A 57,671-nucleotide genomic window follows, 5' to 3' on the forward strand; every position below is an offset into this window, starting at 1 on the left:
ACTCGGTTGTCTGTTCTGACAACGGGAACCCGGGATCAATGAATTCATCAAACCGATCTAAAACCTTACCATCTTTCATTTTCGTTGCGGAAAGTTCGATCACTTTATCATAAATCGCTGACAACCCAGTTGTTTCTACGTCAAAAATGACGTAGGTGCTATTCAGCAAGTGGTCGTGATTTTCGTTGTAGACCAACGGAATTCCGTCATCAACGACGTTAGCTTCGACACCATACAACATCTTAATCCGGTGTTCCTTCTTTTTTCCATCATAGGCGGCCTTGTAAGCTTCTGGGAAGCCTTGGACACCCGCATGGTCAGTAATCGCAATGGCTGGTTGTCCCCACTTAATTGCCTGGTTGACGTAATCGGAGATGGAGTTGGTTGCGTCCATCGTAGACATGTTAGTGTGCAAGTGAAGTTCAATTCGCTTATCGCCTTCCGGGGCCGTATCCTGGCGAACCGGGTGAGAAACAACGTTAATGTCATAGGCATTCAACGTCAAATCACGCATAAAGTTATCTTCTTGGACCGAGCCACGTACTTTGACCCATTGGCCCTCATTAATGGCACCAAATTGGGCTTCGTCCTTCTTATCACGGGAGAACTTTTTGACCGCAAACGAAGACGTGTAGTCAGTAATTTCTAAAATCATCAGTTGCCGGCCAGACCGGAGTTCCTTGATTTCTTTAGAAAAGACATACCCTTCAACGACAACGTTGCGCTCTTCTTCGGTAATCTCCGCCATTGACGTGACTTCCGCCTTTGGATTAATCTCTTTACCAATTTGGGCAGGACCATCCACCGTTGGCGTCGCCCCCGTCTGTTGCTTTTTGGCTTGATCACTTTTGATTTTTGCCAAGGCCTTCTTAACCAGGGCGGCATCAGCAGCTTCTTGTTTCGCCTTGAGTTCCTTCACGTTTTCTGCAGACGCTGTCTGATCAACCACGGCATGAATACGGAACGGCACAAAGCCAGCCTGCTGATAAGCTTGTTCAATCTTGCCCAAAAATTTGTTCACCACAAAATCTTTGACTTGATCATTTTCTAAAGCCAGCTCAACCCGTCCATTATTGACGGTGGGCAATGTCTGCTCGGCGATTTCGTATCCCATTCCCCGATCGCCAACTTCTTGCTGGACAATAAACCGCCAATAGTCAGTAATTAATTGGGGGTTGTTCTCTTCGTCATTCGTCCGCAAAACTAATTTGACCTGGGCATTTGCTAATGACTGAAAGGACATCTGCAAACTGTGGAGCAAGTGGCGGTAAACATCCGCCGATAGCGTGTGGGAAACTAACAGGTGGATTTCCCAAATCCGCGATTTTTGATGGACAATTACTTGTTCGACCTGGCCATCAGACAGTGACGGATCTTGATAGTCAATTTGTTTCAGTAACTGATTAAATTTTTCTTGTGCATTTAAGGCCACTAAACTTCCTCCTCAAATTAAAAATGTGATTAAATCCACGCTGTTTCATTAATCACATTTTTTCACCATCATATTATTCAGCTGTTTGGTCAACCAATTGCTTTAATAAGATTTTAACGGTGTTGCTGACTTCTTCGGCCTTCACTTCAACCGTTTCGCCAGTCTTCCGGATCTTAATTTCGACAATTCCTTCACCGGCCTTCTTACCAACGGTAACCCGGATTGGTAAACCAATCAGATCAGAATCAGCAAACTTAACCCCCGCGCGTTCCTTCCGATCATCAAGGAGAACTTCTAAGCCAGCCTCTTCAAGTTGCTTGGTAATTTGTTCGGCCATTTCCATTTGTTCTGCCTTCTTGGCATTGACTGGAATTACATGAACATCATAAGGAGCAATACTGTCTGGCCAAACCAAACCGTATTCATCGGCATTTTGTTCAGCCACTGCAGACAGAACCCGGGAAACCCCCAGTCCATAACAGCCCATGATCATGTCAACTAAGCGACCATTTTGGTCCAGCACTTGGGCACCCAACTTTTCTGAATAGCCAGTACCCAACTTAAAGATGTGACCAATTTCAATTCCGTTAGTAAACTTGATTGGATTACCATCAGGAGCAATTTCGCCTTCCTGAACCGTCCGGAAATCACCAAATTGGTCAACCCGGAAGTCCCGATCAATATTTGCATTGACGTAGTGATAGCCATCATCATTGGCGCCACAAGCCATGTTGACCAGAACTTTCACGTAATGGTCAGCAAGAATCTTAACCTCTTCACCAACGCCGACTGGGCCAAGGGAACCAGGGTGCGCACCTAAGTATTTTTGTGCTTGTTCCTCAGTTGCCAAGGTGAGTTCTTCCGCATCAACAGCATTGGCAACCTTGGTTTCGTTTACTTCATCATTACCGCGCATCAAAACCATCACTGGTTGGTATTCATCCTCACCCATCTTGGCCATGAAGAGCATTGATTTGATAATTTGATCAGCGTCGATTCCTAAGCTCGCCGCCGCTTCATCAACGGTATGTGCACCGGTAGTCGCCTTCTTTTCCAGCTCAGCAGGTGCAGCAGTTTGCTGCACACCGGTGAACTTCGAAGTGGCCTTTTCAAGGTTAGCAGCATAATCGCCATCGGTATAAACAATCACATCTTCACCGATTTCGGCAGGTGCAGAGAATTCTTGGGAATTATCCCCACCAATCGTACCTGAATCTGCCAGAATAATCTTGTAATCGAGCCCAATCCGGTCAAAAATGTTGCGGTAAGCCTGAGCCTGTTTATTGTACGCTTCATCAAGGCCCGCTTGATCAGCGGCAAATGAATAGGCATCCAACATTTCAAATTCCTTGCTCCGTAAGACCCCAAACCGTGGGCGGGTTTCATCACGGAACTTATCTTGAAGTTGGTAAACGACCAACGGCAATTTCTTGTAGGACTTAATACTGTCGCGTAGAACTTCCGTGAAAGATTCTTCGTGTGTCGGCCCTAAGACGTATTCCCGATCACTCCGGTCAGTCAGTTTAAACAGGTTATCGCCATACGCTTCATACCGACCAGTTTCTCGCCAAAGATCAGCTGGCAACAATGCCGGCATAATCATTTCAACAGCATCGGCCTTCTCCATTTCATCGCGAATAATGCCTTCAATTTTTCGAATTACCCGGTAACCTAACGGCAGGAATGACCATACCCCCGAGGAAATTTGGTAAATATATCCAGCACGCGCCATCATCTTATGGCTTAACGCTTCAGCGTCACTTGGTGCTTCCTTTTTCGTTGGAATTAAAATTTTTGATTGTTTCATAATTAAGATTACTCCTTTTATTTAATGAAGTAGCGCTGAATATCATTCCAGGTCACTAAAATCATTAATAACATTAAAAATGCGAAACCGATAAAGGTAACAATGCCCTCCGCCTTTTCTGGAATTGGCCGGCGAATGATTCCTTCAATAATGTTCAGAACTAATTTACCCCCGTCTAGTGCGGGAATTGGCAACAGGTTAACAATTCCCAGGTTAATGGAAAGCATTGCCAAAAAGGCTAGCACCCCATTGATCCCTAATGAAGTCGCCTGAGAAGTTCCGGCATAGATTGCTACTGGTCCACCAAGGTCATTCAAACTAAAACCGTGGGTGAACATATGACCGAGGACACTAAAAATAAGGGTCCCGGACAAAATGAATTGGTGCCAACCATACTGGATTCGTGACCGTGCATCAGTCTTTTGCTGTTCGACGATCCCAATTTGGCCCATCGTTTGCTTGTTACGGCGCACCTTCTTAGGAGTCAATTTAGTCGAATAATGACGACCATTTCGAACATATTGCACCGTCAGTCGTTGACCAGGTTTGCTAGAAATTTGTGTCGTCAATGCTGTCCAATTTTTGGTCTGATGGCCAGCCACTTTGGTAATCCGGTCACCACTCTTAATTCCGGCTTTCGCAGCAACAGAAGATGATTGAACTTTTCCGATCACGTTACTGTTGGTCGGAATTCCTGGAAGCGTGAATCCTAAAATCACAAACACAACCAGGGCAAGGATGAAATTATTCATCGGTCCTGCAAAATTGGTCATCATCCGGTGCGGCAAACTTGCAGAATTAATTTGCACATCACGGGGCGCAATCCGGATCTCGGTCCCGTCTCGTTCAATCACGTTTGCATCGTGGTTAACAGAATATTTTTTGACTTCACTCTCGTCGCCATTCACATAGCCGCTGATCCATAAGCCATCAACTAAGTCTTTGTCGACAATTTGCATTGGCAGGCCCTGAAATAACGTTGTCTTATCACTTGCATTAATGGTAATCACTTCGTTTTGATCATTTAACTGTAGCGTGACCGGCGTTCCTGGACGCAGGGTCTCGTCATCATCCTCATCAGCCCCTGCTAAACGAACGTACCCGCCAAGGGGTAATAAACGAATGGTATACGTTGTGCCGTTGTGACGGCTCCACCAAATCTTAGGGCCCATCCCAATCGAAAATTCACGAACTAGGATCCCAGCGCGTTTGGCGAAGTAGTAGTGACCAAATTCATGAACCAATACCAAGACACCAAACACGATAATGAAAGTTATAATTGTGATTAACAAAGAACCACCTCGTTAAATAATCCCCAACAGGTACAGTGCTGGCATGACCATTAACATGCTGTCAAAGCGATCTAAAATTCCACCGTGTCCGGGAAGAATTTTACCAGAATCTTTCACGCCGTAATAACGTTTGAGTGCTGATTCAATCAGATCACCAAACTGACCGAAAATCGACAGTAGGAATGTGGCCAGAACCATCAAGGCATAATTGTCGTAACCAACATGGAAGAAAATTAGGTAGATCGCTAAAACGACTGTTGCAAAGATCGTACCAAGCACAGAGCCCTCAATCGTCTTGTGGGGACTCACCTTTGGCGCCAACTTATGCTTACCAAACTGGCGACCAAAAATATAAGCACCACTATCAGTCAGCCAAACAATTAACATTCCGTACAAAAGGGTCGCAAAGCTAACCGCCCGCGCCTGGACAAACGCATTAAAGCCCATTCCGATATACAGCATTCCTAACACTAGGACACCTGCATCATCAAAGCTGAACCGTCCCTTGTGGATCACCGTATGCAACAAAAGCAAAATGACAATTAAATAAAAAGTGGTTAACCGGTCAAAATGACTTGGTAACCAGTTCAACCAAGTTTTCGGCATTGTAATGACTGCAACACCAAGATAAGACATAATGGCCCCAAAAGAAGTTAGAAACATCTTCTTCATAATGAGGATTTCACTCATCGCAACAATCGCTAACACGATTGCCGCAATTTCTAGGGGTAAGTGACCAATTAAAATTAATGGAATAAAGATTGCCAAACCGACAACCGCTGTAATAACTCTAGTTTTCAAAATAGATACTCATCCTTACTACTTATTTCAGTCCACCAAATCGACGGTGACGATGTTGAAAAATACTAATGGCCTTTTTTAAAGATTCGCCATCGAAGTCTGGCCAATGTTCATTCATAAATACAAATTCACTATATGCGATTTGCCAGAGCATAAAATTGCTCAAACGTTCCTCACCACTAGTCCGGATTAATAATTCCGGATCATCATCAGGAGATAACGGGGCCGTCATCATATGGGCCGCCACTGCGTCCTCAGTGATATCTTCCGCAGCTAATTCTCCTGTGGCTACCTTTTGGGCAAGTTCACGAGTGGCGCGCACAATTTCATCACGACCACCATAATTAAGTGCGAAATTTAACACCATCCCAGTGCATTCCGCAGTATCCGCAATCGCATCTTGGACAGCCGCCTGCGTCTTATCTGGTAACTTACTAATGTCTCCCATGACGGTCACCCGAACATTATGTTTCACCAAATCGGGGACAAATTTATTGAAAAAACGAATTGGCAGATCCATTAAAAATTTAACTTCCTTCGTCGGCCGCTTCCAATTTTCAGTTGAAAAAGCGTACAGCGATAGAACTTTGACACCAAGATCACTCGCTGCAATTGTGACCTTCTTAACGGTCTCCATTCCTTGCTGGTGTCCTGCCACCCGTGGCAAATGCCGTGCCTGGGCCCACCGACCATTACCATCCATAATAATCGCAATGTGATGGGGAATATTTTGTTCGTCTAATTCATATCCTGTTTGGTGAGTTTCTTGATTTTGAGAAAACAAATTGAGCCTCCACTAAACGAATTTTACAATACTCCATTTTACCAGATTTGGGGTAATTTCTCTACAATTTAAACCACAAAGGGTGCCCCACCCGATGTGCGACACCCTTAGAAATTACTTACCCATCAATTCGTCTTCTTTGTCCTTGGCAATGGATTCCAAATTTTTAATTCCATTATCGGTTTCTTTTTGAACCTCATCTTCAAGATGATGGAATTCGTCATCATTGAAGTCTCCATCCTTATTACCTTTTTTAAGGTCGTCCATGGCTTCGCGACGAACGTTCCGAACCGCAACCTTCGCCTTTTCAAGTTCAGCCTTCACATCCTTGACCAGTTCCTTCCGCCGGTCTTCCGTTAATTGAGGAATGATGATGCGAATAGCTTCCCCATCGTTTTGAGGAGTCAACCCTAAATCAGCTTCGTAAATGGCGCGTTCAATATCCTTTAACGTACTCTTGTCATACGGGGAAATTAACAGTTGCCGAGCTTCTGGAATCGTAATTGAAGCCATTTGGTTTAATGGTGTTGGGGCACCATAGTAATCCACCTTCACGGGGTTCAGAATGCTGGCGTTAGCACGGCCAGCCCGAATATCAGCCAAAGTCCGTTTTAAAGCATCACCGGACTTACTCATTTTTTCTTTAGCACTTGCTAAAATTTGTTTTCCATCCATTTTTACTTATCTCCTTCAATTGTGGTCCCAATTTTTTCACCACGAACCACTTTCAAAATATTTCCTGGAGTATTGAGGTTAAAGACAACCAAAGGAATATCATTGTCCATCGACATTGAACTAGCAGTGGAATCCATGACATGTAGGTGCTTATCAATGATATCCATATGTGTTAGGTGATCAAACTTCACCGCTGAAGTGTCCTTGTTAGGATCCGCAGAGTAAACACCGTCAACACCATTTTTCGCCATCAAAATGGCATCCGCATTCATTTCGGCAGCGCGCAGTGCAGCGGTGGTATCGGTGGAGAAGTATGGGCTACCGGTCCCACCGGCAAAGATTACTACCCGACCCTTTTCAAGGTGACGAATCGCTTTACGCCGAATATAAGGTTCCGCAATTTGGCGCATCTCAATTGAAGTTTGGACCCGCGTTTCAACACCAAGACCTTCGAGCGCGTCTTGAAGCGAAAGTGCATTCATAATCGTTGCCAGCATCCCGATGTAATCGGCTTGGGACCTTTCCATTCCCAATTTTTCACCGGTAACCCCGCGCCACATATTACCACCACCAACAACAATACATACCTGGACACCCAGGCCATGCACCTCTTTGATCTCTTTTGCGACCGTCTTTAATTCTGGCGGATTAATTCCAAAGCCTTGGTCGCCGGCGAGCGCTTCACCGCTTAACTTCAGAACAACCCGTTGATATTTAACATCATTCGCCATTAATATGTCCTCCTCGGGAAATCGATTGGTTTGGCTATGAAAAAGAGACTGAGTCACTCCCCAGTCCCTTCAACTACAACTAAATTAACGGTTCAGTTCTTGTTGAACTTCGTCGGCAATGTTAGTTTGCTTCTTTTCGATTCCTTCACCAACTTCGTAGCGAATGAATGACTTCAGCTTACCACCCTTAGATGCCACGTATTCAGCAACGGTCTTGTCGCTATCCTTAACAAATGGTTGGTCTGCAAGACAAATTTCAGACAAGAATTTGTTTAAACGGCCTTCAACAATCTTGTCCACGATCTTTTCAGGCTTACCTTCGTTCAAGGTTTCTTCTTTAAAGACCTTCCGTTCGTGTTCCAAACGGTCAGCAGACACATCGTCTCTAGTCATGAATTCTGGATTAACAGCAGCAACGTGCATTGCAACGTCCTTAGCAGTTGCATCATCAGCACCTTCAAGAACCACTAAAGCTGCGATCCGACCACCTTGGTGCAAGTAAGCACCAAAACTATCACCATCATCTTTTTCAACGATTTCAAAACGACGAAGGCTAACCTTTTCACCAGTCTTCCGGGTAGTTTCAGTTAAGTCATCACCCAAAGTACCGTTGTCGGTCTTGATTTCTAAGGCAGCATCGACATCAGCTGGTTTGTTATCCACTAACTTCTTAGCAACGTCTTTTAAAGCAGCCTTGAATGGGTCAGAAGCAGCCACAAAGTCTGTTTCGGAGTTCAATTCAAGAATGGCAGCGGTGTTGCCGTCAACAACGATGTTAGTTAAACCTTCGGCAGCAATCTTATCGCTCTTCTTAGCAGCTTTGGCAATTCCCTTTTCACGAAGGTAATCCATTGCCTTGTCCATGTCACCGTCAGTTTCAACTAATGCCTTCTTGGCATCCATGATTCCGGCACCGGACTTCTTACGTAATTCCATAACTTGTGAAGCTTTGATAGCCATAATTAAACCTCTCCTTGTTTAATAAAATCTTTTCAATAAAAAACTGTTTTGCACTCAGGCCATCACGGTCCAACTGCAAAACAGCCTAAGTTTTAACTATTTAATTATTTGCTTTCAACGTTCTTCTTAAGATCCTTGAGGGAATCTTCAGAAACTTCTTCGTTGTCAGCAGTCTTGTCATCATCAGCTGCTTGTTGATCGTCTTGACCTTGCTTACCTTCAATGACAGCGTCAGCCATCTTTGAAGTGATCAAACGAACGGCACGAATAGCGTCATCGTTTGATGGGATGATCACGTCAATGTCATCTGGGTCAGTGTTGGTATCAACCATGGCCACGATTGGAATATGAAGCTTTTGCGCTTCACGAACAGCAATTTGTTCCTTGTGAGGATCAACGATGTAAATAACATCTGGGATCCGTGGCATATCTTCAATACCACCTAAGAAACGTTCGAGCTTTTCACGTTGCTTAGTTAAAACGGAAACTTCCTTCTTTGGAAGAACATCGAAAGTGCCATCTTCTGACATCTTCTTCAATTCCTTCAAACGGTTAATCCGTGATTGAATCGTCTTCCAGTTGGTCAAAGTACCACCTAACCAACGGTGGTTAACGTAGTATTGACCTGCACGCGTAGCTTCTTCTTCGATTGAATCTTGCGCTTGCTTCTTAGTACCGACGAAGAGAACAATCCCACCATCAGCAGCAACGTTCTTAACGTAGTCATAAGCGGAATCAATCATCTTAACAGTCTTTTGCAGATCGATAATGTAAATACCGTTCCGTTCAGTAAAGATGTATGGTTCCATCTTAGGGTTCCAACGACGAGTTTGGTGACCGAAGTGGACACCAGCTTCAAGCAATTGTTTCATACTTACAACAGACATGAAATAATACCTCCAAATAGTTTTTTCCTCCCTACCGATCAACTACCCTAAAAACCAGACGGCACCATTTAGGGCATCACGATAGGTGTGAATTGTGCAATCAGCACCAGAAAATATTGTACATAAAAACTTGGCGAACCGCAAGGAAAAAATATCAATTCTTAATTTTAATTCCGTGCGCGTGTAAATAAGCAACTTTTCGTTGGCGGCTTTGGTGTTTAAAATGATACTCGGCACTTAACGCCGCATGTTTGTCAGCAAATTTTTCCTGATAAATCAGCTTCAGGGGATGGCGACTTTTGACCCGCGTATACTTTGCCCCCTTGTAAGCTTGGTGAGTGTGGAATCGACGGGCAACGTTGTCAGTAAACCCACAATATAACGAGTCATCAGCACACAGCAAAACATACATGTAGTACGGTTTATTGCTCATGCAACATCGCCTCTACTGCTGGTGTATAATCACCGTTTTGATCGCCAATGATCAATGGCGGGTCAACAATCATTCCATCCGGCCGACCATCTTTTATTGTTTCAATCAAGACAATATTAGCAGGCTTCCCAGGCTTCGGGTATGCAAACCGAATTCGTTTTACAATCAAACGATGCGCCTCCAACACTTGGATGATTTCCGGTAACCTTTCCGGCCGGTGAACGAGGTAGCCCTTCCCGTTCATTTTGAGCAAGCCACTCATCCGGTCAGCAACGGTCGGCAAATCAATGGTTAGTTCATGCCGTGCTAGTGCTAAATATTGATTGGGATTTTTTTGGCTATTCGGTAAACTTTTGAAATAAGGCGGGTTACATGTGACAATATCAAAATGATCTTTTTTAACATAGTTAAAAAGTTCTTTCACATCCGCATTGATAACGTGGTAACGATCCGTTAATTGATTTAATTCGACACTACGCTCAGCCATATCTGCCAATCGTGGTTGCAATTCAACAGCAGTAATTTGGCCCCCAAGCTTACGGTTTAAAAATAAGGCAATTGCCCCATTACCCGCACATAAATCAATCGTTTGTAACTTATGACGATGATTAGGGCGGACAAAATCAGCCAAGAGCACCGCATCCAGCGAAAAAGCGAAGACTTCACTACTTTGGATAATTTGAATACCTTGACTACTAAGTTGGTCAATTCTTTCGCTGGGTTTAAGTTCTACCATTTCTATTTCTCTCCTGACTATTTAGAATTTCAGCTTGCAACTTGCGGACACATTGCTCATAATAATCATATTATACATAAATAACGTTGAGGTAGTAAAAATGTATGACTTTTTAGTCCACGTGGTTGGCCCGTTCCTGAATTTGATTAATGGTCGGCCCGTCATTAAAAATAAGGAGAACTTACCAGACGGCAACTATATTATTGTTGCTCCACATCGGACTTGGATGGACCCAGTATTGTTAGCCCTGGCCATTTATCCAAAAAAATTTAGTTTTATGGCCAAGGAAGAACTGTTCAAGGGCCGGTTTGCCAACTGGTTTCTCCGCAAGTTAAACGCCTATCCAGTTGACCGCCTGCACCCTGGTCCGTCAGCGATTAAAGTTCCGGTTAAAGAGCTTCGCAAATCCAACCTTTCGACAATTATTTTTCCATCTGGTTCCCGTTACTCATCAAAGCTCAAAGGTGGGGCCTTGATGATTGCTAAACTAGCCGACGTTCCACTAGTGCCAGCTGTTTACCAGGGTCCGTTATCATTTGGCGGGCTTTTTTCACGTCATCATCGTAAAATCGCCTTTGGTAAGCCAATTTATGTTAATCGTAAAGAACGCTTAACAGATGATGTCCAAAAGAAATACGAACTAGAAATGCAAACCGCTTTTGATGATTTGGATCATCAACTAGATCCAAATTTCCACTACCAAATGCCTGAAAAACCGGCCGATGACCATTTTTAATTGAATATCAAAAAAAAGATCGACATATACTGTCGATCTTTTTTACTTACGATTAGCTTTTTTAGCTTGATTCTTCATGGTCTGCATCATCATGTGTAATTTACGATCAGATGGTTTTTGACCCATTTGCAGCATCATTGTCCGCATCATGTCTTCAGAAATTGGTGGATTATTACGTAAGTAATTTTCCATGTACTTCCGTGCACCAAAGAATCCAATTACCAAACCAACTAACAATGCCAAGATCATTAGTAAAATAGTAACTACCACGCTTTGCTTCCCCCTTTAAATTCAATACTATTAATAATACAAAATTATGACATACTTGCAAAGCATTTTTACAATAAAAAAGATTAATCGTCCCGTAGACCCTTCTTACGTTGGATCTCCTTGATCTTTTCAGGGGTGACTTCTTTACCTTCTTTATTGAAAACCTGCGTCATTTCAATTTTACTACGGAAGGCTTCCCGGAAGTTCTTTAAATATTCATCGCGTAATTTCTTCCGTTCCGCTTTTTCTTCTTCCGTTAACCCTTCTGCCTTGTTTTTATGAGCGAGTTCGTTAATCCGCTTTAATAATTCATCTTGTACGTTTTCTTCAGCCATGATTGCCCTCCTTGTTCTTGCAAATACTAGTCTAACCAAGTCCCTTCCCGAATGCAAGATCGAACTCTGAAAGATTACGAACGTACGTTTACACTCTCTAAATCCTATGCTAAAATGTTCTTAATTACTAGATTGAGGTGGAATTATGCCAAGGAACGCAATTGATAAGCAAACAGCCGTTTTAAATTACATCCATAAGCAGGTCGCTGCCCAAGGATACCCGCCGACAGTCCGGGAAATTTGTGCTGCCGTCGGGCTTTCCTCAACTTCCACAGTTCACGGGCACATCAACCGACTGATCAAAAAGGGCTACCTAAAAAAGGACCCTGCTAAGCCGCGGGCACTTGAAATCACCCCGGATGGGTTAGCATTTTTAGGCATCAAGCCCAAGCAAGATAAAATCCCGCTCCTTGGCATCGTTGCCGCTGGTGAACCAATTCTCGCCGAACAGGACGCAACTGACTTTTTCCCAATTCCACCAACGATTAATGATAGTGACGACTTGTTCATGCTTCAAATTCAGGGTACCAGCATGATTAATATGGGAATCCTCGATGGTGACAAAGTGATTGTTCGTCGGCAAAGTACCGCTAATAATGGTGACGTCGTTATTGCGATGACGAGCGAAAACGAGGCAACTTGCAAACGATTCTTCAAAGAAGAAAGTTATTATCGTCTGCAACCAGAAAATGATACGATGGATCCAATCCTCCTTGACCATGTTACCATTTTGGGCAAGGTTGTCGGCTTATTCCGGGATAACATTTACTAACAAAGCAAAAGCAGCGCTCGAGGCGCTGCTTTTTTACTGAATCCGGTAAAGTCGCTTAAAGTTTTTCTGACCTGTCAGGACAAACGGCGATGGGTCATTTGAAACATCAAATTCAATATCCGCTGCTGACATCCCTAATTGACCATTAAATAAACGTTCATATTCTTCAATAGAAACCCGTTGCCGACCAGTTAACGCGGTTAACTGGTCTTCACCAATGCGATCGCGATAACCTGGTTGCAGAATTCCTGAATAAAATTCCCCTTCGGCCCCGGAACCATAACTAAATAACCCAATTCGTTCACCAGGTTGAACATCACCATTTTGTAATAATGACAATAGTCCAAGATATAAAGAACCGGTATACAAATTACCGACCTGGCGAGAGAGTGTTTGCTCCGCCTGCAGGTTGCTACGTAAGCGCTGGGCAATGTTACTGTGATCATCACCGAGTAAGCCTTCAAGCCCCTTCTTACCCATTTTGGTATATGGTAAGTGAAAAATCAACGCAGCAAAATCTGCCAAGGTCCGACCGGTAATTTGTTGGTAGCGGTGATAGGTTTTTAAAAAGAAATCAACGTATACCTGATTAGAATATTTGCCGTCAACATGGGCATTTTCGGCATACAACGGGCGCCAAAAATCCATTAAATCTTGTGTGTATGGCACACTGACTGGTTCAACCGCTAACACGTGTGGATCAGCACTAATCAACATTGCCACCGCCCCTGCTCCTTGGGTCACCTCTCCCGGAGTGTTGAGCCCATAGCGGGCAATATCTGCGGCAATAATTAGCACAACCTCCTGCGGATTAAGGGCCACAATTCCTCGGGCAAATTGTAAAGCCGCCGTTGCGGAATAACAGGCCTCTTTGGTTTCAACCACCCGAATGTAATCATTCAATCCTAATAAGTGCTTGATATAGATCCCACTCGCCTTGGAGTGGTCGATACCTGATTCCGTCGCCACAATTAATGTTGAAACCCGCTTTAATGCCGTAGCCGATAACTTAACGGCTGCTTGTGCTCCTAGCGTGACAATATCCTGAGTTGGTGGAACCACAGCTTGGCGGTCTTGGCCAATGCCGATCTTATATTTATTCGGATCTTCGCCCCGCGCTGCAGCTAAATCATCCATTTCAAAATAAAATGGCGTCGTTGCAAAGGCCATTTCATCAATCCCAATTCTCATTTTTCTCGCTCCAATTAGTAATTCTTAAATTTGCTTAACCACCATATTATACCGATCAGGTAAATAACAATGCAACAATTAACCTCAGCCGGTTAGTGCCGACGCTGGTTAATTGTTGCATTTTTCATATGTTGTTGATAGTCATCGGTTCTTCAGTCTAGTTAGCTTTGGCATCGTTAGACCGCTGTTCCAAAAATCTTTTGACATTGATAAAATTCGTCTTCAGTGTAGTCATATTTCATTAAAACTAACAACCGTAGCAATGAAGCAACCGCTGGGATAATGGAAATAATGACAAAAATCCCGGTGAGCGTGGTTGAACTTTGTGTGACGTTGGGTTGATAACCGATTAATGATAGCGTTAATCCAGTCGTGGCACCAGCAACGGCAATTGCCAATTTAGAAGCAAAGGTTTGGCCGCCGAGGACGACGGCTTCACACCGATTACCAGTTTTTACTTCACTATATTCAACCGTTTCCATGGCGACTTTCAAGAAAAACAGAATCAAAATAATTAACATGTACTTGTTTGCCTTGACGTTGGTCCAAATGTCGTGAGCAGTCAGTTTTTCCGTTTTTTTGCCACCACCCGTTCTTTAGTGAACCGGTAACCAAATTCCATAAATAGGAACCCGACAACTCATCGGCCGCATGAAGCGGTAGAACAAGGATGTCCCACATCGTATCTTCTATACTGCTATGAGGCGGTGTTATGGGATCAGAAGTATCTTTGATATGACGTCTGTTCCGAATTTCTTCAAGTTGTTTTCGATCTAAGTCCGTACCAGACATCCAATCCATAAATTTAGAGAGCAACCATATGGGTAAAACAATGCCTCCTAAAATCATAAAAATAAAAGTCCATAATTGTAGCCAGGTAATCGCAATAAGAGCAATTATAGAAAAAAATACTCCATCACCGATGGAGTATTCTATCTTTTTTCTTATTATTTAGACTCATAAATTAACTACAACTCCTAAATAAAGTAATTGATTAGTTAACAACAGAAATAATAATTTTTAATCACACCTTTATTATAACAGAACAAACAGAACTAGGAGCACCAAAAGAGCACCAGAGTTGGCCAAACTCAGCCCTAACAGAATAAATAAAAAAACAGCCTGAAACGTTGATCTAACAACATCTCAAGCTATTTAATGGAACACTCAGCCCTAGCTGTGCCCTAGCATAAAAAGGAGAGTACAGGATTTGAACCTGCGCGCCCATTCAACATGGGTTCGCCGGATTTCGAGTCCGGTGCATTACCACTCTGCCAACTCTCCATAACAAAGGCTATTATATCAAGATTTACAATAATGATCAAGAACTGCCAATTATTGTTACTTGATTAACCTTCAATTATTTAATCGCCGTGTAGGTCTGCTGACCATCTTTAGCAGTGTAGACTGCTGAATTACTATCATCAGGATTCATAAGGCTAACTGAATAACCATCACCTAAGACCTTTTTCAGTTGCTTGGAAGTCGAAACAATCGACTTGGAAAGATTAGACCAACCTACCTGGTCAGCTTGGTCTGGATTTTGAATAATGTAAGTAATTGCTTTACTTTCATCACCGTCATTGGGTTGAATTTTATAAGTCTTAGAGTCACTATCATAGGATACTGAACCCAATTTTGTATATGACTTTTGCATTTGTCGCAAGATTGCCATTTCTTTGGCGTTTTGCGATTGGGTAGTTTGGGTTTGCAAACCACTATTCGAAAACGATGAAAGACTACTACTATTTGTGGTTTGGGAGCTAGAATTGCTCGACTGGTGGTGCCAAACTGGAAGGTTAATGACACCATAAACAGTCGCCGCCAAACTTACCACCACAATAAAGGTCGCCCACTTCCATTGGCGATACTGCTGCCAAGAATTAACCAGGTAAAACAGTCCCAAAATCAGCATTAAGCCACCAAAAACTACTAGTAAAATCATTATCTTAAACCTACGATTTCTTAATATTCCATCAATGCCTTCACATCGTAATCAGCGATTTTTTCGCGACCCTTCAAATCTTTCAGTTCAATGATAAATGCAGTGCCGACGACAACGCCACCCATCCGTTCTACCATATCAATGGTAGCCGAAATGGTACCACCAGTGGCTAATAAATCATCGACCACCAGTACTCGTTGACCTGGCTTGATTGAATCATCTTCCATTTGCAAAGTTGCTTCCCCATATTCTAAATCATATGAAGAAGAGATCGCCTTGCGAGGTAGCTTACCCTTCTTACGAGCTGGGGCAAAGCCCACGCCTAGTTCATAAGCCACTGGACAACCGACAATGAAGCCCCGTGCTTCTGGACCAACAACCATATCAACATGCTTATTTTTCGCGTAATCAACAATCTCGTCAGTTGCCTGCTTGAACGCCTGCCCATCAGCCATCAAGGGTAAGATATCACGAAAGATAATCCCCTTTTCTGGATAATCTGGAATACTAACAACATACTTGTGGAGGTCTAAAGCCATAAAAAATTCTCCTTTAATTTGAAGCGAGGTGTTTTCGAACCCACGCGTTCAAAGTATTTGTATCACTCTTTAATAAAACTTGTTCGACTTGTAAGCGCGCTGCATAATTTTGATATACCCGGGTCGCTTCTAATTGACCATTTTGAATCTGCGCTGCTAATTTTAACAAGCCATTATTCATTGTAACAAATCTCAGTTCTAAAAACACTTTTATCATCAAAACAAGTTGGTTCCTTGTCACTTTTAAATAATCGCTCAGGGCGCTACCTTGTTGTGACAAATTGATTGCCTTACTCTGTCGAATGGTTCGGTATAAGTTAACAAATTGTTGACGAGTGGGCAGCGGATCTTGATGTAACTGTTGGTGATCAAATAACCATAATTTAACGGTTTGAACCCCCGTCAGTTGTTCTAAAACACGCACTAAATCTGTAATCCTTGCCGGGGTATCAACAATAATTAATTCGTGACCATCCTGTCCAACATTTTCCGCATGGGTTCCATCTACAACAATCCCCTTCACATGGCCCTCAATATTTCGCCGTAGCCGGTCGTTAAATACTACATAGACCGCTTGATCGGCAAACATTTTGGCCTGAAGTTGATGAGTTCGGGCATCCATAACGACTGGTCCTTGGGCCGTTTGGTCCTTCAGCATCATCTGGATTTTTTTATTACCGCGCCAAGAATTTACCGATAGTTGCCCAATAAAAGATATCTGGGAACCCGGAGAAAATTGATCAGCTAATTGGCCTTGATTAAACACCAGAATGTCCACAGGTTGAGCATCACCAATGGTAAACTTCAAATGCTGATTTGTCTTCCCCATTTGTTGAACCTTTTGAATCACTGGCTGATCTATTTCAAAAAGCGGTTCCTCATTATCGGGGCCAAACGGTGCTAGCCGCTGAACTTGAGAATATAAGTCAAGCGAAAGATCACTAGTTGTCAATTGAGCAGTCACCTCAATTTGCGGTTGCCTGTGTAAATCTAATTGCTGATCATCCGCTGCCTGTTCGAGAACTTTCGCAATCGCCGGCACCTGAGTAATCAAAAATGACATTCCGCAGGCCATTACGTGACCACCAAAGGCTTTCATTAAATCACGATGGCCATCCAAGGCGGCAAAGAGGTCATAGCCGTCAATACTTCGCCCGGATCCTTTCGCTACTAACTCCCCCTGATTAACGCTGGCAACAATTGTTGGTTTGCCAGTTTGTTCAACCACTTTACTGGCCACAATCCCTAACACCCCTTGATGCCAACCGTGGCCTACGATTAAGAGTGTCTTTCGTTGCAAATTATCAGGAGTTTGAGCCTTAGCCAACGCTTCTTGCGCAATTTGTGCCACTAACTGTTGACGTTCTTGATTACACTCATCTACCTGTTTAGCTAACCGTTGGGCCTCATCTGCATCAACCGTGGTTAATAATTTTACTCCGTCATTGCCATTCGCAATCCGTCCAAGCGCATTTAACCGTGGCGCTAGTTGGAAAGCAACATCCTGGCCTGTTAATTCCTCTTCAGCGACGTTGGTCAATTTTAACAAAGCATGTAAACCTGGACGAAGCCCCTGCTGCAATTGTTGAATGCCTAGTTTTACCAAAGCATGATTTTCTTTAGCCATCGAAACCAGGTCAGCAATTTCACCAATCGCTACCAGGTCGAGTAGTTCAGTTGGAAATTCTTCAAGTAAACCCCACGCGGCTTTAAAGGCCACCCCAACTCCTGACAGGTCACCGTAGGGATACTCCGCACCCGGAAATTGTGGATGGACGATTGCAACAGCGTCAGGTAGTTGCTCAGGCAGGCTATGGTGGTCAGTAATCACGACATCCACATCGTGATCCTTAGCAAAGGCCACCTCATCCTTTCCCGTCACCCCATTATCGACCGTCACAATAAGCTTCGTTCCGGAATCAATGATTCTTTGGTAAGCCTCCTGATTAGGTCCATAGCCATCTTTAAAACGGTCAGGAACGTAGTAATCAACATTGGCCCCCATGGTTTCCAACGTTTCATACAAGAGGGCAGTCGACGTCATGCCATCTGCATCATAATCCCCATAAATAGTGATCTTTTCACCAACGTTAATAGCCTGACGAATGCGTTGAACCGCTTTATCCAGATCATGTAATTTTTCTGGAGGTTGAATTTGCTGTAATTGTGGTTTTAGGAACAATTGGACATCTGCAAGCGATTTGAAACCACGAGCAACCAATAAGTTGGCTAACGCTCGTGGCAGTTGGCACTGTTCCTGAATCGTCTGAACTAGTTGCTCGTCTTGTTGGGGAACAAGTTGCCAATCATATTTTGCCTTTAACATTAATTTTCTCCTCAATATCTAGCTGGTCTGCTGCCAAGCTCCAAACGCAAAACCAAGGAAGGTCCAGAATGTTGAAACATCAACAAGCTGGACCTTTGATGTAAATTTAGCGCAGTTCCCGAATTACAGGGCATCCTTGTTTTGTTGAAAATCAAAGAAACGCTTAATTGCCCAATCACCAATCCCTGGCATGACTTGATACAACCAGCTAATCGCGGTCGTGTACCCAGGAACGTTTATTTCACGGGTTTTATAGCCAACATTCTTCCAAACCGTCTTCGCCAAATCTTCCGGTTCAATGACCATCCATGAAGGAATGTGCGACAAGTAGCTACCATCAGGATCAGCCTGTGCAAAGAAGTGCGTTGCCACAGGTCCTGGATTGACAGTCAACACCTGAACACCATAGTCAGCTACTTCCATTCGTAAAATATTATCAAATTGGATCACACCGGCTTTGGTGGCAGAATAGGCTGCACTATTGGGTGTTGGAACTTTTCCCGCCAAAGAGGCCACGTTGATAATTGCGCCATACCCCTGGTCCATCATTTGTTTAGCAACACACCGGCTGAGGTACATAGTTGCCAATAAGTTAACATCGACCATCTGTTGCATGGACTGCCGACTCTGTTGAGCAACTGGTACCATGTCACCAAGCCCTGCCGCATTAACTAACACATCAATTTCGCCAACTTCATGCTGAACTTTATCTAGTACCTCATCAATTTGGTCTGGATCAGTAACATCAAGTTGATAGGCAAAGGACGGCCGACCGGAGAGAATCAAACACTTGTGGGCCACTTCCTCCAATTTAGCTTGGTCACGTGAACAAACGACCACAATTGCGCCGCGGTGGGCAGCTTCTAACGCTAACTGTTCGCCGATGCCACTCGACCCACCAGTAATTAAGACAATTTTGTTTCTTAAAAGGCGTAACGCCTTTAACCGTTTCATCATGATCATTCTCCCCCTTTATTTTTAAAAGGAATATCATAAATTGAAAAATCCCTAACTACTTTAGTATTCGGAAAAATATCTCGCACTTGATATGCAAGATCATTGGCAGTTTTGCCAACATAGCGCGCCGAAATATGATTCAGTAATAATAGGTGTACGTGCGCTTTTTTTGCGATATTAGCCGCCTGGACGCTTGTTGAATGGTAGTAATTATGGGCTAATTTGGCTTCACCTTTACCAAAGGTGCTTTCATGAACGAGAACATCTGCGTCCTGAGCCAACTCAACCGCGTTTTTGGTTTTACGGGTGTCACCAAGGATCGCCACAATCCGTCCCTTCTGTGGTTGGCCGATAAAATCTTGACCGTTTAACACGGTTCCATCATCAAGCGTAACTATTTTACCTTGCTTAATTTGACCATAGATTGGTCCAGAAGGAATGCCTAGCGCCCGTAACTTGTCAACTCGTAGTTCCCCAGGGTGATCATGTTCGACAACCCGATACCCAAAACAAGCAATTTTATGATCCAGGTGCTTGGCATATACCGTAAAGGTTTGATCACTAAAGAGCTCTCCATCATCAGTGATTTCCACAAATTTAATTGGGTAACTTAACCTTGATTCGCTAATGCGTAATGAAGTCTGTACGTATTCTTTAATCCCTACGGGGCCATAAATCGTCAGTGGCTCGGTGCCACCCTGAAAAGAGCGTGAACTGAGTAGTCCTGGCAGGCCAAAGATGTGGTCCCCATGCAAATGAGTGATAAAAATCTTTTCAATTTTGCGCGGGCGAATTGTAGTGTTTAAAATCTGGTGTTGAGTAGCTTCGCCGACATCAAAGAGCCAAATAGCATTCCGTTCCTCAAGTAACCTTAATGCTAAGCTTGAAACGTTGCGTGACTTGCTTGGTGAGCCGGCTCCGGTGCCTAAAAACTCAATCTGCATTCTGTTTCCAACTTTCTAAATTTTACTGAATAAATTCAAATACAAAATCATCAATTCTGACTTGATCGCCATCCTGAATTCCTTTAGCCCGTAATGCTTCGTCAACTCCCATGTGACGTAGTTGACGAGCAAAACGAAGTTGACTCTCTTCGTGATCCATATTAGTCATCGCAAACAATTTTTCTAGCTTGGCACCAGAAAGAACCCAAGTGCCATCATCATCACGGGAAATCGTGAATTCTGGTTCATCCGCATCTTGTTGCTTGATGCCGTAATGAACGCTTTCTTGCTTGTCGTGGCTTTCACTATCAAAGGCTGGCGTCTTATCTAGAACTGCCGCCGTTTCCTTCATCAAATCATCAATTCCAGCATGAGTAATGGCGGAAATTGGCATAATTTCTGGTGTGGTTGGCAATGTCTCATCATTCAATAACGCCTTTTTAAAACGTGCCAGATTTTCATGTGCATTGGGCATGTCCATTTTGGTTGGCACAATAATTTGGGGGCGCTTTAATAATTCCGGATCATAACTGGCCAATTCATGATTAATTGATTGGTAACGTTCGAATGCTTGATCTGGATCAGCCGAACTCATATCAATGAGGTGTAGTAAAACTCGGGTGCGTTCAATATGACGCAGAAATTGTAAGCCCAAGCCAACCCCTTTGGAGGCTCCTTCAATTAATCCAGGCATATCCGCCATGGCGAAATCGCGACCATCTGGCAGCATCACCATTCCTAAGTTAGGCACGAGCGTCGTAAATTCATAAGCGGCAACTTTAGGCTTAGCTCCCGTCACAACCGATAAAAGAGTTGACTTACCGACAGAAGGATAACCAATTAAACCAACATCCGCCAGCATTTTCAATTCTAATTCAAGGTAATGATCTTCACCCGGTTCACCATTTTCCGCAATTTCTGGTGCTGGATTTTTAGCAGAGGCAAACCGCATGTTACCACGGCCACCACGGCCGCCCTTAGCAATTACCAACTCATCACCATTTTTGACAAGGTCACCGATAATCTCGCCAGTATCTAAATCACGAACCGTAGTGCCTTGTGGGACCGGGACAACCGTATCTTGGGCATCTGCCCCGGTCATCTGCTTACTCATTCCGTTGCCACCATTTTTGGCTTTAAAAATTCGGTGATAACGGAAATCCATAAGGGTCCGCAGTCCTTCATCAACTTTCAAAATAATGCTGCCGCCACGGCCCCCGTCGCCACCGGCAGGACCACCGTTTGGAACGTACTTTTCCCGTCGAAAGGCAACCATTCCGTTGCCACCTTTACCGGCATGTGCTTCAATTTTGACTTGATCGACAAATGTTGACATAGTATTTCTCCGTTCTATTAGCTAATAAAATAAGTATATTTGAAATTCGCTGGGGCGTCAAAATTAATCATGGCTACTACCCTTGGCAACTTCCGCGTTTTTTTGTAATGAAACTTTGATTAACTGGGCAGTTGGCCGGTTAATCCCCAAAGCATGAATATCATCAACAGAAGCTGCGGCAATCTTATTAATGGAACCAAACTCCTTTAAGAGTTTATTGCGGGTTCGTGGCCCAACCCCTTTGATTTCATCTAAACGCGAGCTCAACGAGTGCTTAGTATGGACCTTCCGGTGAAAAGTAATCGCAAAGCGGTGAACTTCATCTTGAATCCGCTGGACAAGGTAAAATGCCTGACTACGTGGATCAAGATCGACGTGTTCGTCATGATCACCAAAGAGCAAGTCTGCAGTCCGGTGCTTATCATTTTTCACCATGCCCACAACTGGAATATCTAACCCTAGCTCATTTTCTAAAACATCCTTAACCGCATTCATTTGTATTTCACCACCATCCATGAAAATCATGTCTGGCATTGGTTTGTTTTCCTTTAATAGTCGCGAATAACGCCGCCGAATGACTTCTTTCGTGCTTGCTGTTTCATCAGCGTGATTAATGACCGTTTTTAATTTGTATTTACGGTACAATTTCTTTGCTGGTTCGCCATCGATGAAGACCACCATCGCTGAAACTGGATCAGCCCCCTGAATATGAGAGTGATCAAATGCTTCAATTTTGTGACCAGTTGGTAAGCCTAACGCATCAGTAATTTCCTTCATCGCGCCAGTAGTCTTTTGACGATCCATTTCTAACAAACGAAATTTTTCATCCAATGACAGTTGCGCATTCTCTTTGGCCATCGCCATGAGATCCGCTTTTTCACCCCGCTGTGGAGTCCGTACCGGAACCCCTAAAATTTCACTTATTTCCTGATTTGGTAAGCCGGCCGGTAGCAAAATTTCCTTTGGCAACAATTTGTTGCGCCGGTTATAAAATTGCAGAATAAAACTAGTCATTTCTTCATCTGCGGTATCAACAATCGGGAATAAGCGTTTTTCACGCTTCATTAATCGCGCTTGCCGAATAAAGAAGACTTGAATTGACAACCATCCTTTATCAATATAGAAATTAAAGAGATCCCGGGGGGTCTCATCTTGAGAAATGATCTTTTGCTTTTCAACGGTAACTTCAATGTAATGAATTTGGTCGCGAATCTCTGCCGCCCGCTCATATTCCATTTGGGAAGCCGCTTCTTCCATTTGTTTAGTTAAGCGCTGCTTAACTCGCTTCGTATTACCATTGAGGAATGATTTAATTCTTTGAATTTGACGATCATACTCTTCCTGAGGAACTTCTTTAAAACACGCCCCAAGACATTGGCCAAGGTGGTAATAGAGACACGGGCGACCTTGATAACCATTACACCGACGTAATGGAAAGACCTTCTGAATAAAGTGAACCGTTTCTTCAGCCGCGTAAACATTAGGATACGGACCGAAGTAATAAGCTTGATCATTTTTAATTTGACCAGTAATCATAATTCGTGGATCCCGCTCATGCGTAATCTTAATGTATGGGTACCCGGTACCACGCTTAAGTTTGATGTTGTAGTATGGTTGATGCTTTTGAATCAACGTAATTTCAAGTAAAAAGGACTCCTTATTAGTCGAAGTAACGATGGTTTCAAAATCAGCAACTTCCGAAACCATTGCCGCAACCTTTCCCGTATGGCTACTTTTGAAATAGGAGCGGACCCGATTTTTCAAATTTTTGGCCTTACCAACGTAAATAATTTGGCCATTGATATTTTTCATAATATAACAACCGGGCCGGTCTGGCAGCAATGCTAATTTATGTTCTAAATATTCGGTTGCCATGAGCTACCTCCTTTCCCTTAAGATACTTAATTAATATTTTATACCAATCGAACATATGAACGCAAAAACATCTCCAATTTTTTATAAAAAAGAGGCCGCTAATTAACGACCTCTGATATAAAAATTATAGTTTTACTATGCTTCAAGAATTTTTTGAAGAAATTCCTTGGCCCGATCCGTCTTCGGATGAGCAAAAAACTCATCAGGCGTGGCCTTTTCTTGAATCCCCGCGTCGGCCATAAACCAAATTTGATCAGCAACATTTTTGGCAAAGCCCATTTCGTGAGTAACCACCACCATCGTCATGCCATCGTTGGCAAGTTCTTGCATAACCTTGAGTACTTCTCCAACCATTTCTGGATCCAGGGCACTCGTTGGTTCATCAAAAAGCATCACATCCGGTTTCATTGCTAATGCCCGTGCAATGGCCACCCGTTGTTGCTGACCGCCGGACAAGCTCGCTGGGTAAGCATCCGCCTTCGCCCCCATGCCGACTTCAGTCAGCAATTGCTTCGCAACGGCGGTGGCATCATCATCTGCCATGTTTTTAACCTTTTTTGGTGCTAATTTAACATTTTCCAGCACCGTCTTGTTTGGAAACAGATTGAAGCTTTGGAAGACCATTCCCATTTTTTCACGGATTGCTTGGACCCCTTTTTCATTCAGTGACGTCAAATCAGTCCCTTCAACAAAGACTTTCCCACTAGTTGGTTTTTCCAGCTGATTAAGGCAACGTAAGAAGGTTGATTTCCCAGCCCCAGATGGGCCAATAATGCAAATCACCTGGCCCTTTTTTACTTGACCATTAATATCTTTCAAAATGGTGTTCTTACCAAATTTCTTCGTTAAGTTTTGAATATCAATCATTACTTCTTCTGTCATAATCTTTCCCCCGTCAGTCTTATTTATGGTGATATTATACTGAATCCTAAACTAATATGCAATGTTTTTGAATAATTTTTCGCTATCAACAGGCGATATTCAGTTATTATGCAAAAGTTAGTTATGGTATACTTAAAGCAATGAAACTACAAAGGAGTGATCACATGGGATTAGTAACACGACGGAGTGACCAACTGGACAAGCTCTTTGATAACTTTGCAGTTGATCCCAAAAAGGCTCACAAAAAAGATAAGAAACATCCTGACAAAGATAGCAAACAAAAAGACAAGGATTAGGATTGACCATAATGATCAACAAGGTCCAGCACAATGGCGAAACCATTGCGCTGGACCTTTGCTCATTATTGATAATGTTAATTTTCAATTGTAAAACCGTGTGGGTAACGTTTATTCAAGGTTTCGATATTGGTCTTGGCCACCTCGTCAAATGGGATATCAGCCCATTCGGCAACTTGTGATAAATACCAGAGAACATCACCCATTTCGTGAATTAGTTCATCACGATCTAAGGGGTGCCCCTTAAAAGTGTAATTTTTTACTAAATCGACGACCTGTCCGGTTTCGCCCGCAAGGCCTAAGGCACAATTGGTTAAAACCTGTTCATTCCCATAAAGTGTCCGCTTTGCGGCAGATTGATATTCATTAAAATCCATTACTTTACCCCTGTTTGCTTTTCAATCCAGTGCCAAACTTCATCTTTACCACGTTTATTAGTCGCTGAAAATAATATCAATGGTTGGTGGTCCTGAAAATCCATTGATGTTTTGACTTCCTTAACCACTTTCGTGTATTGACTTGGCTTGACTTTATCAATTTTAGTCGCCACTACCAAAATTGGTAAATTATAATAGCTGAGCCATTGATACATTTGAACATCGTCAGCAGTTGGCGCATGTCGTCCATCAACCAGGAGAATCACTCCCCGCAATTGTCGACGTTGGGTGAGGTAATTTTCAATCATTTGACCAAAATTTTCGCGTTGCTTTTTGGAGACTTTGGCATATCCATACCCTGGTACGTCAACAAAATAAAGTTGATCCTCAACATCGTAAAAATTTAACGTCTGGGTTTTCCCAGGCTGGCTTGAAGTATGGGCAAAATTTTTTCGATTAATCAGCGTATTGGTTAACGACGATTTACCAACATTTGAACGGCCAACTAATGCAATTTCTGGATAATCCGTCTTCGGATATTGATCAGGACGGACGGCACTAATTGTCAAATCAACATGATTAACATCCATTTTTAAACCTCATCTTTTCCTATGACGCCTTCGTGTCATTCATGATGTAGCGTGGTTCAGTGTGATTTTGAACACAATTCTTATCAATAACCACTTCTTTAACATCCTGGCGACTCGGTAAATCAAACATCACGTCACGCATTACTTCTTCAATAATAGAACGAAGGCCACGAGCACCAGTATTTCGGGCAATTGCCAAGCGAGCCATTTCACGCAATGCACCATCCGTGAACCGTAAATTGCTTCCGTCTAGGCGGATTAATTCCTGATACTGCTTAACTAACGCATTCTTCGGTTCTGTCAAAATCCGGACAAGATCATCTTCGTCCAGTTTTTCTAAGGCAGTCATCACTGGCAAACGACCAATAAATTCGGGAATTAGCCCAAATTTAAGCAAGTCTTCTGGAATAACGTGTTGCAAAATATTTTTCTCGTTAACCTGGTCAGCCTCTTTAGAATCTGTACCAAAACCAATCGTTTTGTCACCAAGACGTTCCTTAACAATTGATTCGATCCCATCGAACGCTCCCCCAACAATAAAGAGGATATTCTTGGTGTCAACCTGAATAAATTCTTGTTGAGGATGTTTCCGGCCCCCCTGAGGTGGTACGTTAGCAATCGTCCCTTCAAGAATTTTTAACAGTGCTTGTTGAACACCTTCACCCGAAACATCACGGGTGATCGAAACATTTTCGCTCTTCTTTGCGATCTTATCAATTTCATCAATGTAAATGATCCCTTTTTCCGCCCGTTCGACATCATAATCCGCAGCTTGAAGAAGCTTTAAAATGATATTTTCAACATCTTCACCAACGTAACCAGCTTCAGTCAACGTCGTTGCGTCCGCGATTGCAAATGGAACGTTCAAAATACGGGCTAACGATTGCGCTAAATAGGTTTTACCAGAACCAGTGGGTCCGATTACAGCGATATTTGACTTTTGCAATTCAGTGTCATTATTATCACCAGTAACCATTGCATTAACCCGCTTATAGTGGTTATAAACAGCTACCGACAGTGTTTTCTTGGCTTCATTTTGGCCAATTACGTAGTCATTTAATTGACTCATAATTTCAGCTGGAGTAGGTACTTTAAACGTGCCATTATTAATTTGATCTTCAGCTAATTCTTGTTTAATGATTTCAGAGCAGAGTTCAACACATTCATTGCAAATGTAGACACCAGGTCCAGCAACGATCTTTTTCACTTCATCTTGTGATTTACCACAAAATGAACAATGAACGTTTTGTTCGGTTGTATCTTCAAACATCTACTTTCCTCCTGAAATATAATGTTTATTTACCACACAAAAAGGGGTTGCAACTCAAGCATCGTTACAACTCCCTTCTAAAATTCGATATTTATCATCAAAGAATGAGACTATTTATCGCTATCCTTTTCAGCAGGTAAGTCTTGCTTAGCAGAATCAGCAACTAAGTCAACAGCCTTCTTGATTTCAATATCATGAGCTAACATGTCCTTAGTCAAGCTCTTTTCAATCGCATCTTCTTCCATGCCGAATTGCTTAGCTAAGTCACTAATTTCCTTCTTGATATCATCATCAGATGCGGTCAATTTAGCATCCTTAACAATTGCTTCAAGAACCAAGTTGGTCTTAACCCGCTTGTCAGCATCAGTTGCAAATTGCTTCTTTAATGCATCTTCTGAAGTCCCAGTAATTTGGAAGTACATTTGAGGGTTAATCCCTTGTTGTTGCATTCCAGCCAAGTATTGTTGAACCTGACGATCAGTATCTTGGTCCAACATTGCTTGTGGAATGTCTTCAATTTCAGCATTATTAACCGCTGCTTCAATAGCGGCGTCTTCAATGGCAGACTTGGCAGCTTCTTCTTTTTGTTCTTGAAGTTGCTTCTTAGTCTTATCTTTTAATTCATCAAGAGTATCAACATCTTCGTCAACATCCTTGGCAAATTCATCATCTAGGTCTGGGAGTTGCTTTTCCTTAACTTCGTGAATTTTTACATTGAAGACAGCTTCCTTACCAGCAAGGTTCTTAGCGTGGTAATCTTCTGGGAAGGTAACCTTAACATCAACATCTTCGTCAGCCTTATGACCTACTAATTGGTCTTCAAAACCAGGAATGAATGATCCAGAACCAAGTTCAAGTGAGTAGTTATCAGCAGAACCACCATCAAACTTTTCACCATCAACAGTACCAACGTAGTCAATGACAACCGTGTCACCGTTAGCAGCTGCTTCATCTTCTTTTAGAACCAATTCAGCTTGTTGTTGACGCTTGTTTTCTAATTCGGCATCAACATCGGCATCGGAAACTTCAGTATCTTGCTTAGGTACTGACATTCCCTTGTATTCACCTAATTTAACTTCAGGCTTAACAGCAACTTCAGCCTTGATTGTCCAAGGTTCACCCTTCTCCATACTATCAATGCTGATTTGTGGTTGATCAACTGGTTCAATATCAGCTTCCTTAACAGCTGCTTCATAGGCATCAGGAAGAACATCGTTCAGAGCATCTTGGTATAAAGATTCTTCACCGTACATTTGGTTGAAGATTGCCCGTGGAACGTGACCCTTCCGGAATCCAGGCACCGTAATCCGCTTTTGAGTTTTCTTAAAAGCGTCATCAATACCCTTTTGAATCGTTTCTACATCAATATCGAACGTTAATGTCCCTTTGCTGGCTTCGCTGTCGCGTTCCCATTTTGCTGACATTTCATTTCCTCCAATAACATACAATTTTCAGTTTAATCTCTTAAACCGTAACATACCTTATAATTTTACCGTAGGAAAGGTGGAATTTCAAGCCTTCCCAATGATTATTAAAGGGTACAAAAAAGGCCCTAGTAAAACTAGAGCCTTTCGGTTAGCAACTAATGAAAATTAGTCAAGCACTTCTGATACCACACCGGCACCAACAGTGTGTCCACCTTCACGAATAGTGAACTTAAGACCCTTTTCAAGAGCAACTGGCTTTTGTAATTCAACAGTGAATGTTACGTTATCACCAGGCATAACCATTTCTACACCATCTGGTAATTCAATCTTACCAGTAACGTCAGTAGTGTGGAAGTAGAATTGTGGTTGGTAGTCTGAGAAGAATGGAGTGTGACGGCCCCCTTCTTCCTTGGTCATAACATAAACTTCACCCTTGAACTTCTTGTGAGTTTGAATTGAACCAGGTTCAGCCAAAACTTGACCACGTTCAACTTGGTCGTGTGAAATACCACGAAGAAGGACACCAACGTTGTCCCCAGCTTCACCAAGATCAAGAGTCTTGTGGAACATTTCAACACCAGTAACGGTTGACTTAAGAACATCGTCCTTCAAACCAACGATTTCAACTTCGTCACCGATCTTAACAGTACCACGGTCGATACGACCAGAAGCAACAGTACCACGACCAGTAATAGTGAAGACATCTTCGACAGGCATCATGAATGGCTTGTCAGTAGGACGCTTTGGAGTTGGAATGTAGTCATCAATAACATCCATCAAGTGAAGGATAACCTTTTCTTGTTCTGGGTCACCTTCAAGAGCCTTGAGGGCAGAACCACGAACAACAGGAATATCGTCACCAGGGAAATCGTATTCGGACAATAAGTCACGAACTTCCATTTCAACTAAGTCAACTAATTCGTCGTCGTCAACAAGGTCAACCTTGTTAAGGAATACAACGATGTATTCAACACCAACCTGACGAGCAAGAAGGATGTGTTCACGGGTTTGTGGCATAGGACCATCATCCGCAGCAACAACCAAGATAGCACCATCCATTTGTGCAGCACCAGTGATCATGTTCTTAACGTAGTCGGCGTGTCCTGGCGCATCAATGTGTGCGTAGTGACGCTTTTCAGTTTCGTATTCAACGTGGGCTGTGTTGATAGTGATACCACGTTCCTTTTCTTCTGGCGCAGCATCGATATCTTCAAACTTTTCTTGCTTAGCCAGACCCTTTTCAGCCAATACCTTGGTGATAGCGGCCGTTAAAGTAGTCTTCCCATGGTCAACGTGGCCAATAGTACCAATGTTTACATGGGGTTTAGTACGTTCATAATGTTCTTTTTCTGCCATTAATGAAACCCTCCTGAAATAATATACAAGTATAGTGCCGGAACAATTCCGACACACCCTTGATGTAATTGTACTACTTCTAGGATTTTATTTAAAGCATTAAATTCAGCCCTAGAAGAATTCTTAACCATAATATCAGCTCATCATTGTTTTGTAAACGACTTTGCCGTTTTTTTTATAAATAAATCCATTTAGCCAATACTTTGTTGGATTTTTTGTTGCCATTCTTTAGCGTATTGCTGGTCCGCATCTAGTTGGTCGGGAACCGTCCCAACCATTACTTCGACCCACGCTGTAGGATTTTTAATAACCTGACCTGCGTATGGAAATAATAAGGCCATATGCAATTTAATTTGTTGAATCGCGTTTTGATATTCAATCGGATTATCATTTTTGTAACGCTCTTGGATAATCTGCATCAAACTTTGTTCGACCGCTTTTTCTTGTGCCAAATCCGCCTCAGCCGGAACAATTAAATGCTCCTCCTGATCAATCCAGATAAATTTAACTAGCTCTGCGTAGTGTAAGTCAACCAACGTCCGCAAAATTGCTACCCTAAAGATTGGCTTTACAAACGAATCCCGCAAAACAAATTGTGCTCCGCTAGCATATTCACGTAATGGGAGTGTATCCGCATCTGTAATTGCAGAATATTGCGACCATTCTGGTAAATCACCTGTATGAATAAAGTTTTTCAGCTTTTTTTGCAAAGTTGCTGCTTGTTTTTGCTCAGCCCCCTGCTCCGCCTCAGCAATTTGTGCAATCATATTATTCTTCATAACTTCTTGAGTGGCAAGATTGTTCAGCGTTAACCGTGCCGGGATAAACAAGTGATTATGCAGCAAGATATCAATCCACAAAGTGGGGGCCCGCTGTAAATATTCTTGTTCATAATTTCGGGCCTCTTCATGCGCCTGAACGTACTGCTGTTTGTCCATGAGTGCTTGGACATAATTGCGTTGTAACTCAAAGGGTAATTCGTGATCAGCAACTGCAGCGATTTTTTCAATAACTTTTTGACTCTCGCCCTGTTCTAACAGCTTTGTGGTGATTTGTATTAGATCAGCATATTTCCCATCCATGGCTATTTCTCCCTCCATGATTGAACATTTTTAAATAAAAAGAGACTGGGACACACTCAGTCTCTCATACTATTAAGATAGTTGTCTCGACAACCCTTATTTAAGCTTGTGCACTAAAAGCTTACTTATTTTCGGCACGATGACGTTTAGCTCCCCGACCACGACTACTATGCTGTTTCTTGCTCTTTACAGAACTTTTCGCATTATCTTGATCTTTTTTGGAGCGGTTTTTGTGCTTCGGGTGTTGATTGATTTCCATGATAACTGGAAGGATCACCGGATGACGCTTAGTTTGATTAAACAGGAACCGGTTTAGCTTATCACGAACGTTTTGCTTTAAATGGCTCCAATCAAATTCCTTTTGATCAAGATCTTCCTGGATCACTTTTTCAACTAAATCGGCGCTTTGTTTCATTAGTTGACGATTAGTTTTGACGAAAACAAACCCTCGCGAGGTAATTTGTGGACGCGCAACAATCTTTTTGTTTTTCCGGTCAATAGTAGCCACTACAACAAAAATGCCATCCTCAGACAGGATTCGCCGGTCTCTAAGGACAATATTGCCAATATCACCGACACCAATCCCGTCAATCATCGTGTTGCCGACTTCAACGTGGTCACCAATGTAGAATTCACCGTCCTTGAATGTTAGGACATCGCCCTTATTCATCAAGAAAACATTTTCTTTTGGAATCCCAACTTCTTCAGCTAGTACGGCATGCTGATCTAAGAGGCGGTATTCCCCTTGGATTGGCATCAAATATTTTGGCTTCATGAAGTTCAGCATCAACTGTTCGTCATTTTGATTGGCATGCCCCGAAGGATTCAAATCCTGCCCGATAAACTTCACTGCGGCTCCAGCACGATAGAGTGCATCCGTAACTTTTTGTTCCATTGTTTCCATTGCGTATGATGGAGTCGTTGTAACAAATACCAAGTCACCTTCGCCAAGTTGAATATCTTGATCTTCACCGTTGGCAATTGAATTTAAGGCCTTTAGTGGTTCACCCATTCGGCCAGTAACCAGAATGACCACCTCATTTGGATCTAATTCAGCTGCATCTTGCATCTTAATTAATGTGTCTTCTGGAACTTGAATTTCACCAAGTTTGATGGCAGTATCAATAATCTGTTCTAAATCGCGGCCAGAAAGGACCACTTTCCGTCCGGTGGCCACAGCAGCATTCAAAATTTGTTGAACCCGCATAATATTAGATGCAACACTACCGACTACAATCCGCCCATCATGGTTTTCAAACGTATCGCGAATGTATTCAGCAATATCTTTTTCACGAGTGTTGGCGCCAGTAATCGCTGCACCAGCCGAATCACTCAATAACAGTAAGACGCCTTCGTCACCAATTTGTGCAAGCAGTGAAAGGTTTGTTTTATAATCCCCACGCGCAGTTTGATCAAATTTGAAATCACCGGTATATACAATGTTACCTTCCGCAGTGTGTAAGACAATCCCTAAGGTTTGAGGAATAGTATGAGTAGTACTAAAGAAAGTGATTGTAACGTCGTTAAAATCGATTTCAGTGTTTGGATCCACAACGTGAAAGTCATTGAATTTCTTAACCTGTTTGTTGTTTTTCACAGTAAGCTTAGCAAGTTCAATGGTCAACTTACTCCCAAAAACAGGAACTTGAAAGTCCATCAAAAAGTATGGCAAAGCACCAATCGCATCTGCGTGTCCCTGCGTTAAAAAAACACCAGCAATTTGGTCGGCGTGTTCTTTGAGATACGACCAGTCGGGAATCACTACATCAATACCCATTAATTCATTTTCGGGATATTTTAACCCACAATCTAAAATAAAGATTTGTTCATTAATTTCTACGGCATACATATTTTTACCATTTTCACGAACGCCGCCAAATGGAATTACTTTAATATCGTTCACTTCGTTCTCCTTCATTCATTATAATATTGATTTTAAATCGACTAACTGGATGTCAATCGTAAAGGTATTAAACTCTCTAAACACTAAAGAATATCATAACATAGATTAAAAGAAAGAGAAATAATCAGCAAACCAGCGCATAAAAAAAGAACGAGCAAATGCTCGCTCTGAAAATTGAATTAACGACGAAGGCCCAAGCTCTTGATTAATTCACGGTAAGCTGGTAAATCAGTCCGCCGTAAGTATGCTAATAAGTTACGACGGTGACCAATCTTCTTCATCAAACCACGTTGGGAACTGTAATCATGTTTGTGTTCCTTTAAGTGTGCGTTTAATTCGTTAATTTCAGCAGTTAATACAGCAACTTGTACTTGAGTAGAACCAGTGTCTCCTTCATGAGTAGCGTATTGCTTAATTAATGCGTCCTTCTTTTCCTTTGAAATAGCCATGCTATTTTCCCACCTTTCAATATTTAAATTGCCCGATTCTAAGTAAAACGTCGGTGAGGATCGTTAGACTGAGAAAGGGTTTGGTTTTAATAACCTTTGTTAATATAACTGATCTTCGCGTTAAACGCAAGTTTTCCCGAAAATTTATTGCAGGCTTTTCGGTGATCATCTTGCAATGCTGATAAGGATTCTGTATAATGACAAATGTTGAAAATTCTGGTCAACCAATAATTTGAGGTGGACGGAGGTGAAATTTCATGCCAATTATTAAGTCAGCAATTGAACGTGTTCGTGTTAATGAAAAGGCAGCTGCTCGGAACGCTTCACAAATGAGCGCAATGCGGACTGCTATCAAGAAGTTCGATAAGGCTAAGTTAGCTGGTGAAGGTGACCTTGACAAGCTTTACAAGGATGCTATTTCAGCTATTGACCATGCTCATGCTAAGGGCCTTATCAAGGCTAACAAGGCTGCTCGTGACAAGTCACGTCTTTCAGCTCGTTACGCTAAGTAATGAATTAACATTATAAATAAAGGTCGGTTAGGAAAATTCCTAATCGGCCTTTTTGCTTGCCTTCACTTGCTGTGAGTACTGTAACATAAAAAGTTGAAATAACAGTTCTGGAGAACGGCTGGTGGTTTTTAATGCCTTCTCCACCCGAATTAATCCCAAATAGGCATTAATCAAGTCCGTTAAGGAAAAATTCCGGACCGTTTGCAAGCCCAGTTTAACTCGATACGGGTGCACCTGTAATTTATTAGCGAGGGTTCCCTGACTCAAGCCGCGAGCACTAAGGATCTTAACTTGCAACAGCAAACGAAACTGACTCACCAGAACAGCATTAATTTGTAATGGTTGTTGCTGGCTTTCTAATAATTGACGATACAAGCTAATAGAACGCTCCTGTTGATGCTGCAACACTGCATTAACCAAATCAAAAACATTACTATCCAGTGTTTGGGGTACTAGAGATTGGATATCTTCAACAGAAATAATTTTATTTTCATATTCTAATAGCATTAATTTTTGGATATTGGCAATCATAGAACTATAATCCGCATTCGTTCGCTTCACTAGCTCCGTTAATGCGCCGTCAGCGAATTGATATCCAGAATTCAGCACATTTTGTTCTACAGCAGCTCGGGCAGCTTGTTCTGTGAGTGGCTGTGCAGTCACCTCAACCGCATTCTTCTTGAGTTGCTTGACAACCTTTTTGCGACCATCCAGTTTTTCATATGGGGCAATAATCACTAAGATAGTTGAAGGTTGGGGATGATTTAAGTATTGTGCTAATAATTCTGGGTCTTGCTTGATCTTAGTTTTTCCACCATTGGTGGTTAGAAAGTTTGGCTTGTTAAGAAAAACCAATCGTTTTTCACCAAAAAAAGGTGCTGACATTGCATCATCCAATGCTTGGCCTAGTCCCTCTTCTTCCAGATCATAACTCCCAACATTCATTACCTGTTCTTCCTGCGGAATTAACTTTAAAAAAGTCTCCCGGACTTTTTGAATAATCATTTGTTGCGGGCCAATGACTAAGTAGACCGGAGCCGCTGGCGCATTCTTTAACTGGCTTTGTAAAGTCACTGCATCCAATTAAATTCATCTCCTTTCAGAGTTGTCACAAAATGACCAGTATTTGGATAGTACTGATATTGTATCATCCCACGATTTTGAGTCGACCAAAACGGGATTTGTTGTTGTTTTAATTTACGAATTGTTTCTTGGTTCGGATGTCCATACCGATTCTGTCGTCCAGCAGAAATCACCGCCAATTCCGGCTGTAAGTGATTTAAATACTGAATGGCACTAGAAGTTTTACTACCGTGGTGCCCCAGTTTAACAACATTAGCCGTCAATTGCGGATATTTTTTTATTACCGCCAACTCCCCAGCTTGATCTAAGTCACCACTAAAAATAAACGTTTTGCCACCAAACTGACCATACAACACCATTGAATCTTCGTTGCGGCCTTGTCCCCTACTGAAGGGGTGTAACACTTGCAGCTGCAGTGCCGAAAGGTCTGTTTGATTAGTCACTGGAACTATCTGGATCTTATTGGGAATCCGCTTGGTAAATTTCGTCATTTTTTCCATGCCTGACGGTACAAAAACGGCCTTAACCTTTAACTGCTGGCAAATGGTTTGGAGATAACCAATGTGATCTGCATCACTATGGCTTAACAATACTGCATCTAAATGGTTAATTCCCTTACTTTTCAAATAATTAACGCTAATTCTTTGTGCATCATCACCATTAGAATGATACTTTTTCCAAGCTGGGGCTGGAAATTGCAAGCGTCCACCGGTATCAATCAACATTACTTGTCGATTAAAAGGTGTCCGAAGCAAAATTGAATCACCCTGGCCAATATCAAAAAAAGTAACCTCCCCTGATAGTGGAAAATGAATCCAACAAAAGGCCGCCAGGTATACACAAATCAAACCCCGCCACAATCGCTTTTTCCATGACCACTGATCACAAGCAAGTAAGGTTAGAATGATCATCCCTAACGCCAACCAATTCGGTAACTTACCAAATACAAACAGCCCCGGTAATTTTGCCAGCCAACTAATCAGCGCTTGATATTCTTGTAAGCTCCGGTTAACAACTGCGATTACTTGTGGCAAACAGTGGCCCAAACTGCCAGCAATGATGGTCAAAGGTAAAATGACTTTTGAAAAAAATGGAATCATGCAGTAATTCAAAATTACTGTTAACAGGTGCACTTGGTAAGTAGCATTTAAGAGTAGCGGAATGCTAACGACATTAAGGACAACGGCTTGTTGCCAAGTGGTTTTCCAATTTATTTTGCAAAGCGTAAAAGAAAGGAGGTAACTAAGCTGACCACCCAAACTTAAAAGGACAGCTGGTAAGAAGCATAAATGGATAATTAAGCTCCACGACCAACTATCAAATATTTTCGAGCCGATTATTTCGCCTAAGAGCGCCACACCAGTCATCAGAATTGCCCGGGTCAGACTTCCTGAGGCCCCACCGATTATCCAAAACAGCGGCAAAGTCGTTATTGTCACCACATTAATCACTTCTCGTGTGAGATTAATTAAACTTAGTCCGCGACGCATTAACTGACAAATCACAGTCACGTGTAGACCAGATAAACAGAACAAATGAATAATCCCTAAAGCTTGGGCATTTTGAATCGTTTCACCCAGTTCTTGATCACTAATTCCTAACAACAATCGCTTGCAAAACAGATTGATTGGAGCAGGCAGGTTTGAAAAACGATAACTTAATTGCGCCCGCCAACAATGTAAGTATTCTAAACCATGCGGTTGACTACGACTAGTCAATTCACCGGTTCCGCGGACGCAGTTATACACTCTTAGGTATCGATAATACCGCTGTGCATCAAACTGATTCTGATTAGTGGCTGGGTTTAAGGGGCTTAATTTTCCTTCAACTCGAATCCACACGGGTTGTTGAACATCAGTGAAGCTAGCCAATTCTGATCGTGAGGTAACCTGAAAGCTTAATAAGTACCTTTTTTGATCTTCGCCACGCCCAATCACGCTAACTAAATTACCGTTAGTTTTAATTCCATCTGGTTCAACGCGATAAAGGCGCTGAACCGTTTGCTCACGCTTAATGGTGTAACGTTTAGCCTCACTATTCAAAAAGACACAATGAGCAAAAATGCTTCCGACAATCGCAATCGTCAGCCAAATCACTTTTGCATTATGTAAGCAAATCAGGCGGATAACCATCCAAAACAAAGGCAGAATTAGCCAAAATTGGCGAGCAAGAATCACCCCAGGAACTAGCGCAGCAGTTAAGGCGATAATCGTACTGTGTTCTTTAATTATTTATTCATTCCTGGATGAATATATTGATCAAGATCAACTTCATCCAAAATATCTGAATCAAGTTTAATCTGTTTTAATTTCACATTCTTGAGACGAATTAATTTTTTGGCATATTCATCATTGTGGTAATTCCGTAGATAATTAATTTGCTTAATTCCGGCCTGTAAAAGACTCTTCGTGCACTGAAGGCAAGGAAAATCGGTAACATACAAAACCGCGCCATCAGTCGGCGTACCGAATTTTGCACATTGTAATAAGGCGTTCATTTCAGCATGAATGGTTCGAACACAATGACCATCGCGCATATAACAGCCGACATCAATGCAATGATCATCTCCAGCAACGGCCCCATTATAGCCACTACCAATAATTCGTTTGTCACGTACTAAAATAGCACCCACAGAGAGTCGCTGACAGGTTCCCCGTGAAGCAACTAGCCCCGCTTGGACCATAAAATACTGGTCCCAATCAATTCTTTTTTTCATCTAGAATCACCCCTTTTTCGTTGTTAAGTATAGCAAATTATGCCAATTTAAACAGACTAAACTGCCAGTCGATCTTTTAATTTTGCAACAGTTTTATCGCCGAAACCACTAATGTTTTTTAAATCATCTGGAGATTTAAATCCGCCATGTTGATTTCGATATTCCAATATTTTTTCTGCCTTTTTCTCACCGACCCCATCAATTTTCATCAGGTCTTCCTTGGTGGCATTGTTCAAATTAATTTTTTCACCATCAGTACTACCTGCATCAGCTCCGCCAGCAGCCACATTACTGGTTAATTGCTCGCCTAATTTGGGAATTTGGACAATTTGTTGGTCCATTAATTCCTTGGCCAAATTCACCTGATTTAAATCTGACTGATCGGTGCTACCTCCTGCTGCCCGAATTGCTTCCTCAACTCGCGAGCCCTTTAATAAATGGTAGACTCCTGGTCGATTAACCGCGCCTTTGATATCGATACAAATTTTACTGCTATCACCACTTTGGGCACTAACTCCCTGAGTCTTTTTGGCGACTTCTCGCGAAGTGGGCAAGCGATCAGTCGGCTGTTGATTAGTATGCCAATGAGTATATCCAGCAAATAATAAAACCAGTGCTGCTACTCCGCCGATAATGACCTGGTGAATGTGCATTAAACAGTATTCTTTAATTTTTTCGATAATTTTCACCTCCCTAATATAAAGGGACGTAAAAATGTAATCTTTACACTAAAAAAGGTGATGAAAATTTATTCATCACCCTAAATTGTTAATGTGTTTGAAGATATTTCACTGCATCCTTAAACGTTTTTACCGGGACCACTTTCATTCCCGGTGCGTATTTTTTAGCCGTGGCCTTTGCCATTTGATAATTAGTCTGGTGGCCTTCTTCGTATTTCAATAGCTGCTTGGTTGGCTTAACATACGGCGCAAAAAAGATTTTGGCACCCGCCCGGTGAGCAGCTACCACCTTTTTATCAATCCCACCAATTTCACCAACTGTGCCATCAGCACTGATGGTACCTGTGCCGGCGATCTTTTTACCATGACGAAGATCTTGGCCGGTAATTTGTTGATAAATTTGCAAAGCAAACATCAAACCACCTGATGGTCCGCCAAGCTGCCCTGGATTAACTTTGACAGTTGGATTTGTATGAACCTTGGTATTATCGGTTAAGATAATGCCGATCCCAGCACGAGAACTAGTGATTTTAACCAATGGTTTCGTGACGGTCTTCTGTTTGCCATTGTGAATATAAGTAACCGTCAATGGCGAACCAACCTTCTGCTTTCCTATATATTTTTGGTAACCTTGTGCAGTATTAAAATGATGGCCATTAACTTTCGTGATCGTGTCTCCAACTTTGATGATGCCTTTAAATTTAGAATTATTTTGAACCTGCAAAACGTAAATTCCTAAATAGTCTGTTTTCACCGTCCGATGAGCAGCTTTAAAAGCAACCGTGATGGCCTGGTTAATGGCACTTTGCATATAAAAGTTCTGAACACGATCAAAGGTCTTTCCGCTTTGGCCCCCTGTTACTTCACTAGCGCTTTCAATGGAAGTATTGGGGGTCAACTTGGCCCAGACATACGTAACTGGGCGCGCCTGCTGTAAATAAACCGAAGTAATCATGAAACTACCCTTTTGTTTGTCTGGATGTCCCTTGATGGTGACGTAAGAGCGCAAATCATCAGCAGTTCCAGGACTCTCAATGTATTGATTCAGTGGCCAAAAGAAAAACCACCCAAGAAATACTACTAAAAAAGCAACGGAAAGAACCCGGCGGAGAATTTTTTTATCTTCATTTTTCATTATGCTTCTTCACCTGTCTCATTTGCCGCTCATCGAGCCGTTTTTCGAGAGCCGCATTAATATTTGCTGGTAAGTATGCAGAAATATCTCCACCGGCCATTGTGACCTCTTTCAACATACTACTAGATAAGTGCTGATACTTAGGATCCGCAAGCAAAAAAATCGTCTCCACTTGGTGATCCAAAAATTGGTTCATCGCTGCGATATCCCGTTCATATTCAAAGTCGCGTGAATTACGTAATCCCCGCATGAGATAGTCAGCGCCAATTTTGTTCATCAAATCAACAGTTAACCCGTGACTAGTAATCACTGATACATTGTCCAACCCAGCAACAGCCTCCTTAATTTGAGCGACCCGCTCATCAACGGAAAAGAGCGGGTGTTTGCTAGCATTGTCCATGACAGCGACGGCTAACTGATCAAATAGAGCGCTACCCCGTTTAATTAAATCAAGGTGGCCCAGTGTTAATGGGTCAAAACTACCTGGAAAAACTGCAACTTTCATCGTTAATTTCCTCCTTGATATTGGTAAATTGTAAGTACTGTAATACCGTATTCATTGCGCCGGGATAATTCAAATCCCGGTAAATCATCAGGAAGATTAGCTTCCTGATTAGTCTCACACACCACAATTGCTCCCGGCTTTAGTAATTTTTTCTCCACCATCGTTTCAATGTCTTTAACAATCTGCTGTTTTGCGTAAGGTGGATCCAAAAAAACAAGATTAAATTGGAATTGCTGGTGACTTAAAACACTCAGCGCTTTATGCGCATCTTGTTTAATGATCGTGAACTGTTCGGGAACCCGTGTGAGAGCCACATTTTGCTTGATCGTTTTGATCGCAGCATATTGGCGGTCCACAATTATTGCCTGGTCAATCCCCCTTGAAACAGCCTCAATACTCAGTCCACCACTACCTCCATAGAGATCTAAACTCGTTCCGCCTTCAAAATAGGGACCGATAATATTAAATAAAGATTCTTTTACCTTATCCGTAGTTGGCCGCGTAGCCATGCCAGGAACGGCATTTAAGCGACGCCCCCGGAATTTTCCTGAAATAACGCGCATTCTTTAATCATCCTCATCATTCTTTTTGTACGTGCCGGTCCCCGCCGGATGAAAAACTGTTGGATCAATCGCTGGCCACTGAGAAATCTCCACACTGGTTACATTATGGAGTTTGGCGATGGCTGGTTCTACTTCCTCAACTTCTGCTTGATCAACGTACAGGACAACGTAATGCATTCGGCGAGAAACATACATAATATTACCGTAACGTCCTAGTCGACGGAGAACATGCTTATTATTAATATAGACAATTAACCCTTGGCGTTTTGTTAACTCAAACACTAACGAATGACTCCTTTCTGACTAGCCGCCTGTTGTTTACGATATTGACGACCGACATTCAAAACTAAGCCAACCGCTGCACTTAACACCAACATACTAGAACCACCATACGAAATAAATGGCAACGTGACCCCGGTAATTGGCAGTAAACCACATACCCCGCCAATATTAAAGAACGTTTCCACAGCAATAAACGTGGCGACTCCGTAACAGAGTAATGCCTGGTAAAGTGAGTTGACTTTGACGCCCAACTGAATGGTTCGACAAACGATCACCATAATTAAAAGTAAAATGACCGTAACCATGACCCAACCTAGTTCTTCACTAATAATTGCTAAAATGAAGTCCGTATTCGGTTCAGGGAGGTAGCCCATTTTTTGAATACTATTGCCCAGTCCAACCCCAAAGATGCCACCGTTTGAAATAGCATAGTAAGAATTAACTAACTGACTACCAACCCCACTGTTATTAGCAAATGGGTTAATATAGGCAACGAACCGGTTAACTTGATAACCATGGAAATGATTAACGACAAAGCGCGCAATTAATGGTAACCCGACGATGATAATCCCAAGAAACGATAATAAGATCCAAACACTTTTACGCCAATTAATTTCACTACCCAAAAATAAAACAATAACGATGGCGCTATTAATCGCAAAGCCGCCAAAATCAGGCTGGATTAAGATTAAAATCAATAAAGCCACGATAATTAAGAAGGGATAGCGAACGTCACCCAGGCTATGCGTTCCGGAAACCTCATTATAGTGGGCAAACTGATTGGCTAAGTACATAATGATAAATAATTTAGCAATTTCAGCTGGTTGGATACTGAAGAAGCCAAGGTTAATCCATCCCTGAGCCCCATTCACTGCCGCTCCAAATAATTTAACAAAAAAGAGCATGCCCAGCAAAATCAAAAAGAAGATTCCTAATAACTTTGGACTCCGCAAAGCTTTGAGACGCATTGACGCGACTACTAAGGCAACGATGATGCCCAAAACTGCAAAGATTGTTTGACGAATTAGGTAACCAGTTGGCGACCCTCCATTTTGCATTTCGATGCCTGCACTAGCCGAATAAACCATAATGACACCGATAATGCATAATACTAAATATGGTAACCCAACCCACGGGTCAAGTTGTTTAAATTTCCTTAAAACGCTTTGCATGCTTATCCCCACTCAATTTAAAAATCAAAAATAATTATACACCATCTCGAAAGCAGAATGCTGTTCTTAACACTTTTATTATCTTTGACTTTCATTATAAAACAAAATAAGGAGCCGAAAATCAGCTCCTTATAAAGTAATTACTTCCGTGAAGCTGCCTTACGCCGCTTAGCAGCCTTTTCACGAGTGTTAGTATCTAAGATTTGCTTCCGTAAACGAATGTTTTCTGGAGTAACTTCACAGTATTCATCTTCGTTTAAGAATTCAAGTGATTCTTCCAACGTAAAGTGGGTTGGCGTCTTAATCCGTGCCATTTCATCGGATCCGGCAGCCCGCACGTTAGTCAAGTTCTTACCCTTGGTGATGTTGACGGTAATATCGTTTTCACGACTATTCTCACCAACAATCATTCCTTCATACACTTCGGTACCGGGGTCGATTAATAACGTCCCACGACTTTCGATCCCCATCATTGCGTAAGTAGTAGCCTTTCCGGCATTCATCGAAACCAGAGTTCCCTTTTGACGACCAGGATTCCAGTTCTTAATTACTGGAGCGTACTTTTCAAAAGTATGGCTCATGATCCCATAACCACGGGTAATTGACATAAATTCAGTAGAATAACCGATTAAACCACGTGAAGGTACCAAGTAAGTTAACCGCGTTTGACCATTGTTATCAGGTTCCATGTTGGTCATTTCCCCCTTACGCTTGTTCAAACTATCAATGATGGAACCACTATATTCATCAGGGGTATCTACAATGACCTCTTCGAATGGTTCACACATCACACCATCAATTTCACGGTAAATAACTTCTGGACGAGATACGGATAATTCGTAACCTTCACGACGAAGCGTTTCGATCAGGATTGAAAGGTGTAGCTCACCACGGCCAGAAACGGTCCAAGCACCTGGATCATCGGTATTTTCAACCTTCAAGGAAACGTCGGTTTGCATTTCACGCTTTAGACGATCTTCCAGTTGACGAGCAGTAACGAACTTACCTTCCCGGCCAGCAAATGGAGAATCGTTCGTCCGGAAAGTCATCCGCAATGTCGGTGGATCAATCCGTAATGGCGTAATTGCTTCTGGGTGGTTTGGATCAGTAACCGTTTCACCAACATTAATGTCTTCCATCCCAGAGACGGCAATTAGGTCACCGGCTTCAGCTTCTTGAATTTCTTCACGTTTCAAACCGAAGAAACCGAACAGTTTAGTAACCCGGAAGTTCTTCTTAGAACCGTCTAATTTCATCAGTGTAACGTTATCACCGATCTTGATCTTACCGCGGAAAACACGACCGATCCCAATCCGGCCAACGAAATCATTGTAATCAAGGATCGCCACTTGGAATTGAAGTGGTTCATCAGAATTATCAATTGGTGCCGGAATGGTCTTAACGATAGTGTCAAACAATGGCTTCATCGTGTGTTCCTGAGTTGATACATCAGAATCGTAACTAGAAGTCCCGTTCATTGCAGAAGTGTAGATAACTGGGAAGTCTAGTTGGTCTTCATCAGCACCTAGTTCAATGAACAGATCCAATACTTCATCCACAACTTCTTCAGGACGAGCACCCTTCCGGTCAACCTTGTTAATCACAACGATTGGAGTTAAGTGTTGTTCCAAAGCCTTCTTTAAAACAAACCGTGTTTGTGGCATCGTCCCTTCGAAAGCGTCAACAACCAGCAAAACACCGTCAACCATCTTCATAACCCGTTCAACTTCACCACCGAAGTCAGCGTGGCCTGGCGTATCCAAAATGTTGAATTGGTACTTACCGTATTTAACAGCAGTGTTCTTGGAGAGAATCGTGATTCCCCGTTCCCGTTCGATAGCATTAGTATCCATCGCCCGGTCTTGAATATCAAAGTGCTCTGGCAGAGTATCAGATTGCTTTAACATTTCATTCAGCAAAGTGGTCTTACCATGGTCAACGTGGGCAATGATCGCGATATTACGAATATCATCACGTGATTTCATGAATTAACTTCCTTTCACATTTAAATTAATTGATCTTTTTCATAAAAAAACTGTGACCGTGGTCACAGTATTAACGGCTAATCGACAAGTTCCAAAATATCATCTGTAACCTGCTTTGTCGCTACCAATACAAGATTAGATGATAGCACATTGACGCGGCGTCCGTCAATTCCTTTCGCAACTAACCCCATCTCATCGGCAAGGGCCATCCCCGCCGCTAAATCCCAGGGCTTTAAATAGGATAAATAGCCGCCAATTCGTCCAGTAATCACATAGATCATTTCAATCCCAGCACTACCATACATGCGTAATCCCCGAGCCTGTTTTTCGATTTCACGAATGTTATGACCGCCATCAAGTGTCAAACCCGCATTCACGACGATTAGACTATCATGGAGACCATTGTTAGCTGGAGTATTCAGCCGCTGATCATTAACGTAGACCCCATGGCCATTGCCACCGTGATAAAGTTCATTATTCATGACATCCATAATGTAACCATAAGTTGGCCGACCATCAACATAGAGCGCCACCATGATCGCAAAATTACGGTGTTGCATCACAAAATTCATTGTGCCATCAATCGGATCAACAATAAACACATGGCCATCAAGATTATCAACCCGGTCGCCATAGCCTTCTTCACTGATAATCCGTGCAGACGGATCTATTTGCCGTAATCGTTGATTCAAAAATTGTTCATTTTCTTTATCTACCGTGGTAACTAGATCTTTATAACTAGTTTTCAGATCCACATCATATGATTTCTTCATTCTCTGCAGAGTTCGTTCTCGAACATCCCACATTAACTGTTGAACTTGTGCGTCAATTTCTTCTAACATTTAATGCTACCCCCGACCTAACCTAATTATTTTGTTCTGCGATTGATGCGTAGCTTGAATAACATCATATAATTGGTAGCCGCTCTTTTGATAAAAGTCGCGCCCTAAACGTTTTTCTTCCGATTTCGCTGGCACAACGTGTTTAAAGTCATGATAGGCCTTTAAAAGCTCATCGCGCATGGCGCCTTGTTCATAGGCCTTTTCGACAAGATTAAACATGTGAACCACCATCACTATTTCACCCGTTGTCCAACTAGGATCAATTGGATAAGAATAATTTCCGTCCATTAACTCTCCACCTCGCTTTTTATATTTTAACATTCTTCCTCAATTCCGTAGCACTCAGTTTTTATACAATCAAAAATTATTTTGTGATAGACTGGTATTTAAATATAAATGGAGGTTGCAACATGTTTTTAATGAAAGATATTGTCCGTGACGGTGATCCAGTCCTCCGGAAACGGGCAGACAAAGTCACCTTCCCACTTTCTGATGAAGACCGGGAATTTGCGCGCAAGTTAATGGAATATCTCGAAGTAAGCCAGGACCCCGAATTATGTAAAAAATATGGTTTGCGGGCAGGAGTGGGGTTAGCCGCTCCACAAGTAGGCGTTTCCAAGCAAATGGCATCCGTTCTGGTGCCCTCTGACGAAGAGGGTGGTGAACCCCAATTTAAAGACGTTATTATTAACCCCGTCATTGTTAGCGAATCTGTCCAGTATGGGGCACTTACAGAAGGTGAAGGTTGCTTGTCAGTGGATGAAGATATTCCCGGCTACGTTCCACGTCACGACCGAATTACCTTAAAATACCAAGATGTGAACGGCGAAACTCACAAGGTGCGGTTAAAGCATTATCCTGCAATTGTGTGTCAACACGAAATCGATCATCTTCACGGAGTGCTGTTTTACGACCATATTAATAAGGAAAATCCATTTGAAGCACCAAAAGATACTGTCTTATTTGGTTAAGGGATAAAAAAGGTGAGGGTTATGTTACCCTCACCTTTTTTGTTCTGTCGACGATTCCTGAAGCTTTTGTAAATCATGGACATATTCAAACGAAGCTTCATTTGTTAAATAAGTAACGTCCAAATGAAATTGTTTTTTGCCTTGCCACCAATCTGTAATGCGAAATGGCACTGCAGCTTCATGATAATAGCTAACCTGAGCTTGACTTGCTCGTTGATTAAACTCATTCTCGAGCTGGTGTCGAGAAAGTTCTTGAACAAGTGCTTGATTAGCCGTGGTAACGTTAATATTATATTCAAAGGAAAGCACACCCTTTCCCCAAATATCAGACACCAACTGTGACTGCCGATCACAATTATCGAGTCCGACATGTTCGTCAAGCACCGGCAATACAATTTGATCAGTCACCGTTTGGGCCCGCTGCCTTACAATCATAGTGGCCCGTCTTAATAAGGAGCGGTGAACCGCCTCATAGATTACTATGACAATGATTAATGCAACCACAACTAGCCAGATTAAAGACATTCATTTTCTTCCCTTCACTAATTTAATATTAGGATACCACACCCGGGCGACAGCATCCTGGTTTTGTGCTAAAATAGATAGGTATTTAAACGATATTAAAATATTTTAAAGGAGATTTATTAATCTATTATGACTTTTAAAGTGTACTTTCAACCTAGTCAAAAAACTACTCCTCGTCGCGAGAACACTCAATCTATCTACATTGAAGCAACTTCTGAAGCTGAAGCTCGCCAACTAGTTGAAAATAATACCGAATACAATATTGAATACATTGAACTACTGGATGAAAAATCTTTAGAATACGAAAAGCAAAACGCCGATTTTAAGATTACCAAGTTCTAGTATTGTTGCTTGATAAAAGCCAGGACGCGTTGCTCGCCCTGGCTTTTTTGAGACATAGAGGTGCGCTTATAATGAAGTACTCATTTATCATTAACCCCACAGCAAATCATGGTAAAGCAAAACAAACTTGGGCAATGCTCCAAAAATATCTCAACGAAAACAACATTGAATACATTAACGAAGTGACCCGCTACCCTGGAGATGCCACGGAAATTACCCAACGCTGGAGTCAAGACGTCGCTGACTCACAATCAATAGTAATTGCCGTTGGCGGTGATGCTACCGTTGACGAAGTTATTAATGGACTTTATAACCATAACACTTACTCTAGGAACACCGCTAATCGCCTGCCACTGGCGGTGATTCCTGCGGGACAAAGCAACCACTTTGCTAAAGCCTATGGTATTGATGCCAATCCAGTCAAGGCGTTTCAACAAATCCAGGCTGCCACAGCTACTCAGAAAATCTATATTGGTCATTACCATGAAAGCATTAAGGACGAAGATGGTTACTTTATTAATACTTGGGGTGTTGGTTTTGATGCAGCACTTATGAGTCATCGCCAAAGTTTAGGTAAAAATCAGCATATGCATATGATCTCTTTTTTGCGAAATGCTTTAGCGGTACTCTATAATCAACAACCATTTTCGTTAATGCTCCAAGAAAATCACCACCATACTATTTTCCCCAATACCTTTTTGGCAACCTGTTTTAACCATCTGATTCACAGTTCGCCACAACAAAAGCATCAAGAGCTGTTTGCCAAAGAGCTCAATTTATTAGTAATTGAACGTCACAACTGGTTCATCACCTTTTTGCTACTCCTGAAAATGGTGCTGGGAAATGTCCAGAAGTCACGGTGGGCCCATTATTATCACAGTCAACATTTTCATTACACCACCACTTCGTTGGAATTTGTCCAGAAGGATGGAATTGAACTTGGTAACCGCTTTATCGATGTCACAATTGATAGCGTGCCATGTAATTGCTGGCAACAAAGTACCTTTTCTTCTGAAAATAGTTAAAAACGTTTAAGACCTTAACAAAATTTTAAGCTAAGGTTCGATTATAAAATTAATATCAGTTTTTAATTAAAAATCGAGTCGAAGCCTGGTTTAATCGAGCCTCGCTCAATTTTTTTAATCCTATTTTTGGTTACTAACTTAATCAAAACAAAACTTGTTTATAAGGTTTTATTAAACAATTGATAAGAACCCCGTTTACTAACTTTAAATTGTTAGAATGAAACTAAACAAACTAGTTTCGAGGTGTAAGTTTTGGTCTATCTATATTTTCATACGAATGATCCTTCGAAAAGAAAGGCAATTCGCTGGTTTAATGACCACCAAATTCCCATTACCCAGCGTAATATTGAAAAACAACCTCTGACAGCAGAGGAAGTTCTTCATTTACTCAGTATCTCATTAAATGGAACTGATGACCTGATTTCATTGCGCTCTCGAGACACTAAAGCACTCGGCATGGATCGACCGAGTGTCACCATCAATGAGTTTACATCCGCAGTTCAAAAAAGCCCGCGGATTTTAAAAAACCCCATTATCTTTGATACTAACAAATTAATTACTGGTTTTGACCAAGAAAAAATGGGCATTTTCATTCCGCAATCTCAACGGCGGAATGAACTCATCCAACTGATGAATAGATTTACCCACCCTCAAGGACATATTAAACTCGCTTAATTAAAAACCAGGAACAAGTTTTACTGAAAAAACTTGTTCCTGGTTTTTTTAGTTACATCAATTAGTGGAAAAGCGTTCGTAATGATTGTTGATTGTGAACCCTGGCAATGGCTTCTTTAATCAACGTCGACAGTGACAGCTCGATAATTTTCGGAGATTTTTTGCGATCTGGGATCACAATTGAATCACTTACTAACATTTTCTCGATTGGCGAATGTTCAATCTTTTCTACCGCACCATTGGAAAGGACTGGATGCGTAGCGACCCCATAAATTGCCTTCGCCCCTTTTTTCTTTAACAGTTCTGCGGAATTCGCAATCCGCGTTCCAGTATCAACAATATCGTCCACGATAATTGCCGTTTTGCCTGTCACATCACCAATTAAAAATTCAGGAGCGGCCTCATGACGATGTTCGCGATTTGAATTGTCCCGTTTATCAACAATTGCAATTGGTACCCCACCTAAGTGTTCTGCAAAGCGGCGTACAAGTGAAACACCAGCATGATCTGGAGCAACGATCACGACATCATGATTTAAATCATGGGCATTCAGGTAATCCACGAATGTCATCGCTGCCCGTAAATGGTCAACCGGAATATCAAAAAAGCCTTGTACCTGTGGAGCATGCAAATCAACCGTAATTAAACGATCGACCCGAGCATCCTGAAGAAGGTTTGCTACTAACTTGGCAGTAATGGGTTCCCGTGAACGAGCCTTGCGGTCCTGACGAGCGTAACCATAATACGGCATGACAACGTTGATGACCTTGGCACTAGCCCGGCGGAGCGCATCAATCATTATCAATAACTCCATTAGATTAGTGTTAACCGGATCAGAAACTGATTGAATTACGTATACCTCTTGTCCACGAACACTTTCGTTAATCTCAACGGAAATTTCCCCATCCGCAAAATGACTAATTGTACAGTCACTTAAAGGGATCCCAATTTTTGCGGAAATCTTTTTGGCTAGTGGTTGGTTCGAATTGAGTGCAAATAGTTTGACATCTTGAGCATTTTTAATCTCTGTCATTGTCACGTATCCTTCCCTGGATGAGAATCAGTTTGAATATCTTCACCACTATTATTACAAGGATTATCTGAGAATGCAATCACCTGATCACAATTTGTCCCTTGATTAAAGCAACGTCATTCATTACCTCAATTTAAAAATCTTCAGGAGTCATCCCATCCATACCAATGAGGGGATCAATGAGGTTGTTTTCAATCATCTCCGCAGTTAGTTGCTGAGTCTTCGTGCTCGTTATTTCTTCAGAAGGGTGTGAATGGTGCTTGGGGTCTGCAGTTTTTGTTTCATGGTCCTGCAACTGTTCCTGATGATCGAACACCAGCTGAATTCGCTTGGTTAAAGTAGTCTGCCGGTACTGAGTAGCAGCATTAGCACAACGCACAAAAGCTGCGGGGCTTCCTACCATCAACAGTGCTTGAGAAGACCTAGTTACGGCTGTATAAAGTAAGTTGCGCTGCATAATTGTCGGGGCGTTGGGATTCGATGGAAAAAACTCATCTGCCATCACGATAATGACGACCGCCGATTGGCTCCCCTGAGCCTTATGAATGGTTGTACAGTATGCTAATTGTAAGGCATTCAGTTCGTTAATCCGCAAGTATTCAACTTCTTCACCATCAAAATCAACAATCACCTTTTGCTTTGCGGTCGAATTGGTTTGACCATGTAGCACATTTTGCCCTTCAATCGACTTGATAATCCCAATATCACCATTAAAGACATTACGGTCTGGATCGTTGACCGTCTGCATAACCTTGTCCCCCACCCGAAGTTCATGACCCGCTAACTTAATTGCTGGCTTAGTATCCTCCGGTGGGTTCAGGGCGTCCTGCAAAACTTGGTTCAGATTTTTTGTACCGGCGACGCCGCCATGAATTGGCGCTAAAATTTGCAGGTCCATCAAAGATACTCTGTGCTGGTCACGGTACAATTGGACAGCCCGAGCAATTAAGCTAGGAATCGCCTGCAAGTGGGCCCGAATGAACTGACGGTGTGGATATTGATTGGCCTTTGCTGGGGCAAACAAGTTAGCGTCCACTTTGCCCTGATTAATTCGATTGGCTAAAGGAATAATTGATGAAGTTTTCGCCTGGCGGTAAATATGAGTTAACCGCCGCTGCGGTAAGGCATCGGTGGCTAAGAGATCATGGAATACCTGTCCAGGGCCAACTGATGGTAATTGGTCACAATCCCCGACTAACACAACATGAGTCCCCGGGGTCACAGCATCCATCAAAGCTGTAAACAAAGCCATACTCGTCATTGACATTTCATCAACAATCAGCAATTGTGCGTCGAGTGGGTCAAAATCCATTTCCATCAATTGCCGATCACTAATATCGGCCGTTAAACCGAGCAGACGGTGAATCGTACTTGCTTCAATTCCGGTGACCGAATTAATTTGCTTCGCAGCCCGCCCAGTAGGAGCAACCAGCATAACATCTTCCCGACTAAGTTTTGGATGTAAAGCCAAAAAGCTTGCTACAATTCCATTCACAATCGTCGTTTTCCCGGTTCCTGGTCCACCAGTTAATAACATCACGGAATGGTTTAAGGCTTCTTGAATGGCATCGATTTGGACTTGGTCATAATCATAACCATTTTGTTTTTCAATTTGCTGGATTGCTTCCTGAAATTCTGACTCTTCGACATGTTCAATCTCATCATCAGTCTGTAGCAATTCAAACAATTTTTGAGCAACTTTCCATTCGGCATTGTAGTATGCACTCTCATAGACATGCTGATCATTTTCAATTTCCAACTGGTCTTGTTTCACAAGGGGACTTAACTGCCGCTCCACATTTGATTGATCAACTTGGTAATTTAATAACCGGTTGGTTAATGACAACAGAACCTGACGTTGGGCAAACGCCCCCCCCTGACCATTAATCAGCAATTTAAGTGCGTATAGCAAGGCACCCTGCAGCCGACGTTTGTCTAGCGCAGTGATGGAATAATAGCGTTGGGCAATTTGATCAATCACTGAAAAACGCAACCCACTATCAAATAAATCAATGGCCAATTGGTACGGATTCTTTTGAATGGTTGCTAATGTTTTCACCCCGTACTGGTCAAAAATCAGGTTAACCTGGCGTTCCGTAAAGCCATACTGTTGCAACTTTTTAATAATTTGGCCAGTCGAGTTGCCAATATCAAGTTGGGCAAAAAAATCGATCATGGTTTTACGGTCTGCTGCGTCAATTTCAATAATCTCATCGAGACTATCAGGGTTGTCCAAAACAATGTTCATCGCCTGACCACCAAACGCATCAAACACTAACTTGGTACTTTTTCGGGGATAATTTAAATTCACGTGATGAAATTTGAAATAACGTAATAGTTGGCTACTGGTCTGTGGTAATACAACGTGGCAACCAGTGCTGGAGAATTGCAGCCCGTACCGTTGGTCATCCACTACCCGGCCTTCAAATTCGTAACGATCACCTTCAACCACTTCACCAAGTTGCCCTTTGACAGTAATCGTTTCCTGATCCCATTCAAAATTAGCGTCTTCCACGGCTACGGAGATAATCCGAAAAAGACTCCGCTCAAAAATGACTACCTTAACCGTGCCAACAAACGAGGTCGGCCCAGTCGTGGTCACCCCTTCCCGATGTTGAACAATTTGTCGGTATTCTGCCACAATAATCCTCCTTTCTCCAACATAAAAAAGCCATTAACAAAGGTTGTGATATCCTCTACCAATGGCTTTTGCAAATTAATCACTGCTGCTTGAGCTTTTGGAGTGCATGCTCAATCTCCGCAATTTTCTTTTCACTCTTTTGATAGTAATCAAGGTCCAGTTGTTGAGCTTGATCCAGGTATTTTTGGTATGGCTCATCCAGCGCCATTGCAACTAACCCTCGATTAAATTGTGTATCTGCCCGCCCAGGGTGGTGCAAAAGAATTTGATCATAGTATTGTTTGGCTTTCTTGAATTCACCAAGCGCCAGCATTGAATCACCAAGAACCTGATTGATTTCCGGATCATCCGCTGACAATTCATACGCCGTTAATCCATATGCAACTGCTTGCTTGTATTGTTTCTTCTTCATATAGCTTTGCGCAAGCATTAAGTATGAATCTGCCTTGAGTTTTTCATCATCAATTTGATTATAAAGTTTAATGGCTTCATCTACTTTACCAACGGTGTAGTAAAGGTTTCCTAAGCCATACTTCAAAAAATTGATGGCTCGTTGATCGCCACGTTGTTCAAAAATTCCCAACGCTTTTTGGAATAACTCCTCAGCTTGCACATAATCATTCAAGCGAGTTAGTAATGATCCAAGGTCATAATAATTATTAAATTTGTTTGGTTCTTCATCAATTGCTTTTACTAAGCGGTGAACCAATTGCTCACTTTGGTTTTTTTGTGATTCGAGCTTTTCATCGGCCATATTTAGTCACCTCATTAAATCGTATCAGTTGGGTCAACCCTCGTCTTGTGGAGATACGAGGTATCATTCCACTTCTCCAAATGATAATTTTGACCATCATCAGTTTGCAAAATTGTTGTCGAAGTATTACTCAGGCCACCGCGGTCCTTTAAATGTGCCATTGGCGTTTTTAAAAGACCATTAATTGCAGCATTCAATGCCGCCCCATGTGAAACCACCACAACGTTTTGGCGGGGAAATTCGTGAACGTAATCTTGAACAGCAGCACTGACCCGTTTGATTACTGACTCAAAGCTTTCACTTCCCACAATCGTTGGGTCATATTGGTCCGGATGATGGCGGAAATTGTTTATAACATCAGGCCATTTGTCAGCCACTGCGGAAAATTTCATACCTTCCATTTTGCCAAGGTTAAATTCAATTAAACGTTCATCAATGGTTAAAGGAATTGGCCGCCCTAAAGCTTCAATTAATTTTTCAGCCGTGGTTTTAGCGCGGGGAAGCGGACTAGCAAACACGTGGGCAATCTTCACCGAAGCTAATGATTGTGCCAAACATTTAATTTCATGATAACTTTGTGGTAATAATGGTGAATCGCCATGGGCTCCCTGGTATTTAGAATCCAAGTTCCATTCCGTTTTACCATGTCTAATAAATAATATTCTACTCATTTTCCCACCATGCCATTTAAAATCTAACTTAGCCTTATAATACCAAAAAAACAGTGACGATGGCGCTTTTTTATCCAAATAATTTCCAAGAAAGCTTAATCTTAAGATTCACGCAATAAATTTAATTAAGACCTGATGTTAAATTTTTCAACTAACGCCAGCAAAAAACGGCCTTCGTCATTTAACATGTAGAAAGCCGTTAGCTTGTAATTAAATGTATTGTAATTGACGTTCATGACTGAAAGCCCGGTCGATAATTGCACTTCCCAAGCATTCTTCACCATCGTAAAAGACCACCGCTTGTCCAGGAGTGATCGCACGAGCTGGTTCATCAAAGGTCACCGTAACGGTTTGCTCGTCATCACTAATGTCGACAGTCACACCTTCGTCAACTTGGCGGTAACGGAACTTAGCCGTACAGTGGAAATGGTGTCCATAGCGACTCACAACATCATCGACCCAGTGAATATCACTTGCCTCAAGGTGTGTTGCATATAAGTGAGGATTATGATACCCCTGACCGACAATCAAGACATTTCGCTGAATGTCCTTGCCAATGACAAACCACGGTTCATTACTCTCTTTATTGCCGCCAAGACCGAGCCCGCGTCGTTGACCAATGGTGTAATACATCAAACCGGCGTGTTGGCCGACGACCTTGCCATCAATCGTTTCCATATTACCTGGTTGAGCCGGCAGATACTGACTCAAAAATTCACGAAAGTGACCATCTTCACCAATAAAACAGATCCCTACAGAGTCCTTTTTATCAGCGACCGCCAATCCAGCTTCCTTCGCAATTTGACGAATTTCCGGCTTAGTATAGTTAGCCAATGGGAACATCACGTGATCCAATTGGGCATGATCCAACTGACTTAAAAAGTAGGTCTGATCCTTGTGTTGATCCTTAGCCCGCATTAAGTGCATATTGCCATCAGCATCACGCTTCAAGTCAGCATAGTGACCAGTGGCAACATAATCTGCCCCCAGCTGGTTAGCGTACTCAATGAAAGCCTTAAACTTAATTTCCTTATTGCAAATCACATCTGGGTTTGGCGTCCGCCCCTTCTTATATTCAGCAATAAAGTACTTGAAAACCCGGTCCCAATATTCCTTTTCAAAATTAACGGAATAGTATGGGATCCCAATTTGTGTTGCTACTTTGGCAACATCCTTATAGTCCTCGGTAGCGGTACAAACGCCGTTTTCATCAGTATCGTCCCAATTTTTCATGAAAACGCCAACAACATCATATCCTTGACGCTTTAATAAAAGGGCCGTTACTGAAGAATCAACGCCGCCGCTCATCCCGACAACGACACGTGTATGACTATTATCAGTCATGCAAATCACCATCATTTCTAAATAGATTCTGGATCCATCTACGATTGAAGGTCGCATGTCCAGTAAGTTTCATTATAACAAATCCACAACTGTCGGTCACTGGTTTCACTTACTTTTTGTTAAAGATACCCCGTTCCACCATTTCGTTCAGAATGAAATGCAACTGAGTAACAAATTCATCTTTGCGTTGTTGCTTAAAAATATTGACCTTCGCGAAGCCATTAGTATTAACCGTATCCATCTTAAAACCAGTTAAATCGCCATTAACGGTAATCTGTAAACGAGCAAATGGTTTGAACGGTGACTTGCGATCAAGTGACCCGAGATACCGAAAATTGCCCCGGTTAGTCTTTTCAAATCCTAAATCAAGCAATGTGTATTCCTTAATCTGCGGACTAATTTGGTAGGTATCAACATCACCAGGTAATTGAACAGATTGTTGAAATTCCATTATTAAGCCTTCTTTAATTCAGAAAACAGTTCTAACAACATCTTAGCCGAGCGTTGCCCAGCCTGAATGATAAATTCATCAAAGCTGACCCCGGCTTCTTCATCACCCGTGTCAGACATCGCCCGCACCACAACATAAGGAATGTCGTGGTCAGTTGCTACTTGGCCAACTGCGGCCCCTTCCATTTCAGCAGAAAGCGCTTCTGGAAAATAATGCTTAATTTTAGCAATTGCGTCTTTGCTAGCCACAAATTGATCACCGGAAACAATTAATCCCCGTTCGATCTTCAAACCAGTTTTTTGACCAGCTTGGGCTAATGCATCGCCCCACTTGGCTGAAGCTTTGAAACGGGCCGGTTTGCCAGGTAATTGTCCATAAACGTAATCAAAGGCCCGAGCATCTGCATCATGATAAGCAGTTTCTGTTGAGATCACGATATCGCCAACATGTTGGTTTTCACCAATTCCACCAGCAGAACCTGAGTTAATCACCACGTCAACGTTAAAATCGGTAATCAGATGTTCAGTTGTAATCCCAGCTTCTACCTTACCAATTCCAGATTCAACTAGGACGACATCTTGCCCACTAATCGTGCCCTGGTAGTATTTTTTCCCACCAATCGTGGTTACCTGTTCATTGACCAAATGATCCAATAGCTCCTTGAGTTCCTCTGGCATTGCGCAAATAATTCCGAATTTCATGTTCTTCTCCTATCCGATAAAAAATAATATTAAATAAACAATCACGATTAAAACCACTAATCCGAGAATAACTCGATTTAGTTTGGTTTTTAATCGTTGCGTTTTTTCCTCAGCCAACGTCATTTTGTCGTTAGCCAAGCTTTGTTCCCGCGTCAAAGGCTGGCCTTCCACCAACTCATCTTGTGGCGCTTCTTCCACATTCCGCTTCCGGCTTCGGGAAATTAATGGTTCCTGGTCTAAATTAGTATCGTGACTGTGTAAATCAATCTGTGAATCCTGTTCATTTGACCGGTCCGCTTTCCATTCCGCAAGTTTCCGCCAGCCCTGATTTTTTGACTGCTGCTCACGGTAAGCTTTTCGTGTTAATGGACGCCCTTGATCTTCATTCATTAAATATGTTCCCCCATACTTGCCCAGTAATAAATCGCCATGACCGTTTTCATGTCATCGATTTTTCCTTGACGAACCATCTGAAGTGCTTCTGATAAAGTGACCTTCACCAAGTGAAGATCTTCATCCAGATCCTGAGGCAGCTTAGTTGTCACTGGACTTAAGCCGGTCGCCAAATAAAGGGTAATTTGTTCATCCGTAAAACCAGGTGACGTGAAACTGGCATTAACGCGAGATAAGTGATCAGCGGCCAACCGGGTCTCTTCATTCATTTCACGCCGGGCAGCATGTTCCAAATCGTCGTGATCACGAGCATCGACTTTCCCCGCCGGAATTTCTAAGGTCATCTTATTAACCGGTGTCCGCCACTGTTCAACCAAAATCATTTGCTGGTCATCAGTAATCATTAGCAATGCCACAGCCGCAGCATGACGAACAATTTCACGACTGGTTTCATGACCATTCGAAGTGACCACCCGTTGCTTTTCTAATTCTAAAATGTGGCCATTATACAGGGTTTGCTTTGAAATCGTTTTTTCAGTCTGCTTCACCATTTGCACCACCCTAACTAATTACGCGAACATGTGCCGCTTGAAAGCCTTGTTTGCTAGGAATAATTACGAAGCCGACCTTAGCACCGCTACGCATCAATGGCCGTGACGATTTTTCAATCCCACGGGAGTGGACAAAGATTTCTCCATCGTGGGGTGATGTGATAAACCCCCAACCTTTGTCAGATTCGTAGCTTTTAACAGTTCCAATGATCATCCGTAAATTCCTCCAAAATAAAAATGAGTCATCGCATTTCTGCTATGCCTCATTTTACACCACCAGCTATGGCTTGTCATGAACTGACCACCAAGCTTGAGGTTTTCTTATTTTTCCAATCCAGTTGCAACTGTTTCAGGGAAGTTGTCACGAACAATCTGTGCACACCGAGCACATAATTGTGGGTAAGCATCGTCCGTACCAACATCTTCTTTGGTCATCCGGCAACGCGCACAGACCTCACCAGCAGCCTTTGTGACTTTGACAGCTGAACCATCCTCAAATTGTTCCACATCCGCTGGTGCATCATCTACCGAATGAATTTCTAAGGCGGAAACACCAACCAGCAATGCAATATCGTAATCTAAGGAATCGAGGAGCGCAATCTGGCTCGGCTTCAAGTATAAATCAGCACGGGCTTCCAAGGAACGACCAATCAATTTATCATTCCGAGCCTCTTCCAGAACCTTAAGAACGTGAGAACGAATTTCCATGAACTGTTGCCATTG

At 42.3% G+C, this 57,671-nt stretch carries 63 protein-coding genes and 1 tRNA gene (2 of these 64 cut by a window edge); 8 read left to right on the forward strand and 56 right to left on the reverse strand.

Translation table 11 applies throughout. The features are described 5' to 3' along the window. The 11 genes from NFR43_RS04585 to NFR43_RS04635 form a co-directional block, all read right to left on the reverse strand. Positions 1–1,432, reverse strand: the beginning of a protein-coding gene (locus NFR43_RS04585) for a PolC-type DNA polymerase III (RefSeq protein WP_251546903.1). 2,912 nt of this gene lie to the left of the window's left edge; only the first 1,432 of its 4,344 coding nucleotides appear in the window; its start codon is at positions 1,430–1,432; its stop codon lies off the left edge, out of view. Positions 1,433–1,505: 73 nt separating this feature from the next. Further along, positions 1,506–3,239, reverse strand: a complete 1,734-nt coding sequence (locus NFR43_RS04590) for a proline--tRNA ligase (RefSeq protein WP_251546905.1) — start codon at positions 3,237–3,239, stop codon at positions 1,506–1,508. A 17-nt stretch (positions 3,240–3,256) separates the two neighbouring features. Continuing rightward, positions 3,257–4,531, reverse strand: coding sequence for an RIP metalloprotease RseP (gene rseP, locus NFR43_RS04595; RefSeq protein ID WP_251546907.1), 1,275 nt, complete (start codon positions 4,529–4,531; stop codon positions 3,257–3,259). Positions 4,532–4,543: 12 nt separating this feature from the next. Beyond that, on the reverse strand, positions 4,544–5,332 hold the full coding sequence (locus NFR43_RS04600; RefSeq protein WP_251546909.1) for a phosphatidate cytidylyltransferase: 789 nt from the start codon (positions 5,330–5,332) through the stop codon (positions 4,544–4,546). A gap of 22 nt (positions 5,333–5,354) precedes the next feature. Continuing rightward, a complete protein-coding gene (locus NFR43_RS04605) occupies positions 5,355–6,116 on the reverse strand; it encodes an isoprenyl transferase (RefSeq protein WP_251546911.1) in 762 nt (253 codons plus the stop codon). 114 nt (positions 6,117–6,230) lie between these two features. After that, a complete protein-coding gene (frr, locus tag NFR43_RS04610) occupies positions 6,231–6,791 on the reverse strand; it encodes a ribosome recycling factor (protein WP_251546913.1) in 561 nt (186 codons plus the stop codon). A 2-nt stretch (positions 6,792–6,793) separates the two neighbouring features. Then, on the reverse strand, positions 6,794–7,522 hold the full coding sequence (gene pyrH, locus NFR43_RS04615) for a UMP kinase (protein ID WP_251546916.1): 729 nt from the start codon (positions 7,520–7,522) through the stop codon (positions 6,794–6,796). An 84-nt stretch (positions 7,523–7,606) separates the two neighbouring features. After that, on the reverse strand, positions 7,607–8,482 hold the full coding sequence (tsf, locus tag NFR43_RS04620; protein ID WP_407658139.1) for a translation elongation factor Ts: 876 nt from the start codon (positions 8,480–8,482) through the stop codon (positions 7,607–7,609). A gap of 104 nt (positions 8,483–8,586) precedes the next feature. After that, positions 8,587–9,369 carry a 30S ribosomal protein S2 gene (rpsB, locus tag NFR43_RS04625; protein WP_251546918.1) on the reverse strand — a complete coding sequence of 261 codons (783 nt, stop codon included), beginning with the start codon at positions 9,367–9,369 and terminating at the stop codon, positions 8,587–8,589. 154 nt (positions 9,370–9,523) lie between these two features. Continuing rightward, entirely contained in the window at positions 9,524–9,802 is a 279-nt protein-coding gene (locus NFR43_RS04630) for a GIY-YIG nuclease family protein (RefSeq protein WP_251546920.1), read from the reverse strand. Continuing rightward, positions 9,792–10,538, reverse strand: a complete 747-nt coding sequence (locus NFR43_RS04635; protein WP_251546921.1) for a tRNA1(Val) (adenine(37)-N6)-methyltransferase — start codon at positions 10,536–10,538, stop codon at positions 9,792–9,794. Before NFR43_RS04635 ends, NFR43_RS04630 begins: the two co-directional genes overlap by 11 nt. Before the next feature lie 100 nt (positions 10,539–10,638). On the opposite strand from NFR43_RS04635, the gene NFR43_RS04640 reads away from it, so the two are divergent. Next, complete coding sequence (locus NFR43_RS04640) at positions 10,639–11,274, forward strand: lysophospholipid acyltransferase family protein (RefSeq protein WP_251546922.1); 636 nt, start codon at positions 10,639–10,641, stop codon at positions 11,272–11,274. A 42-nt stretch (positions 11,275–11,316) separates the two neighbouring features. Here the strand turns inward: NFR43_RS04640 and NFR43_RS04645 are convergent, their stop codons facing one another. Continuing rightward, positions 11,317–11,544 carry a YneF family protein gene (locus NFR43_RS04645; protein WP_251546923.1) on the reverse strand — a complete coding sequence of 76 codons (228 nt, stop codon included), beginning with the start codon at positions 11,542–11,544 and terminating at the stop codon, positions 11,317–11,319. An 83-nt stretch (positions 11,545–11,627) separates the two neighbouring features. Further along, entirely contained in the window at positions 11,628–11,879 is a 252-nt protein-coding gene (locus NFR43_RS04650; RefSeq protein ID WP_251546924.1) for a DUF896 domain-containing protein, read from the reverse strand. A gap of 145 nt (positions 11,880–12,024) precedes the next feature. Here NFR43_RS04650 and lexA point away from each other — a divergent pair, with 145 nt between their 5' ends. After that, the gene (lexA, locus tag NFR43_RS04655) at positions 12,025–12,651 is read left to right on the forward strand and encodes a transcriptional repressor LexA (protein ID WP_251546925.1); all 627 of its coding nucleotides are present in this window, start codon (positions 12,025–12,027) and stop codon (positions 12,649–12,651) included. 33 nt (positions 12,652–12,684) lie between these two features. Here the strand turns inward: lexA and NFR43_RS04660 are convergent, their stop codons facing one another. The 11 genes from NFR43_RS04660 to NFR43_RS04710 form a co-directional block, all read right to left on the reverse strand. Further along, the gene (locus tag NFR43_RS04660) at positions 12,685–13,842 is read right to left on the reverse strand and encodes a hydroxymethylglutaryl-CoA synthase (protein WP_251546926.1); all 1,158 of its coding nucleotides are present in this window, start codon (positions 13,840–13,842) and stop codon (positions 12,685–12,687) included. Positions 13,843–14,018: 176 nt separating this feature from the next. Beyond that, positions 14,019–14,363: an MFS transporter gene (locus NFR43_RS04665; RefSeq protein WP_251546927.1), complete on the reverse strand. Its 345-nt coding sequence runs from the start codon at positions 14,361–14,363 to the stop codon at positions 14,019–14,021. 674 nt (positions 14,364–15,037) lie between these two features. Continuing rightward, positions 15,038–15,126: transfer RNA gene (locus NFR43_RS04670), tRNA-Ser, on the reverse strand. Positions 15,127–15,202: 76 nt separating this feature from the next. Beyond that, a complete protein-coding gene (locus tag NFR43_RS04675) occupies positions 15,203–15,787 on the reverse strand; it encodes a DUF308 domain-containing protein (RefSeq protein ID WP_251546928.1) in 585 nt (194 codons plus the stop codon). Between the two features lie 20 nt (positions 15,788–15,807). After that, positions 15,808–16,326, reverse strand: coding sequence for an adenine phosphoribosyltransferase (locus tag NFR43_RS04680; protein WP_251546930.1), 519 nt, complete (start codon positions 16,324–16,326; stop codon positions 15,808–15,810). Positions 16,327–16,339: 13 nt separating this feature from the next. Then, positions 16,340–18,652: a single-stranded-DNA-specific exonuclease RecJ gene (recJ, locus tag NFR43_RS04685; RefSeq protein WP_251546932.1), complete on the reverse strand. Its 2,313-nt coding sequence runs from the start codon at positions 18,650–18,652 to the stop codon at positions 16,340–16,342. A gap of 123 nt (positions 18,653–18,775) precedes the next feature. Then, positions 18,776–19,609: an SDR family NAD(P)-dependent oxidoreductase gene (locus NFR43_RS04690; RefSeq protein ID WP_251546934.1), complete on the reverse strand. Its 834-nt coding sequence runs from the start codon at positions 19,607–19,609 to the stop codon at positions 18,776–18,778. 2 nt (positions 19,610–19,611) lie between these two features. Beyond that, on the reverse strand, positions 19,612–20,553 hold the full coding sequence (rnz, locus tag NFR43_RS04695) for a ribonuclease Z (RefSeq protein ID WP_251546936.1): 942 nt from the start codon (positions 20,551–20,553) through the stop codon (positions 19,612–19,614). A 22-nt stretch (positions 20,554–20,575) separates the two neighbouring features. Next, positions 20,576–21,889 (reverse strand): GTPase ObgE, encoded by a 1,314-nt coding sequence (obgE, locus tag NFR43_RS04700; RefSeq protein WP_251546938.1) that lies wholly within the window; start codon positions 21,887–21,889, stop codon positions 20,576–20,578. 63 nt (positions 21,890–21,952) lie between these two features. Further along, a complete protein-coding gene (gene uvrC / locus NFR43_RS04705) occupies positions 21,953–23,764 on the reverse strand; it encodes an excinuclease ABC subunit UvrC (RefSeq protein WP_251546940.1) in 1,812 nt (603 codons plus the stop codon). 135 nt (positions 23,765–23,899) lie between these two features. Beyond that, the gene (locus NFR43_RS04710; RefSeq protein WP_275087100.1) at positions 23,900–24,646 is read right to left on the reverse strand and encodes an amino acid ABC transporter ATP-binding protein; all 747 of its coding nucleotides are present in this window, start codon (positions 24,644–24,646) and stop codon (positions 23,900–23,902) included. Positions 24,647–24,810: 164 nt separating this feature from the next. On the opposite strand from NFR43_RS04710, the gene NFR43_RS04715 reads away from it, so the two are divergent. Beyond that, positions 24,811–24,942: an SPJ_0845 family protein gene (locus NFR43_RS04715; protein ID WP_251546942.1), complete on the forward strand. Its 132-nt coding sequence runs from the start codon at positions 24,811–24,813 to the stop codon at positions 24,940–24,942. Between the two features lie 77 nt (positions 24,943–25,019). Here NFR43_RS04715 and NFR43_RS04720 read toward each other — a convergent pair whose 3' ends face one another. The 8 genes from NFR43_RS04720 to rpsO all read right to left on the reverse strand — a co-directional run bounded on the left by NFR43_RS04720 (position 25,020) and on the right by rpsO (position 33,396). Further along, on the reverse strand, positions 25,020–25,319 hold the full coding sequence (locus tag NFR43_RS04720) for a nucleoside triphosphate pyrophosphohydrolase family protein (protein WP_251546943.1): 300 nt from the start codon (positions 25,317–25,319) through the stop codon (positions 25,020–25,022). After that, positions 25,319–25,909 carry a ribosome biogenesis GTP-binding protein YihA/YsxC gene (gene yihA / locus NFR43_RS04725; RefSeq protein WP_251546951.1) on the reverse strand — a complete coding sequence of 197 codons (591 nt, stop codon included), beginning with the start codon at positions 25,907–25,909 and terminating at the stop codon, positions 25,319–25,321. The genes NFR43_RS04720 and yihA overlap by 1 nt, the downstream gene beginning before the upstream one ends. Positions 25,910–25,928: 19 nt before the next feature. Next, entirely contained in the window at positions 25,929–27,179 is a 1,251-nt protein-coding gene (gene clpX, locus NFR43_RS04730) for an ATP-dependent Clp protease ATP-binding subunit ClpX (RefSeq protein WP_251546953.1), read from the reverse strand. A 110-nt stretch (positions 27,180–27,289) separates the two neighbouring features. Next, positions 27,290–28,603: a trigger factor gene (gene tig / locus NFR43_RS04735; protein WP_251546956.1), complete on the reverse strand. Its 1,314-nt coding sequence runs from the start codon at positions 28,601–28,603 to the stop codon at positions 27,290–27,292. 168 nt (positions 28,604–28,771) lie between these two features. Then, positions 28,772–29,962 carry an elongation factor Tu gene (gene tuf / locus NFR43_RS04740; RefSeq protein ID WP_251546958.1) on the reverse strand — a complete coding sequence of 397 codons (1,191 nt, stop codon included), beginning with the start codon at positions 29,960–29,962 and terminating at the stop codon, positions 28,772–28,774. A 191-nt stretch (positions 29,963–30,153) separates the two neighbouring features. Further along, complete coding sequence (locus tag NFR43_RS04745) at positions 30,154–31,044, reverse strand: hypothetical protein (protein ID WP_251546960.1); 891 nt, start codon at positions 31,042–31,044, stop codon at positions 30,154–30,156. Between the two features lie 121 nt (positions 31,045–31,165). Further along, a complete protein-coding gene (locus NFR43_RS04750; protein ID WP_275087101.1) occupies positions 31,166–32,962 on the reverse strand; it encodes a ribonuclease J in 1,797 nt (598 codons plus the stop codon). Between the two features lie 164 nt (positions 32,963–33,126). Next, positions 33,127–33,396 (reverse strand): 30S ribosomal protein S15, encoded by a 270-nt coding sequence (gene rpsO / locus NFR43_RS04755; protein WP_251546964.1) that lies wholly within the window; start codon positions 33,394–33,396, stop codon positions 33,127–33,129. A gap of 257 nt (positions 33,397–33,653) precedes the next feature. Between rpsO and rpsT the strand changes: the two genes are divergently transcribed. Further along, positions 33,654–33,908, forward strand: a complete 255-nt coding sequence (gene rpsT / locus NFR43_RS04760) for a 30S ribosomal protein S20 (protein ID WP_006915789.1) — start codon at positions 33,654–33,656, stop codon at positions 33,906–33,908. A 39-nt stretch (positions 33,909–33,947) separates the two neighbouring features. Here the strand turns inward: rpsT and holA are convergent, their stop codons facing one another. From holA to NFR43_RS04820, 12 genes are all read right to left on the reverse strand, one after another. Beyond that, positions 33,948–34,991 carry a DNA polymerase III subunit delta gene (gene holA, locus NFR43_RS04765; protein ID WP_251546966.1) on the reverse strand — a complete coding sequence of 348 codons (1,044 nt, stop codon included), beginning with the start codon at positions 34,989–34,991 and terminating at the stop codon, positions 33,948–33,950. Beyond that, a complete protein-coding gene (locus tag NFR43_RS04770; protein ID WP_251546968.1) occupies positions 34,979–37,087 on the reverse strand; it encodes a DNA internalization-related competence protein ComEC/Rec2 in 2,109 nt (702 codons plus the stop codon). Before NFR43_RS04770 ends, holA begins: the two co-directional genes overlap by 13 nt. 131 nt (positions 37,088–37,218) lie before the next feature. Beyond that, positions 37,219–37,707, reverse strand: coding sequence for a ComE operon protein 2 (locus NFR43_RS04775; RefSeq protein ID WP_251546970.1), 489 nt, complete (start codon positions 37,705–37,707; stop codon positions 37,219–37,221). 56 nt (positions 37,708–37,763) lie between these two features. Beyond that, positions 37,764–38,396, reverse strand: a complete 633-nt coding sequence (locus tag NFR43_RS04780) for a helix-hairpin-helix domain-containing protein (RefSeq protein ID WP_251546971.1) — start codon at positions 38,394–38,396, stop codon at positions 37,764–37,766. Positions 38,397–38,475: 79 nt separating this feature from the next. Beyond that, a complete protein-coding gene (locus NFR43_RS04785) occupies positions 38,476–39,522 on the reverse strand; it encodes a SepM family pheromone-processing serine protease (protein WP_251546973.1) in 1,047 nt (348 codons plus the stop codon). Then, on the reverse strand, positions 39,512–40,027 hold the full coding sequence (gene coaD, locus NFR43_RS04790; RefSeq protein WP_251546975.1) for a pantetheine-phosphate adenylyltransferase: 516 nt from the start codon (positions 40,025–40,027) through the stop codon (positions 39,512–39,514). The genes NFR43_RS04785 and coaD overlap by 11 nt, the downstream gene beginning before the upstream one ends. Before the next feature lie 2 nt (positions 40,028–40,029). After that, positions 40,030–40,590 (reverse strand): 16S rRNA (guanine(966)-N(2))-methyltransferase RsmD, encoded by a 561-nt coding sequence (gene rsmD / locus NFR43_RS04795; protein WP_251546977.1) that lies wholly within the window; start codon positions 40,588–40,590, stop codon positions 40,030–40,032. A gap of 3 nt (positions 40,591–40,593) precedes the next feature. Beyond that, the gene (locus tag NFR43_RS04800) at positions 40,594–40,872 is read right to left on the reverse strand and encodes a YlbG family protein (protein ID WP_251546979.1); all 279 of its coding nucleotides are present in this window, start codon (positions 40,870–40,872) and stop codon (positions 40,594–40,596) included. Continuing rightward, entirely contained in the window at positions 40,872–42,044 is a 1,173-nt protein-coding gene (locus NFR43_RS04805; protein ID WP_275087102.1) for an FtsW/RodA/SpoVE family cell cycle protein, read from the reverse strand. The genes NFR43_RS04800 and NFR43_RS04805 overlap by 1 nt, the downstream gene beginning before the upstream one ends. A gap of 140 nt (positions 42,045–42,184) precedes the next feature. Continuing rightward, positions 42,185–44,029 carry a translational GTPase TypA gene (gene typA, locus NFR43_RS04810; protein WP_251546983.1) on the reverse strand — a complete coding sequence of 615 codons (1,845 nt, stop codon included), beginning with the start codon at positions 44,027–44,029 and terminating at the stop codon, positions 42,185–42,187. 77 nt (positions 44,030–44,106) lie between these two features. Beyond that, complete coding sequence (locus tag NFR43_RS04815) at positions 44,107–44,871, reverse strand: inositol monophosphatase family protein (RefSeq protein WP_251546985.1); 765 nt, start codon at positions 44,869–44,871, stop codon at positions 44,107–44,109. A 6-nt stretch (positions 44,872–44,877) separates the two neighbouring features. After that, positions 44,878–45,159 carry a UPF0223 family protein gene (locus NFR43_RS04820; RefSeq protein WP_251546987.1) on the reverse strand — a complete coding sequence of 94 codons (282 nt, stop codon included), beginning with the start codon at positions 45,157–45,159 and terminating at the stop codon, positions 44,878–44,880. A 122-nt stretch (positions 45,160–45,281) separates the two neighbouring features. On the opposite strand from NFR43_RS04820, the gene def reads away from it, so the two are divergent. Further along, on the forward strand, positions 45,282–45,842 hold the full coding sequence (def, locus tag NFR43_RS04825) for a peptide deformylase (RefSeq protein ID WP_251546989.1): 561 nt from the start codon (positions 45,282–45,284) through the stop codon (positions 45,840–45,842). Between the two features lie 30 nt (positions 45,843–45,872). Here the strand turns inward: def and NFR43_RS04830 are convergent, their stop codons facing one another. Continuing rightward, a complete protein-coding gene (locus tag NFR43_RS04830) occupies positions 45,873–46,367 on the reverse strand; it encodes a hypothetical protein (protein WP_251546991.1) in 495 nt (164 codons plus the stop codon). Between the two features lie 129 nt (positions 46,368–46,496). On the opposite strand from NFR43_RS04830, the gene NFR43_RS04835 reads away from it, so the two are divergent. The 3 genes from NFR43_RS04835 (at position 46,497) to NFR43_RS04845 (ending at position 48,409) form a co-directional block, all read left to right on the forward strand. Further along, the gene (locus NFR43_RS04835) at positions 46,497–46,709 is read left to right on the forward strand and encodes a DNA-directed RNA polymerase subunit epsilon (RefSeq protein ID WP_251546993.1); all 213 of its coding nucleotides are present in this window, start codon (positions 46,497–46,499) and stop codon (positions 46,707–46,709) included. A 71-nt stretch (positions 46,710–46,780) separates the two neighbouring features. Continuing rightward, positions 46,781–47,734, forward strand: a complete 954-nt coding sequence (locus tag NFR43_RS04840; protein WP_251546995.1) for a diacylglycerol/lipid kinase family protein — start codon at positions 46,781–46,783, stop codon at positions 47,732–47,734. Between the two features lie 252 nt (positions 47,735–47,986). Next, positions 47,987–48,409: an ArsC/Spx/MgsR family protein gene (locus NFR43_RS04845; protein ID WP_251546997.1), complete on the forward strand. Its 423-nt coding sequence runs from the start codon at positions 47,987–47,989 to the stop codon at positions 48,407–48,409. Positions 48,410–48,470: 61 nt separating this feature from the next. On the opposite strand, the gene NFR43_RS04850 is transcribed toward NFR43_RS04845, so the two are convergent. The 11 genes from NFR43_RS04850 to ileS all read right to left on the reverse strand — a co-directional run. Further along, positions 48,471–49,442, reverse strand: a complete 972-nt coding sequence (locus NFR43_RS04850) for a ribose-phosphate diphosphokinase (RefSeq protein WP_251546998.1) — start codon at positions 49,440–49,442, stop codon at positions 48,471–48,473. A 133-nt stretch (positions 49,443–49,575) separates the two neighbouring features. After that, positions 49,576–52,083 (reverse strand): SF1B family DNA helicase RecD2, encoded by a 2,508-nt coding sequence (recD2, locus tag NFR43_RS04855; RefSeq protein WP_251546999.1) that lies wholly within the window; start codon positions 52,081–52,083, stop codon positions 49,576–49,578. 79 nt (positions 52,084–52,162) lie between these two features. Next, on the reverse strand, positions 52,163–52,837 hold the full coding sequence (locus NFR43_RS04860) for a tetratricopeptide repeat protein (protein WP_251547000.1): 675 nt from the start codon (positions 52,835–52,837) through the stop codon (positions 52,163–52,165). 14 nt (positions 52,838–52,851) lie between these two features. Further along, positions 52,852–53,508: a histidine phosphatase family protein gene (locus NFR43_RS04865; protein ID WP_251547001.1), complete on the reverse strand. Its 657-nt coding sequence runs from the start codon at positions 53,506–53,508 to the stop codon at positions 52,852–52,854. A gap of 210 nt (positions 53,509–53,718) precedes the next feature. Further along, the gene (gene mnmA / locus NFR43_RS04870) at positions 53,719–54,852 is read right to left on the reverse strand and encodes a tRNA 2-thiouridine(34) synthase MnmA (protein ID WP_251547002.1); all 1,134 of its coding nucleotides are present in this window, start codon (positions 54,850–54,852) and stop codon (positions 53,719–53,721) included. Positions 54,853–54,961: 109 nt separating this feature from the next. After that, a complete protein-coding gene (locus NFR43_RS04875) occupies positions 54,962–55,303 on the reverse strand; it encodes a DUF1831 domain-containing protein (RefSeq protein WP_251547003.1) in 342 nt (113 codons plus the stop codon). Between the two features lie 2 nt (positions 55,304–55,305). Next, positions 55,306–56,004: a 5'-methylthioadenosine/adenosylhomocysteine nucleosidase gene (locus NFR43_RS04880; protein ID WP_251547004.1), complete on the reverse strand. Its 699-nt coding sequence runs from the start codon at positions 56,002–56,004 to the stop codon at positions 55,306–55,308. Positions 56,005–56,013: 9 nt separating this feature from the next. Continuing rightward, a complete protein-coding gene (locus NFR43_RS04885) occupies positions 56,014–56,394 on the reverse strand; it encodes a hypothetical protein (protein WP_251547005.1) in 381 nt (126 codons plus the stop codon). Then, the gene (locus tag NFR43_RS04890; protein WP_407658140.1) at positions 56,394–56,948 is read right to left on the reverse strand and encodes an NUDIX hydrolase; all 555 of its coding nucleotides are present in this window, start codon (positions 56,946–56,948) and stop codon (positions 56,394–56,396) included. Before NFR43_RS04890 ends, NFR43_RS04885 begins: the two co-directional genes overlap by 1 nt. 10 nt (positions 56,949–56,958) lie before the next feature. Further along, positions 56,959–57,162, reverse strand: a complete 204-nt coding sequence (locus NFR43_RS04895; RefSeq protein ID WP_251547007.1) for a cold-shock protein — start codon at positions 57,160–57,162, stop codon at positions 56,959–56,961. 107 nt (positions 57,163–57,269) lie between these two features. Continuing rightward, positions 57,270–57,671 carry the 3' portion of an isoleucine--tRNA ligase gene (ileS, locus tag NFR43_RS04900; protein ID WP_251547009.1) on the reverse strand. 2,394 nt of this gene lie beyond the right edge of the window, so 402 of the gene's 2,796 nt are visible here — the last part of the coding sequence; its start codon lies beyond the right edge, outside the window; its stop codon occupies positions 57,270–57,272.

Origin of the sequence: Limosilactobacillus caecicola (assembly GCF_943192935.1) — a bacterium.
Lineage (GTDB): Bacteria > Bacillota > Bacilli > Lactobacillales > Lactobacillaceae > Limosilactobacillus > Limosilactobacillus caecicola.

Coding starts and splice junctions, on each gene's coding strand:
- NFR43_RS04590 (WP_251546905.1), bottom strand. CDS start 3,239: ATGAAACAATCAAAAATTTTAATTCCAACGAAAAAGGAAGCACCAAGT.
- frr (WP_251546913.1), bottom strand. CDS start 6,791: ATGGATGGAAAACAAATTTTAGCAAGTGCTAAAGAAAAAATGAGTAAG.
- pyrH (WP_251546916.1), bottom strand. CDS start 7,522: ATGGCGAATGATGTTAAATATCAACGGGTTGTTCTGAAGTTAAGCGGT.
- tsf (WP_407658139.1), bottom strand. CDS start 8,482: ATGGCTATCAAAGCTTCACAAGTTATGGAATTACGTAAGAAGTCCGGT.
- rpsB (WP_251546918.1), bottom strand. CDS start 9,369: ATGTCTGTTGTAAGTATGAAACAATTGCTTGAAGCTGGTGTCCACTTC.
- NFR43_RS04630 (WP_251546920.1), bottom strand. CDS start 9,802: ATGAGCAATAAACCGTACTACATGTATGTTTTGCTGTGTGCTGATGAC.
- NFR43_RS04635 (WP_251546921.1), bottom strand. CDS start 10,538: ATGGTAGAACTTAAACCCAGCGAAAGAATTGACCAACTTAGTAGTCAA.
- NFR43_RS04640 (WP_251546922.1), top strand. CDS start 10,639: ATGTATGACTTTTTAGTCCACGTGGTTGGCCCGTTCCTGAATTTGATT.
- NFR43_RS04650 (WP_251546924.1), bottom strand. CDS start 11,879: ATGGCTGAAGAAAACGTACAAGATGAATTATTAAAGCGGATTAACGAA.
- lexA (WP_251546925.1), top strand. CDS start 12,025: ATGCCAAGGAACGCAATTGATAAGCAAACAGCCGTTTTAAATTACATC.
- NFR43_RS04660 (WP_251546926.1), bottom strand. CDS start 13,842: ATGAGAATTGGGATTGATGAAATGGCCTTTGCAACGACGCCATTTTAT.
- NFR43_RS04665 (WP_251546927.1), bottom strand. CDS start 14,363: ATGTTAATTATTTTGATTCTGTTTTTCTTGAAAGTCGCCATGGAAACG.
- NFR43_RS04675 (WP_251546928.1), bottom strand. CDS start 15,787: ATGATTTTACTAGTAGTTTTTGGTGGCTTAATGCTGATTTTGGGACTG.
- NFR43_RS04680 (WP_251546930.1), bottom strand. CDS start 16,326: ATGGCTTTAGACCTCCACAAGTATGTTGTTAGTATTCCAGATTATCCA.
- recJ (WP_251546932.1), bottom strand. CDS start 18,652: ATGTTAAAGGCAAAATATGATTGGCAACTTGTTCCCCAACAAGACGAG.
- NFR43_RS04690 (WP_251546934.1), bottom strand. CDS start 19,609: ATGATGAAACGGTTAAAGGCGTTACGCCTTTTAAGAAACAAAATTGTC.
- rnz (WP_251546936.1), bottom strand. CDS start 20,553: ATGCAGATTGAGTTTTTAGGCACCGGAGCCGGCTCACCAAGCAAGTCA.
- obgE (WP_251546938.1), bottom strand. CDS start 21,889: ATGTCAACATTTGTCGATCAAGTCAAAATTGAAGCACATGCCGGTAAA.
- uvrC (WP_251546940.1), bottom strand. CDS start 23,764: ATGGCAACCGAATATTTAGAACATAAATTAGCATTGCTGCCAGACCGG.
- NFR43_RS04710 (WP_275087100.1), bottom strand. CDS start 24,646: ATGACAGAAGAAGTAATGATTGATATTCAAAACTTAACGAAGAAATTT.
- NFR43_RS04715 (WP_251546942.1), top strand. CDS start 24,811: ATGGGATTAGTAACACGACGGAGTGACCAACTGGACAAGCTCTTTGAT.
- NFR43_RS04720 (WP_251546943.1), bottom strand. CDS start 25,319: ATGGATTTTAATGAATATCAATCTGCCGCAAAGCGGACACTTTATGGG.
- yihA (WP_251546951.1), bottom strand. CDS start 25,909: ATGGATGTTAATCATGTTGATTTGACAATTAGTGCCGTCCGTCCTGAT.
- clpX (WP_251546953.1), bottom strand. CDS start 27,179: ATGTTTGAAGATACAACCGAACAAAACGTTCATTGTTCATTTTGTGGT.
- tig (WP_251546956.1), bottom strand. CDS start 28,603: ATGTCAGCAAAATGGGAACGCGACAGCGAAGCCAGCAAAGGGACATTA.
- tuf (WP_251546958.1), bottom strand. CDS start 29,962: ATGGCAGAAAAAGAACATTATGAACGTACTAAACCCCATGTAAACATT.
- NFR43_RS04745 (WP_251546960.1), bottom strand. CDS start 31,044: ATGGATGGGAAATATGCTGATCTAATACAAATCACCACAAAGCTGTTA.
- NFR43_RS04750 (WP_275087101.1), bottom strand. CDS start 32,962: ATGAAGGAGAACGAAGTGAACGATATTAAAGTAATTCCATTTGGCGGC.
- rpsO (WP_251546964.1), bottom strand. CDS start 33,396: ATGGCTATTTCAAAGGAAAAGAAGGACGCATTAATTAAGCAATACGCT.
- rpsT (WP_006915789.1), top strand. CDS start 33,654: ATGCCAATTATTAAGTCAGCAATTGAACGTGTTCGTGTTAATGAAAAG.
- NFR43_RS04775 (WP_251546970.1), bottom strand. CDS start 37,707: ATGAAAAAAAGAATTGATTGGGACCAGTATTTTATGGTCCAAGCGGGG.
- NFR43_RS04785 (WP_251546973.1), bottom strand. CDS start 39,522: ATGAAAAATGAAGATAAAAAAATTCTCCGCCGGGTTCTTTCCGTTGCT.
- coaD (WP_251546975.1), bottom strand. CDS start 40,027: ATGAAAGTTGCAGTTTTTCCAGGTAGTTTTGACCCATTAACACTGGGC.
- rsmD (WP_251546977.1), bottom strand. CDS start 40,590: ATGCGCGTTATTTCAGGAAAATTCCGGGGGCGTCGCTTAAATGCCGTT.
- NFR43_RS04805 (WP_275087102.1), bottom strand. CDS start 42,044: ATGCAAAGCGTTTTAAGGAAATTTAAACAACTTGACCCGTGGGTTGGG.
- typA (WP_251546983.1), bottom strand. CDS start 44,029: ATGAAATCACGTGATGATATTCGTAATATCGCGATCATTGCCCACGTT.
- NFR43_RS04815 (WP_251546985.1), bottom strand. CDS start 44,871: ATGTTAGAAGAAATTGACGCACAAGTTCAACAGTTAATGTGGGATGTT.
- NFR43_RS04820 (WP_251546987.1), bottom strand. CDS start 45,159: ATGGACGGAAATTATTCTTATCCAATTGATCCTAGTTGGACAACGGGT.
- def (WP_251546989.1), top strand. CDS start 45,282: ATGTTTTTAATGAAAGATATTGTCCGTGACGGTGATCCAGTCCTCCGG.
- NFR43_RS04830 (WP_251546991.1), bottom strand. CDS start 46,367: ATGTCTTTAATCTGGCTAGTTGTGGTTGCATTAATCATTGTCATAGTA.
- NFR43_RS04835 (WP_251546993.1), top strand. CDS start 46,497: ATGACTTTTAAAGTGTACTTTCAACCTAGTCAAAAAACTACTCCTCGT.
- NFR43_RS04840 (WP_251546995.1), top strand. CDS start 46,781: ATGAAGTACTCATTTATCATTAACCCCACAGCAAATCATGGTAAAGCA.
- NFR43_RS04850 (WP_251546998.1), bottom strand. CDS start 49,442: ATGACAGAGATTAAAAATGCTCAAGATGTCAAACTATTTGCACTCAAT.
- NFR43_RS04860 (WP_251547000.1), bottom strand. CDS start 52,837: ATGGCCGATGAAAAGCTCGAATCACAAAAAAACCAAAGTGAGCAATTG.
- NFR43_RS04865 (WP_251547001.1), bottom strand. CDS start 53,508: ATGAGTAGAATATTATTTATTAGACATGGTAAAACGGAATGGAACTTG.
- mnmA (WP_251547002.1), bottom strand. CDS start 54,852: ATGACTGATAATAGTCATACACGTGTCGTTGTCGGGATGAGCGGCGGC.
- NFR43_RS04875 (WP_251547003.1), bottom strand. CDS start 55,303: ATGGAATTTCAACAATCTGTTCAATTACCTGGTGATGTTGATACCTAC.
- NFR43_RS04880 (WP_251547004.1), bottom strand. CDS start 56,004: ATGAAATTCGGAATTATTTGCGCAATGCCAGAGGAACTCAAGGAGCTA.
- NFR43_RS04885 (WP_251547005.1), bottom strand. CDS start 56,394: ATGAATGAAGATCAAGGGCGTCCATTAACACGAAAAGCTTACCGTGAG.
- NFR43_RS04890 (WP_407658140.1), bottom strand. CDS start 56,948: ATGGTGAAGCAGACTGAAAAAACGATTTCAAAGCAAACCCTGTATAAT.
- NFR43_RS04895 (WP_251547007.1), bottom strand. CDS start 57,162: ATGATCATTGGAACTGTTAAAAGCTACGAATCTGACAAAGGTTGGGGG.